The 56,851-nt window shown below is 70.6% G+C and carries 52 protein-coding genes and 4 pseudogenes (2 of these 56 running past the window's edge); 29 read left to right on the plus strand and 27 right to left on the minus strand.

Annotated features, from left to right (window positions below):
• On the plus strand, positions 1-2,482 hold the 3' portion of the coding sequence (locus OG361_RS35055; protein ID WP_405860062.1) for a heavy metal translocating P-type ATPase. 233 nt of this gene lie to the left of the window's left edge; the window shows 2,482 of its 2,715 coding nt (coding positions 234-2,715); its start codon lies off the left edge, out of view; its stop codon occupies positions 2,480-2,482.
• Between the two features lie 60 nt (positions 2,483-2,542).
• Here the strand turns inward: OG361_RS35055 and OG361_RS35060 are convergent, their stop codons facing one another.
• On the minus strand, positions 2,543-3,400 hold the full coding sequence (locus tag OG361_RS35060; protein WP_405860064.1) for a universal stress protein: 858 nt from the start codon (positions 3,398-3,400) through the stop codon (positions 2,543-2,545).
• Between the two features lie 224 nt (positions 3,401-3,624).
• On the opposite strand from OG361_RS35060, the gene OG361_RS35065 reads away from it, so the two are divergent.
• The 8 genes from OG361_RS35065 (at position 3,625) to OG361_RS35100 (ending at position 13,261) form a co-directional block, all read left to right on the plus strand.
• Positions 3,625-4,530: a universal stress protein gene (locus OG361_RS35065; protein ID WP_405860066.1), complete on the plus strand. Its 906-nt coding sequence runs from the start codon at positions 3,625-3,627 to the stop codon at positions 4,528-4,530.
• Positions 4,527-5,537 (plus strand): universal stress protein, encoded by a 1,011-nt coding sequence (locus OG361_RS35070; RefSeq protein WP_405860068.1) that lies wholly within the window; start codon positions 4,527-4,529, stop codon positions 5,535-5,537. Before OG361_RS35065 ends, OG361_RS35070 begins: the two co-directional genes overlap by 4 nt.
• A gap of 128 nt (positions 5,538-5,665) precedes the next feature.
• On the plus strand, positions 5,666-8,068 hold the full coding sequence (gene ppsA, locus OG361_RS35075) for a phosphoenolpyruvate synthase (RefSeq protein WP_405860070.1): 2,403 nt from the start codon (positions 5,666-5,668) through the stop codon (positions 8,066-8,068).
• 244 nt (positions 8,069-8,312) lie between these two features.
• Positions 8,313-8,726 (plus strand): CBS domain-containing protein, encoded by a 414-nt coding sequence (locus OG361_RS35080; protein ID WP_405860072.1) that lies wholly within the window; start codon positions 8,313-8,315, stop codon positions 8,724-8,726.
• 219 nt (positions 8,727-8,945) lie between these two features.
• Positions 8,946-9,404 carry an Hsp20/alpha crystallin family protein gene (locus tag OG361_RS35085; protein ID WP_384577337.1) on the plus strand — a complete coding sequence of 153 codons (459 nt, stop codon included), beginning with the start codon at positions 8,946-8,948 and terminating at the stop codon, positions 9,402-9,404.
• Entirely contained in the window at positions 9,401-9,904 is a 504-nt protein-coding gene (locus OG361_RS35090; RefSeq protein WP_405860074.1) for a flavodoxin domain-containing protein, read from the plus strand. The genes OG361_RS35085 and OG361_RS35090 overlap by 4 nt, the downstream gene beginning before the upstream one ends.
• 47 nt (positions 9,905-9,951) lie before the next feature.
• Positions 9,952-10,542, plus strand: coding sequence for a hypothetical protein (locus tag OG361_RS35095; RefSeq protein ID WP_405860076.1), 591 nt, complete (start codon positions 9,952-9,954; stop codon positions 10,540-10,542).
• On the plus strand, positions 10,535-13,261 hold the full coding sequence (locus OG361_RS35100; RefSeq protein ID WP_405860078.1) for a cation-translocating P-type ATPase: 2,727 nt from the start codon (positions 10,535-10,537) through the stop codon (positions 13,259-13,261). Before OG361_RS35095 ends, OG361_RS35100 begins: the two co-directional genes overlap by 8 nt.
• Here OG361_RS35100 and OG361_RS35105 read toward each other — a convergent pair.
• The 6 genes and pseudogenes from OG361_RS35105 to OG361_RS35130 all read right to left on the minus strand — a co-directional run bounded on the left by OG361_RS35105 (position 13,231) and on the right by OG361_RS35130 (position 17,222).
• Entirely contained in the window at positions 13,231-13,890 is a 660-nt protein-coding gene (locus OG361_RS35105) for a DUF4389 domain-containing protein (protein WP_405860079.1), read from the minus strand. The genes OG361_RS35100 and OG361_RS35105 overlap by 31 nt on opposite strands.
• A 5-nt stretch (positions 13,891-13,895) precedes the next feature.
• On the minus strand, positions 13,896-14,501 hold the full coding sequence (locus OG361_RS35110; protein ID WP_405860081.1) for a CBS domain-containing protein: 606 nt from the start codon (positions 14,499-14,501) through the stop codon (positions 13,896-13,898).
• A gap of 141 nt (positions 14,502-14,642) precedes the next feature.
• Positions 14,643-15,253, minus strand: a pseudogene (locus OG361_RS35115) (nicotinate phosphoribosyltransferase); the annotation flags it as partial.
• A gap of 53 nt (positions 15,254-15,306) precedes the next feature.
• Positions 15,307-15,960 carry a CBS domain-containing protein gene (locus OG361_RS35120; protein ID WP_405860083.1) on the minus strand — a complete coding sequence of 218 codons (654 nt, stop codon included), beginning with the start codon at positions 15,958-15,960 and terminating at the stop codon, positions 15,307-15,309.
• Between the two features lie 190 nt (positions 15,961-16,150).
• Positions 16,151-16,237: pseudogene (locus OG361_RS35125) on the minus strand (hypothetical protein); the annotation flags it as partial.
• A 175-nt stretch (positions 16,238-16,412) separates the two neighbouring features.
• Positions 16,413-17,222, minus strand: coding sequence for an MBL fold metallo-hydrolase (locus OG361_RS35130; protein WP_405860085.1), 810 nt, complete (start codon positions 17,220-17,222; stop codon positions 16,413-16,415).
• A 176-nt stretch (positions 17,223-17,398) separates the two neighbouring features.
• On the opposite strand from OG361_RS35130, the gene OG361_RS35135 reads away from it, so the two are divergent.
• The 3 genes from OG361_RS35135 to OG361_RS35145 are packed head-to-tail and all read left to right on the plus strand — an operon-like array spanning position 17,399 to position 21,342.
• Entirely contained in the window at positions 17,399-18,481 is a 1,083-nt protein-coding gene (locus OG361_RS35135; protein ID WP_405860087.1) for a zinc-dependent alcohol dehydrogenase family protein, read from the plus strand.
• Entirely contained in the window at positions 18,478-18,945 is a 468-nt protein-coding gene (locus OG361_RS35140; protein WP_405860088.1) for a hypothetical protein, read from the plus strand. The genes OG361_RS35135 and OG361_RS35140 overlap by 4 nt, the downstream gene beginning before the upstream one ends.
• A 6-nt stretch (positions 18,946-18,951) precedes the next feature.
• Positions 18,952-21,342 carry a glycoside hydrolase family 65 protein gene (locus OG361_RS35145; RefSeq protein WP_405860090.1) on the plus strand — a complete coding sequence of 797 codons (2,391 nt, stop codon included), beginning with the start codon at positions 18,952-18,954 and terminating at the stop codon, positions 21,340-21,342.
• Between the two features lie 8 nt (positions 21,343-21,350).
• Here the strand turns inward: OG361_RS35145 and OG361_RS35150 are convergent, their stop codons facing one another.
• Complete coding sequence (locus OG361_RS35150) at positions 21,351-22,340, minus strand: Acg family FMN-binding oxidoreductase (RefSeq protein ID WP_405860092.1); 990 nt, start codon at positions 22,338-22,340, stop codon at positions 21,351-21,353.
• A gap of 22 nt (positions 22,341-22,362) precedes the next feature.
• Positions 22,363-22,986, minus strand: coding sequence for a CBS domain-containing protein (locus OG361_RS35155; protein ID WP_405860094.1), 624 nt, complete (start codon positions 22,984-22,986; stop codon positions 22,363-22,365).
• 247 nt (positions 22,987-23,233) lie between these two features.
• On the opposite strand from OG361_RS35155, the gene OG361_RS35160 reads away from it, so the two are divergent.
• Genes OG361_RS35160 through OG361_RS35175 form a run of 4 tightly spaced genes read left to right on the plus strand, consistent with a single transcriptional unit; the run spans position 23,234 to position 29,407 of the window.
• Positions 23,234-24,136, plus strand: a complete 903-nt coding sequence (locus OG361_RS35160; protein ID WP_405860095.1) for a universal stress protein — start codon at positions 23,234-23,236, stop codon at positions 24,134-24,136.
• Positions 24,133-24,993: a universal stress protein gene (locus OG361_RS35165; RefSeq protein ID WP_405860097.1), complete on the plus strand. Its 861-nt coding sequence runs from the start codon at positions 24,133-24,135 to the stop codon at positions 24,991-24,993. The genes OG361_RS35160 and OG361_RS35165 overlap by 4 nt, the downstream gene beginning before the upstream one ends.
• Before the next feature lie 7 nt (positions 24,994-25,000).
• A complete protein-coding gene (locus OG361_RS35170) occupies positions 25,001-27,622 on the plus strand; it encodes a cation-translocating P-type ATPase (RefSeq protein WP_405860099.1) in 2,622 nt (873 codons plus the stop codon).
• A 51-nt stretch (positions 27,623-27,673) separates the two neighbouring features.
• Positions 27,674-29,407 (plus strand): GAF domain-containing protein, encoded by a 1,734-nt coding sequence (locus OG361_RS35175; protein ID WP_405860101.1) that lies wholly within the window; start codon positions 27,674-27,676, stop codon positions 29,405-29,407.
• 6 nt (positions 29,408-29,413) lie between these two features.
• On the opposite strand, the gene OG361_RS35180 is transcribed toward OG361_RS35175, so the two are convergent.
• From OG361_RS35180 to OG361_RS35220, 9 genes are all read right to left on the minus strand, one after another.
• Complete coding sequence (locus OG361_RS35180) at positions 29,414-30,100, minus strand: response regulator (protein WP_405860103.1); 687 nt, start codon at positions 30,098-30,100, stop codon at positions 29,414-29,416.
• A 51-nt stretch (positions 30,101-30,151) separates the two neighbouring features.
• A complete protein-coding gene (locus OG361_RS35185) occupies positions 30,152-30,790 on the minus strand; it encodes a CBS domain-containing protein (protein WP_405860104.1) in 639 nt (212 codons plus the stop codon).
• A gap of 27 nt (positions 30,791-30,817) precedes the next feature.
• Positions 30,818-31,276, minus strand: coding sequence for a Crp/Fnr family transcriptional regulator (locus tag OG361_RS35190; protein WP_405860106.1), 459 nt, complete (start codon positions 31,274-31,276; stop codon positions 30,818-30,820).
• A 122-nt stretch (positions 31,277-31,398) separates the two neighbouring features.
• A complete protein-coding gene (locus OG361_RS35195) occupies positions 31,399-31,845 on the minus strand; it encodes a cyclic nucleotide-binding/CBS domain-containing protein (protein WP_405860108.1) in 447 nt (148 codons plus the stop codon).
• Between the two features lie 10 nt (positions 31,846-31,855).
• Positions 31,856-32,050: a hypothetical protein gene (locus OG361_RS35200; protein WP_405860110.1), complete on the minus strand. Its 195-nt coding sequence runs from the start codon at positions 32,048-32,050 to the stop codon at positions 31,856-31,858.
• 280 nt (positions 32,051-32,330) lie between these two features.
• Positions 32,331-33,800, minus strand: coding sequence for an AAA family ATPase (locus OG361_RS35205; protein ID WP_405862618.1), 1,470 nt, complete (start codon positions 33,798-33,800; stop codon positions 32,331-32,333).
• Between the two features lie 106 nt (positions 33,801-33,906).
• Entirely contained in the window at positions 33,907-34,158 is a 252-nt protein-coding gene (locus OG361_RS35210) for a hypothetical protein (protein ID WP_405860112.1), read from the minus strand.
• A gap of 1,267 nt (positions 34,159-35,425) precedes the next feature.
• Positions 35,426-35,971, minus strand: coding sequence for a flavodoxin domain-containing protein (locus OG361_RS35215; protein WP_384571882.1), 546 nt, complete (start codon positions 35,969-35,971; stop codon positions 35,426-35,428).
• Between the two features lie 14 nt (positions 35,972-35,985).
• Positions 35,986-36,621, minus strand: a complete 636-nt coding sequence (locus tag OG361_RS35220) for a hypothetical protein (RefSeq protein ID WP_405860114.1) — start codon at positions 36,619-36,621, stop codon at positions 35,986-35,988.
• Positions 36,622-36,800: 179 nt separating this feature from the next.
• On the opposite strand from OG361_RS35220, the pseudogene OG361_RS35225 reads away from it, so the two are divergent.
• The 5 genes and pseudogenes from OG361_RS35225 to OG361_RS35245 all read left to right on the plus strand — a co-directional run.
• Positions 36,801-37,478, plus strand: a pseudogene (locus OG361_RS35225) (alanine:cation symporter family protein); the annotation flags it as partial.
• A gap of 216 nt (positions 37,479-37,694) precedes the next feature.
• A complete protein-coding gene (gene nhaA / locus OG361_RS35230; protein WP_405860116.1) occupies positions 37,695-38,993 on the plus strand; it encodes a Na+/H+ antiporter NhaA in 1,299 nt (432 codons plus the stop codon).
• 273 nt (positions 38,994-39,266) lie between these two features.
• Complete coding sequence (locus OG361_RS35235; RefSeq protein WP_405860118.1) at positions 39,267-39,569, plus strand: hypothetical protein; 303 nt, start codon at positions 39,267-39,269, stop codon at positions 39,567-39,569.
• Between the two features lie 23 nt (positions 39,570-39,592).
• Entirely contained in the window at positions 39,593-39,820 is a 228-nt protein-coding gene (locus OG361_RS35240; protein ID WP_405860120.1) for a hypothetical protein, read from the plus strand.
• 604 nt (positions 39,821-40,424) lie between these two features.
• The gene (locus OG361_RS35245) at positions 40,425-40,553 is read left to right on the plus strand and encodes a MerR family DNA-binding transcriptional regulator (RefSeq protein WP_405860122.1); all 129 of its coding nucleotides are present in this window, start codon (positions 40,425-40,427) and stop codon (positions 40,551-40,553) included.
• A gap of 68 nt (positions 40,554-40,621) precedes the next feature.
• On the opposite strand, the gene OG361_RS35250 is transcribed toward OG361_RS35245, so the two are convergent.
• Entirely contained in the window at positions 40,622-41,599 is a 978-nt protein-coding gene (locus tag OG361_RS35250) for a winged helix-turn-helix domain-containing protein (RefSeq protein WP_405860124.1), read from the minus strand.
• 89 nt (positions 41,600-41,688) lie between these two features.
• Between OG361_RS35250 and OG361_RS35255 the strand changes: the two genes are divergently transcribed.
• Together OG361_RS35255 and OG361_RS35260 are read left to right on the plus strand one after the other, a co-directional pair.
• The gene (locus OG361_RS35255; protein ID WP_405860126.1) at positions 41,689-43,005 is read left to right on the plus strand and encodes an MFS transporter; all 1,317 of its coding nucleotides are present in this window, start codon (positions 41,689-41,691) and stop codon (positions 43,003-43,005) included.
• Positions 43,006-43,182: 177 nt separating this feature from the next.
• Complete coding sequence (locus OG361_RS35260; RefSeq protein WP_405860128.1) at positions 43,183-43,767, plus strand: DinB family protein; 585 nt, start codon at positions 43,183-43,185, stop codon at positions 43,765-43,767.
• A 100-nt stretch (positions 43,768-43,867) separates the two neighbouring features.
• Here OG361_RS35260 and OG361_RS35265 read toward each other — a convergent pair.
• A pseudogene (locus OG361_RS35265) lies at positions 43,868-44,068 on the minus strand (hypothetical protein); the annotation flags it as partial.
• Between the two features lie 46 nt (positions 44,069-44,114).
• Positions 44,115-45,050, minus strand: coding sequence for a hypothetical protein (locus OG361_RS35270; protein WP_405862745.1), 936 nt, complete (start codon positions 45,048-45,050; stop codon positions 44,115-44,117).
• A gap of 385 nt (positions 45,051-45,435) precedes the next feature.
• Here OG361_RS35270 and OG361_RS35275 point away from each other — a divergent pair, with 385 nt between their 5' ends.
• Positions 45,436-46,557, plus strand: coding sequence for an IS630 family transposase (locus OG361_RS35275; RefSeq protein WP_405862620.1), 1,122 nt, complete (start codon positions 45,436-45,438; stop codon positions 46,555-46,557).
• 4 nt (positions 46,558-46,561) lie between these two features.
• Here the strand turns inward: OG361_RS35275 and OG361_RS35280 are convergent, their stop codons facing one another.
• Together OG361_RS35280 and OG361_RS35285 are read right to left on the minus strand one after the other, a co-directional pair.
• Positions 46,562-46,993 (minus strand): hypothetical protein, encoded by a 432-nt coding sequence (locus OG361_RS35280; protein ID WP_405860130.1) that lies wholly within the window; start codon positions 46,991-46,993, stop codon positions 46,562-46,564.
• A gap of 119 nt (positions 46,994-47,112) precedes the next feature.
• Positions 47,113-47,960 (minus strand): IS5 family transposase gene (locus tag OG361_RS35285; RefSeq protein WP_405862622.1). Its coding sequence is split into 2 segments (ribosomal slippage): positions 47,113-47,597 and positions 47,597-47,960, totalling 849 coding nucleotides; the frame shifts between segments, so codons are not numbered across the junction.
• 379 nt (positions 47,961-48,339) lie between these two features.
• Between OG361_RS35285 and panD the strand changes: the two genes are divergently transcribed.
• Positions 48,340-48,765, plus strand: a complete 426-nt coding sequence (gene panD / locus OG361_RS35290) for an aspartate 1-decarboxylase (RefSeq protein ID WP_405860132.1) — start codon at positions 48,340-48,342, stop codon at positions 48,763-48,765.
• A 443-nt stretch (positions 48,766-49,208) separates the two neighbouring features.
• Positions 49,209-50,669, plus strand: coding sequence for a transglycosylase family protein (locus OG361_RS35295; protein ID WP_405860134.1), 1,461 nt, complete (start codon positions 49,209-49,211; stop codon positions 50,667-50,669).
• Here the strand turns inward: OG361_RS35295 and OG361_RS35300 are convergent.
• A complete protein-coding gene (locus OG361_RS35300) occupies positions 50,550-51,557 on the minus strand; it encodes a DMT family transporter (RefSeq protein WP_405860136.1) in 1,008 nt (335 codons plus the stop codon). The genes OG361_RS35295 and OG361_RS35300 overlap by 120 nt on opposite strands.
• Before the next feature lie 230 nt (positions 51,558-51,787).
• On the opposite strand from OG361_RS35300, the gene OG361_RS35305 reads away from it, so the two are divergent.
• The 3 genes from OG361_RS35305 (at position 51,788) to OG361_RS35315 (ending at position 54,570) form a co-directional block, all read left to right on the plus strand.
• A complete protein-coding gene (locus OG361_RS35305; protein WP_405860138.1) occupies positions 51,788-52,534 on the plus strand; it encodes a (2Fe-2S)-binding protein in 747 nt (248 codons plus the stop codon).
• A gap of 66 nt (positions 52,535-52,600) precedes the next feature.
• On the plus strand, positions 52,601-54,085 hold the full coding sequence (locus tag OG361_RS35310; RefSeq protein ID WP_405860140.1) for an SDR family NAD(P)-dependent oxidoreductase: 1,485 nt from the start codon (positions 52,601-52,603) through the stop codon (positions 54,083-54,085).
• Positions 54,086-54,399: 314 nt separating this feature from the next.
• The gene (locus OG361_RS35315) at positions 54,400-54,570 is read left to right on the plus strand and encodes a hypothetical protein (RefSeq protein ID WP_384573433.1); all 171 of its coding nucleotides are present in this window, start codon (positions 54,400-54,402) and stop codon (positions 54,568-54,570) included.
• Positions 54,571-54,657: 87 nt separating this feature from the next.
• Here the strand turns inward: OG361_RS35315 and OG361_RS35320 are convergent, their stop codons facing one another.
• The 3 genes in view from OG361_RS35320 to OG361_RS35330 are tightly spaced (at most 22 nt apart) and all read right to left on the minus strand, a layout consistent with a single transcriptional unit that may run on beyond the window.
• Positions 54,658-56,079 (minus strand): lipase maturation factor family protein, encoded by a 1,422-nt coding sequence (locus OG361_RS35320; RefSeq protein WP_405860143.1) that lies wholly within the window; start codon positions 56,077-56,079, stop codon positions 54,658-54,660.
• A gap of 22 nt (positions 56,080-56,101) precedes the next feature.
• Complete coding sequence (locus tag OG361_RS35325; protein ID WP_405860145.1) at positions 56,102-56,680, minus strand: DUF1990 family protein; 579 nt, start codon at positions 56,678-56,680, stop codon at positions 56,102-56,104.
• Positions 56,677-56,851, minus strand: partial view of a YndJ family protein gene (locus OG361_RS35330; protein ID WP_405862624.1) — the end only. Its footprint extends 710 nt past the window's final position; the window shows 175 of its 885 coding nt (coding positions 711-885); its start codon lies beyond the right edge, outside the window; the stop codon is at positions 56,677-56,679. The genes OG361_RS35325 and OG361_RS35330 overlap by 4 nt, the downstream gene beginning before the upstream one ends.

Genomic DNA, 56,851 nt, shown 5'->3' on the forward strand with positions numbered 1-56,851 from the left:
CGTGTTCCCCGATCTCAGGGTCGGGGCCGGACTGCCCGCCCGCACCCGCACGACCGTGCGGCTGAGCCCTGAACGGCCCGGCACGTACGGGTTCGCCTGCGGCATGAACATGATCCACGGGACCCTCGTCGTCGAACCCGCCGACGGCGGAGCACCGGAACCGGGCGCGGTGTCAGGCGGAGAAGCGGCGCCGAGTGCGGGGGAGACGTCGGCCGAGGACGCGGAGGCGGCCGACATCGCCGAGCGACAGGCGGAGATCAAGGACCTGACCCGCCGCGTCGTCGTGGGCGCGGTGCTCACCGCGCCGGTCCTCTTCGCCGTCATGGCGCACGAGCTGTTCGGCGCCGACTGGGTGCCCGGCTGGATGCTGAACCACTGGTTCCAGCTCGCACTGATCACGCCGGTGATGCTCTACACCGGCTGGCCCGTGCACTCCACCGGCTGGCTGGCCCTGCGACACCGGTCGGCGGACATGAACTCCCTGATCACCCTGGGTACGAGCGCCGCCTACGGCTTCAGCCTGCTCGTCACCCTCGCTCCGGGGCTGCTACCCGAGGATGTACGAGAGGTGTACTTCGAAGCGGTCGGCGTCATCCTGACCCTGATCTTGCTGGGCCGTCTTCTGGAGGCCCGGGCCAAGGCCGGCACGGGCGAGGCCATCCGCGCTCTGATCGGCCTGCAGGCACGCACCGCACGCGTCCTACGAGACGGCACCGAGACCGAGACGCCCGTCGACGAGGTGGTCGTCGGGGACGAGATCGTCATCCGTCCCGGGGAGAAGATCCCTGTCGACGCCGAGGTCCTGTCGGGCTCGTCCGCCGTGGACGAGTCGATGGTGACGGGCGAGCCGATACCGGTCACGAAGCACGCGGGGGACGGTGTCATCGGCGCCACTGTCAATACCACCGGTTCCTTGCGGGTGCGCGCGGCCAAGGTCGGCGCGGACACCGTCCTCGCCCAGATCATCCGGTTGGTGCAGCAGGCCCAGGCGTCCAAGGCGCCGATCCAGCGCCTCGCCGACGCGATCTCCGCCTACTTCGTCCCCGCGGTCATCGCCATCGCGATCGCGACGTTCGCCCTCTGGTACACGATCGGACCCGCACCGGCGCTCACCCTGGCCCTGGTCTCCGCCGTCGCCGTCCTCATCATCGCCTGCCCTTGCGCCCTCGGCCTGGCCACCCCGCTCTCGGTCATGGTCGGCACCGGCAAGGGCGCCCAGGCAGGCATCCTCATCCGCTCCGCCGAAGCCCTGGAGACCGCCCACAAACTCGACACCATCGTCCTCGACAAGACCGGCACGGTCACCATCGGCAAGCCGGTCCTCACCGACAGCCGCCCCGCCGTGGGAGTCGACGAAGCCGAGCTGCTGCGGCTGGTCGCCGCCGCCGAGGCCGACAGCGAGCATCCTCTTGCCCAGGCCATCGTCTCCGGCGCCCGCGACCGTGGCCTTCAGCCGCCGATCGCGACCGGCTTCGACTCCGTCACCGGCAAGGGCGTCCACGCCAGGGCCGACGGCCACACCATCATGGTCGGCACCACCCGCCTCCTCCACGACACCGGCGTCGACACCTCCCCTCTCGATGCCGTCGCCGCGAACCTCGCGGCCGAGGGCAAGACACCCGTCCTCGCCGCGGTCGACGGCCACCCCGCCGGGGTGCTCGCCGTCGCCGACACCGTCAAGAACGACTCCGCCCAGGCCATCGCGGCCTTGCGACAGCTGGACGCCGAGGTCGTCATGCTCACCGGCGACACCGCCCGCACCGCCGCCGCCATCGCCGCTCAGGTCGGCATCCCCCGGGTCCTGGCCGAGGTACTGCCCGAGCACAAGACCGACGAGATCCGCCGACTCCAGGCCGAAGGCCGGACCGTCGCCATGGTCGGCGACGGCATCAACGACGCCCCTGCTCTCGCCCAATCCGACGTCGGACTCGCCATCGGCACCGGCACCGACGTCGCCATCGAATCCGCCGACATCACCCTCATCTCCGGCTCCCTCGCCGGAGTCGTCACCGCCATCCGCCTCTCCAAGGCGGCCATGCGCAACATCAAGCAGAACCTGTTCTTCGCCCTCGTCTACAACGCCGTCGGCATCCCTCTCGCCGCCGGCGCCCTCTACCCCCTGTGGGGCATCCGCCTGAGCCCGATCATCGCCGCGGCCGCCATGGCCCTTTCCTCCCTGTCCGTGGTCACCAACGCCTCCCGCCTGCGGCGCTGGCACCCCGTACCACTGCCCGAAGCGGTTGGCACACCGACGCGACCCGAAGTCGAGACCGCCACCGACACCACGCGGCGAAAGGACGGCCCGGACGGAAGCGAGACGGCCGTCGACCCCGTGTGCGGCATGGAAGTCGACCCCACGACCGCACCCGAGCACCGAGAAGGCCCCGCAGGCCCACTGCACTTCTGCTCCACCCACTGCGCCACCGCCTACGATGCCGCTCCCGACCGCTACACGCCTTCCATCCGCCGCCGACATCCGTAGAACACCGAGCGAGAGGGCGTCCATCTGTGCGCGGCCGCGGGCCGAGTCGCCGTCGTCCGCTCAGATCAAGGGGACTACGGCAACCGGCGCGGGGCTGTGGTGGATGACCGCGTGAGCGACATGGCCCAGATGCGGGCCGAGGGGGACGTTCCGACTCCGGCGTCCCACGATGACGAGTTGCGCGGTCTGTGACGCCTCGACCAGCTGGTACGCGGGCGAGCCCACCACCGCCTTGGCCGTCACGTCCACGCCCGGGTAGCGCTTCCGCCACGGTTCCAGCAGGTCGTCCAGCCCCCCGAGGAAGTGGCTGCCCAGCTCCTCGCCGATCCCCGGGTCCACGATGGCCGCGTAGCCGTACGAGGCGGGAAGCGTCCAGCTGTGGAGGAACCGCAGCGGCGTGCCCTTCCGGGCGGCTTCGGAGAAGGAGAACGCGAGCAGGGCTTCGCACGGGTGGTGGACGTCGGCGCCCACCACGATGCCGCCTTCGGGAGCTGCCCGTTCGTCCTTCGCGCGTACGAGGACGACCGGCTGTCGTGCCGCGCCGACGACGGCGAGGGAGACCGAGCCGATGATGAAGCCGCGGACGCCGCCGAGCCCGCGTGAACCGAGGACCGTCAGATCCGCCTCGTTCGCGGCGGCCGTCAGTTCCTCGGCTGCCCGGCCACGCGCACGCTCCGTGATGACCTCGAGGTCGGGATGGTCCTTCCGCGCTTGGTCCGTCTCGTCCCGCATCAACCTCTCGGTCCGCTCGTCCAGGGTGCGGGCATACGCAAGGGGCACTTCCGGCGTGTTCGGCCACTCCTCCACGTGCACCAACCTGAGGGGCACTTCGCGCAGCACCGCTTGTGTCGCGGCCCAACGGGCGGCGGCGAGGCTTTCATCAGAGCCGTCCAGACCGACGGTGACCTGGGCTGTCATGGCGTGCCTCCTCATTGAGCCCATTCCGCCCCGTCCCGGGTCCGGATCGGAAAGGGGCATCCCACATTTCAGGTTGGTGCCCCGTTGCTTCCGGCAGCAGGGCCGGGCAGGTCTCGATCGGGGCCGAACGGCCTATCCCGAGGAGGCGCGCCTCAGTGCCAGCGTGGGAGGTGTCGCCTTTCGGGACGTGCTCCCGAGCCCGGGCGTCCTCCGGAGGAGGAACCATGACCAGCGAGACCCCCGCCCGACCGGAGCTCGGCAACATCGTCGTGGGAGTCGACGGGTCCCCCTCCGGGCGCGCGGCCGTGCTCTGGGCCGCCGACGAGGCGGACCGACGGGGGCGGTCCCTGCATCTCGTCCACGCCGCCGACACCGACCGCCGGGCCATCTTCGCCAATGCAGAGGCGATCCAGGCAGTGCGTGAAGCGGGTCGCGACCTGCTGACCGAGACCGCGAGTGCGGTCGGTGGCCTCTTTCCGGACCTCGCCGTCACGAAAGAGCTGAGCCGCCAGGAGCCCGTCTCCGGTCTTCGTGCGGCCGCCGGCCACCGGGGCACGATCGTGGTGGGTAACCGGGGGCTCGGCGGCTTCTCCGCGCTCATGCTCGGATCCGTCGGTCTGGGTGTGGCGGCCCGCGCCGAAGTTCCCGTGATCGTGGTCCGTGGTGACGGCGACCGTCCCGCGTCGGGCTCGGTGACAGCAGCCGTACACGGTGCTTCGGATCTGGGCTGGCTGCTCGTCGCGGCTGCCGAGGCGGACGCCCGCAAGGCGGCGTTGCGGCTGGTGAGCGTCTGGAACGTGCTCACCCACGTCGGCAGTGTCGCGACCATGCTGGACGACCTCGACGGGATCGCGCGACAACGCGTGCACGAGATCAAGTCGCTCGCCGACCTCGCGCATAAGTTCTATCCCTGGCTGATCGTCAGCCATCACGTCGAGACGGGCACGAGCACGGCCGGGATCCTGGTGGAGGCGAGTGCCCACACCGATCTGCTGGTGATGGGCAGAGAACACCGCGCCCTGGGCGCAGGCCCGTCCCTGGGGCGCGTCGCCCACGTCCTGCTCCACCACGCCCACTGCCCGGTGGACATCGTCCCACCTGCCTTCGCCACAAGGGTCGAGGAGACGTGAACGAGATACTGCTCGGTGTCGACCCCCGGGAGCAGTCGGTCCCCGCTCTCGTCTGGGCCGCCGACGAGGCCGTACGAACAGGACTGTTGCTCCGGCTGGTCGTCGCCGTACCGCCTGCCCATGACAGGCTCCGGTACGACGCGCTCGCCCGCCAGAGCGCCCTGCGTATCCGTGCGGAGTCGGCGATCGCCAACGCGGAGGACCTCGTCCGGGAACTGCACGACGGTCTGCGGATCGCGACGGAACGCGTGAACGGTGTGCCGGCGACTGTGTTGCGCGACATGGCGCAGCACGCCGCACTCGTCGTCGTGGGCTCTCGCCGTCTCGGCAGGCCGGCCGAGATGTTCAGCGAGAGCTCCGTGGTCGCCCCGCTCACGGCACGGGCGGACTGTCCCGTCGTCGTGGTCCGCGCCCCTGAGCACACCGCCGTGCACCCACCGACCATCGTCGTCGGCGTGGACGGAAGCGAGTCCTCACAGGCCGCGGTCGCCTTCGCCGTCGAGGAGGCGAGCCTCCGCGAGGCACGGCTGCGGGCCGTCTGGGTCTGGCCCCGTTCCGTCCTCGCCCACGACGACGGTGAAGAGGGTCTGGCCGAGCGGCGTCGGCTCCTCGCCGAATCGGTGGCGGGCTGGGCGGAGAGGTATCCGGACGTCGCCATCTCCCAAGAGGTCCTGCGGGGACACCCGGTCGACCAACTCGCCTTGGCGTCCCAGGAATCCCTCTCTCTGGTGGTCGGTCGCCGAGGCCGTGGCGGCTACTCCGGCATGCGGCTGGGCTCGACGGTTCACGGCCTGCTACACCGTGCCCCGTGTCCGTTGATCACCGTCCCCCTCCCGCAACGTGAGCGCCGGACCGGCGACCCGGCATGGGCCGCCCGGTCCCGTTCCGGTACGACCGACCGGCCCGGGCCCGCTGCCCCGCTCGGCACTGGGGCGCGACCACCTCCACGCGGGACGGTGGGGCGAGAGGACGCCCCCGGTCCGTCGGATGGTTCTGCGGAGAGGTGAGCATCATGCAGCGCATCCTGATCAGCCCCCGGCCCCAGCGTCCCCGCAGGCCCGCCCCCCTCGACCTGCGCACGCCGTCCGGCCGTCCCCTGCCGTACTGAGGAGGCCCGAGAGCTGTGGAGGAGACCATGGGACCGATACGACACGTCGTACCGTTCACGGAACTGGGGCGGCACGATGTCGGCCGAGCGGGTGGCAAGAACGCCTCGCTTGGCGAGATGACCACCCGGCTCGGGGGCGCGGGCATCCGCGTCCCTCCGGGATTCGCCACCACCGCCGAAGCGTACGAGGAACTGCTCGGTTCCCGAGACCTCCGCGGTCGCGTGGAGGCACAGATCGACAGACTGCACGCGGGTGCCCCACTCGATGAGGTCGGGGCGGCCATCCGGTCCCTCTTCCTCGTGGAGCCGCTGCCCGCGCCTCTGCGGGACGCCGTGCTCGCGGCGTACGAGCGGCTGGCCGAGGAGGTCGGCCGGGAGTCGCCCGAGGTGGCGGTGCGCAGCAGCGCGACGGCGGAGGACCTGCCCGAGGCGAGTTTCGCCGGGCAGCAGGAGACGTACCTGAATGTCAGCGGCGCCGACGCGCTCCTCGAGGCGTGCACGCGCTGCTACGCCTCCCTGTTCACCGACCGGGCGATCGACTACCGCGAACGGATGGGCTTCGACCACCTCGCCGTCGCCTTGTCCATCGGCATCCAGGGCATGGTCCGCTCCGATCTCGCCGGCGCCGGGGTCATCTTCACCCTCGACCCGGAGAGCGGCTTCCCGGACGTGATCGTGGTGAGTGCCGCCTGGGGGCTGGGGGAGACCGTCGTCAGCGGCCAGGTCGACCCGGACGAGTACACGGTGTTCAAGCCGAGCATGAAGGACCCGGCGCTCGACCCCGTCATAGACGTGCGGATCGGAGCCAAGCGGCTGAAGGCCGTGTACGCGGACACCGGGCTGACCCGCACGGTCGACACACCCGACGGTGAGCGGAACCAGCGCGTCCTCGACGACGCGGAGATCCGCACGCTCGCCGGCTGGGCGGCGGCCGTCGAGGAGCACTACGGCTGCCCCATGGACCTCGAATGGGCCAAGGACGGCCTCACCGGCGAGCTCTGGATCGTCCAGGCCCGCCCCGAGACGGTCCAGTCGCGTCGGCGCACCACCACCCTGACCCGCCGCCGGCTCACCGCCACTCCAGGCGAACCGCTCGTCGAAGGCATCGCCGTCGGCGAGGCCATCGGCCAGGGCCGTGTCGTGGCGCTCGACGCGCCCGTCGACCTCGACCGCTTCCCACAGGGCGGCGTCCTCGTCACCGGCATCACCGACCCGGACTGGGAACCCGTCATGAAGAGGGCCTCCGCCATCGTCACCGACCACGGGGGGCGCACCTCACACGCCGCCATCGTCAGCCGCGAACTCGGCGTCCCCGCCGTCGTCGGAACCGGAAACGGGACACGGATCCTGCGTGACGGGCGTTCCGTCACGGTCTCCTGCGCCGAGGGAGGGAGCGGACGTGTCTACCAAGGGCTGCTCCCGTACGAGGAGACCCAGACCGACCTCGCGGAACTGCCCGCCACCCGAACCCGGGTGATGCTGAACCTCGCCGATCCGTCAGCCGCGTTCCGCTGGTGGCGGCTCCCCGCGGACGGCGTGGGACTGGCGCGCCTCGAGTTCATCGTCGCCCACCAGGTGAAAGTCCACCCCATGGCCCTGCTGCACCCGGAGCGGCTCGATGCCCACGACCGGCATGTCATCGAGCGGCTCACCGAGGGCTACCTCGACCGAGGCGACTACTTCGTCGACCGGCTGGCCCACGGCATCGCCCGGATCGCGGCCTCGCGCTGGCCGGCGCCCGTCGTCGTGCGCACCAGCGACTTCAAGACCAACGAGTACGCCAAGCTCCTCGGCGGCCGACCCTTCGAACCGGACGAGGCGAACCCCATGATCGGCTGGCGTGGTGCGAGCCGGTACTACAGCGACGGCTACCGCGAGGGCTTCGCCCTCGAATGCCGCGCGCTGCGCCGCGTGCGCGAGGGGATGGGGCTGACGAACGTGGTCGTCATGATCCCCTTCTGCCGCACCCTCGGCGAGGCCGATCAGGTGCTCGCGGTGATGGCGGACGAGGGACTGGTACGGGGCGAGAACGGGCTGCAGGTCTACGTCATGGCGGAGATACCGGCCAACATCATCCTGGCCAAAGAGTTCGCGGAACGCTTCGACGGATTCTCGATCGGCAGCAACGACCTCACCCAGCTCACCCTCGGCGTCGACCGCGACTCCGAGGCCCTCGCCCACGTCTTCGACGAGCGGGACCCCGCGGTCGTCCGCAGCGTTCAGACCCTCGCCGTCCGCGCCCACGCGGCCGGTCGGCCGGTCGGCCTGTGCGGGCAGCGGCCCAGCGACGATCCGGCGTTCACCGCGATCCTGGTCGAGGCGGGCCTCGACTCGATCTCGGTGGCACCGGACAGCTTCGCAGCGGTCAAAGGGCACGTGGCTCGCGCGGAGACGACGCTCGAGAACGGCACCGGACGAGGGGAGGAGTGACCATGTCACGGAGGACACGACACCGAGTCGGCCGGGACACCGAGCCGTCGGTACGACACGGTCGACGGGTCGGCCACGGGAGACTCGCTGCCCGGTCGGCCCAGGAACCACCAGCTGCCCGTGGAGGGGGCGTATGGGCGACCCAAGCGCCCGGTACACACCATCAGCGTGTCGACGCTCTTCCTGTGAACCAACGGCGAATCAGCCGGATCGCGAACAGGGGGACGGAAAGGAGGACGCGGCCATGACGACCGCAAGGGAAATCATGCACTCCGGTGCAAGCTGCGTGCAGGAGAACGAGAACCTCATGGACGCCGCACGCCGCATGAGCGAACTGGATGTCGGCGCGCTGCCCATCTGCGGGCCGGACGACCGGCTGCACGGCATCATCACCGACCGGGACATCGTGGTGAAGTGCCTCGCCAAAGGCAAGGACCCTCACCGGATGACGGCAGGGGACCTCGCCCAGGGCAAGCCGGTCACCGTGGACGCGGGCGCCGACAGCGAAGTGGTGCTCCGCACGATGCAGCACCACCGTGTCCGCCGCGTGCCCGTGATCGACGACCATCGCCTGGTCGGCATGATCAGTGAGGCGGACCTGGCGCGGCACCTGCCGGAGGAACGGGTGGGCCATTTCGTCGAGGAGATCTGCCGCTGACAGCACCAGCGCTGTGGCGCCATGGGCCGGTCGGTCCCCTCCTGGTGCGGCCCGTTCGGCCCCGTCGGACAGCCCCCTTGGACACTGCGCCACGCGACCTCGTGGGTGGAAGAGTGGGTTACGGAGTCGGACCGGGCTCCGCAACCCGATCCGCCGCCTGTCCGCACCTACTCGGGTCCACGGCGACCGTCCTGGGCCCCGTACATGAGGAGCAGAGCAATGGCCGGAGGCAAGGTGGAACGCAGGCACAGCCTCTTCCCCGACTTCAACGACTGGTTCAACCGGGAGTTCCCCGGGCTGCCCGGGTGGCGCCCCGCGACGGCTGCTCACTCCATTCCTGTGGAGGTGACCAGCGGTGACGGCGTGTACGTGCTGCGGGCCGAGCTGCCGGGGATGGACCCGGACGACGACATCGGCATCACCGTCGACGACAACCTCATCACGGTGAGTGCGGAGCACAGCGAGAGCACGGAGGACAAGGAGCATTCGGAGTTCCGCTACGGCTCGTTCCGCAGGACCGTGCGCCTCCCGGGCACGATCCCCGCCGACGACGTCGAGGCGTCGTACGCGGACGGCATTCTCACCATTCGCGTCCCGATGCCCGACGAGGAGACCACGTCCGTTCGGACCGTTCCGGTGAAGCGGACCGACAAGCCGGCCGAGGGCGCGGAATCATGAACGCCAAACGTGTCCTGGTCGCCTATGGCAGCAAGGCCGGCGCGACTGCCGGTATCGCCGAAGAGATCGGCCGGACGCTTCGGGACGACGGCTTCGACGCTGCCGTCCTGCCGGCCGACACCGTCACCGACGTGAGCGGGTACGACGGCGTCGTTCTCGGCGGAGCCCTCTACGCCGGGCACTGGACCGGCAAGGCACGACGGTGCGCCCGGCGCAACGCCGAACAGCTGAGGCACCGGCCTCTCTGGCTGTTCAGCAGCGGTCCCATCGACAGTTCCGCGGAGCAGCACGACATCCCGCCCGTCCGAGGAGTCGCCCGGCGGATGAAGAAGCTCGGTGCTCGTGAGCACATGACCTTCGGTGGCGCCGTGACCGCCGAGACGTCGGGCTCGGTCGCCCGCGCGATGGTGCGCCGGGGCAAGGGCGGCGACTTCCGCAATCCGGAACGGATCCGGGCATGGGCCCACCACATCGGAACGGAACTCGACGCCACCCACTGAAGGGGCCTCTGACAGGTGGGCGAGGCCACCCCAACGGGAGGTGCGGCATGCTCCACCACGAGCCGTCGGGGAACGGGACCACCCCGCCCAGGAGACCCGCAAAGCGCGCCGCCCTGGTCTTCGTGCTGATGATCGCTCTGGTCTGCGGTGCTGTGGCCGCCGGGATCCTTTGGACGGCCGGAGCAAAGGCCGATCGTGAACTCGCCGCCCATCGCCATCAGGTGACCGCGACCACCACCGGGCCGGCGAAGGAGCCGCCCGTCGCCACCCGGTACGGCACGAAGCCGCAGGCCGTCGCACCGGCGGTGTGGGAACAGCCCGAGCACGTCCGCCGGTCCGGGAACATCCACGTCCCGCCCCGGACGCCCCAGGGGCGCGCCGTGACGATCTGGGTGGACGACGCAGGGGCCCCCGCCCGGCCCCCGGGCAGTGTCGCGGACCGCGCGCTGACATCGTTCTCCGGCGGTACGGCAGCGGCAGGTTTTGTCGGAGTCACGGGGGCCGGTGCACTCCTCCTCCTGCGACGGTGGACCGAAGGCCACCGGCTCGCGGCCTGGGAACACGAGTGGGAGCAGGTGGAACCCGTATGGTCCGGCCGACTCCACCGGGGCAGCGGTGCAGGGGACGGCGATGGCTGACCGTGCCGGCAGCCGTGCCACCCCGGAGCGGGCCGCTTCCTCCCCCGAGGCGCTGCCCTTCGACCCCAGTGAACCGTTGCCCCGGCTGCGTCGTGAACTCGCCACGGGGCCGGATGGCCTCTCGGCCCGCGAGGCCGCCCGGCGCCTCGCCATCCACGGACCGAACGAAGTGCGGCGCAAGGTGCGCTCTTCCTTCATGCGCGAGCTGGTCGGACAGTTGGTCCACCCCCTGGCCCTGTTGCTGTGGGCTGCCGCCGTTCTCGCCTTCGTCGCGGACCTGGCGGTCCTCGGTTGGGCGATCCTCGCGGTCATCGCCGTCAACGCGGCTTTCGCCCTGCTCCAGGAACGTCAAGCTGAGCGGGCGGTGGAGACGCTCGCCCGCTATCTGCCCGAGCACGCCCTCGCCGTACGCGACGGGCAGCCCCACGTCGTGGAGGCCCGTGACCTCGTACCGGGCGATCTGATCCTCCTCGAGGAGGGCGACAAGGTCCCCGCCGACGCACACGTCACCGAGGGCGGGGTCGAGGTCGATCTGTCGATGCTCACGGGCGAGTCCGTGCCGGCTGAGCGGATCGCCTCAGCCGGTATCCTCGGCGCTCCGCTGCTTGAGGAGCCGAACCTCGTCTTCAGCGGGACGACCTGTGTCGAAGGGCAGGCCCGCGCCATCGTGTTCGCCACCGGAAACCACACGGAACTCGGTCGGATCGCCGCGCTCAGCCAGCGGACGCGGCGCGAGGCGAGCCCTCTGGAACGGCAGGTCAAGCGGGTCGCGTGGCTCATCGCCGGCGTCGCGACCGGCATGGGCGTCGTGTTTCTCGTCCTCGGGGTGGCGGTCGGGCTTCCGGTCACCGACTCCCTGACGTTCGCCATCGGGCTCCTCGTCGCCAACGTCCCCGAGGGACTCCTTCCGACCATCACGCTGGCCCTGGCAGTGGGCGTCCGCGCCCTGGCCCGCCGGGGTGCCCTGGTCAAACGGCTCAGCGCCGTGGAGACCCTCGGTTCCACGAGCGTCATCTGCACGGACAAGACCGGCACACTCACCCGCAACAGCATGCGTCTCAGGGTGCTGTGGACGGTCGACCACGGGTCGGAGCCGGGCCCCTGGGCAGAGGAGTTGGCGAGGGCGGGAGCCCTGTGCACCACCGTCACGCGAGAAGCCGACGGCGAACTGCACGGCGACCCCACCGAGGCCGCCCTCGTCGCCGGGGCCGCCGACCACGGGGCTCCGCTGGACCTGGGTCGGCGCGACGCGGGACGGCGGGCGCTGTTCCGCTTCGATCCGCGGCTGCGCCTGATGTCGGTCGTGCAGGGCGGGGAGACGTGGGGCGGGGAGATACAGGGCCCCATGCGGATCGTGGTCAAGGGTGCGCCCGAGGCGGTGCTGGACCGCCTCCTGCCCGGAACGGGGGCGGACTCGGCCCGCGCGGCGGCTGACGAGCTGGCTCGGGACGGCATGCGGGTCCTGGCCGTCGCTGTACGCGACGTGCCGAGTGGCGCGGAGCTGCCGTCACGCCGCCAGGACGCGGAGTCGGGGTTGACCCTGCTCGGGCTCGTCGGGCTGTACGACCCGCCGCGCTCCGAGGTGGCGGAGGCCGTACGCCGCTGCCACGAGGCCGGGATCCGGGTACACGTCGTGACGGGCGACAACGGCGCCACGGCCGCGGCCGTGGCCCGGGAGGTCGGCATCGGAGTGCCCCGCCTGCACGTGGTCGCGGCGTCGGAGGCGCTGGGCGACGACGAGCTGGACCGGCTCCTCGTGGAAGGCGACGACGAGATCGTCTTCGCCCGCTCCTCGCCCGAGACGAAGCTCAAGGTGGCGGACACCCTGCGGGCCCACGGCCGGATCGTGGCCATGACCGGCGACGGTGTCAACGACGCCCCTGCACTGCACCGCGCGCACATCGGGGTGGCCATGGGGCGCTCGGGCACCGACGTGGCCCGCGAGGCCGCCACGATGGTGCTCACCGACGACGACTTCGCCACCATCGTGACCGCGGTCGAAGCCGGGCGCCGCGTCTACGACAACGTACGCAAGTTCATCGTCTACATCTTCGCTCACGCGACTCCGGAGATCGTTCCCTTCCTCGTCTTCGCGCTCTCCGCCGGCACGGTACCGCTCCCCCTGACCGTGCTGCAGATCCTCGCCATCGACCTCGGCACCGAGACCCTGCCCGCCCTCGCGCTGGGCCGGGAACGCTCCGAGCCCGGCATCATGCAGCGGCCTCCGCGGCCGCGGCACCAGGGCGTGATCTCCCGCGACATGCTCATACGGAGCTGGGGGTACTTGGGGCTCACGTCGGCGGTCCTCGTCATGGCGGGCTACTTCTACGTGCTGTGGCGCGCGGGCTGGCAGCCGGGCGACCCCACGGGTACTGGCAGCCCTCTGCACCACGCCTACGTGACGGCCACCACGGCCACCTTCGCCGGCATTGTCACCTGCCAGATCGGCACGGCGTTCGCGGCCCGCACCGATCACGCGGCGTTGCGCGACATCGGGGTGTTCTCGAATCCCCTGCTGATCGCCGGTATCGCCTTCGAGCTCGCGTTCACGGCCGCTCTCGTCTACGCGCCCCCGCTCCAACATCTCTTCGGCACGGCCGCCTTGCCCCTGGACGTCGTCCTGCTCGTCGCAACGTTCCCGGTCTTGGTGTGGGGCACGGACGAGCTGCGGCGCGCCAGGCGGCGCCGTCAGCGGACGTCGGCCGTCCCCGGTTCGTGACCGCCCTGGTCGAGGCGGAAGGGCGGGTAGGCGTCCGTCATGAGGCTCGCGTAGGCGGCGACGCGCAGGACCCAGCGGTTCAGGCCGACGATCAGGGCGAACAGGTCACGCGGGTACCGTTCGGTGAAGGCCACGGCGAAGCCCGCGATGAGCGTGAGCAGGGTGATCAGTCCGCCGCTCCACCATCCCGCGTGCATGTCGCTGGTGAAGAAGGCGACCACCAGGTACTGGGGGATGGCGAGCAGCCACCACTTGACCAGGACCATCGAGCGGGAGAGCCGCTCCGGGTAGGCGATGTCGAGCCGGGCCGGGTAGTCGGGCTCGGGGCCCAGGCTGAAGGGCGGGTAGCGGTCGGTGCCCAGGGCTCCGTACGAGTAGTACGAGACGCGCCAGGACCAGCGGAGCACGCCGAGATTGAAGTCGAACAGGCCCCGTGGGAAGCGCTCGGTGAAGAGGATGGCGAAGAACGCGATCACCGTCACCACGAAGAAGGCGATCCACAGGAAGATCAGCACGATCCAGTGCGGGATCACCAGGATCCATTTGACCAGCCACAGCCAGCGGGACAGCGGCTTGTCGAGCTCGGCCGTCACCACCACCGGAGGGTAGGAGCCGCGCTGGGTTTCCATGATCGTCACTTCCTCGACAGGTCGTCGTCTTCGTACCTGAGCCGGTCGACAACCCCCACGACACCGTCGACGCTGTTGCAGAGCCGGAGAAGCACCGGAACGAGGCTGCGGCGGCGGACCGTGCCACTGAGGATGACCCGGCCGTCCTCGACCTCCACCGAGAGGGCCGATGGGCTCAGCCTCAGGGTGTGGGTGACCACGTCTTCGACGATCTCCTCCTGGATCGCCCGGTCCCGGCGCAGGAAGAGCTGGACGAGGTCGCTCCGACTGAGCACACCCACGAGGCGTCCGTCGTCGTCGACGACGGGCAGACGCTTGATCCTGGCCCGTTCCATCACCCGGGCGGCGCGCACCACGCTCCACTCCGGGCGGGCGACGACGGCGGGGCTGGACATGAGCGCACCCGCCGTGCCGGGCCCGGCACCGGCGGCACGGCGCCGTACCAGGTCGGCCTCCGAGACCACGCCCAGCGGCCGGTTCGACTCGTCCACCACGCACACCGCGGTGATGTCGAACTCGTCCAGGAGCCGGGCGATCTCCTTGAACGTCGTGCCCGGACCGACGCTGACCGCCGTGGGTGTCATCAGATCCGCGACGCTGCGGTGCCTCATCGCTCGTCACCTTCTCGCGCGTTCGACCGGCGGCCCCCACGTTCAGGATCGCCCGCTGCCGCCGTCCTGGGGAGGGCCGTCCGGCCCCTGGGGTTGCCGTGGCCGGCGGCGTAGGCGGCGAAGACCCGATCGGGTCCCCTGGCCGTGCGCAGGAAGCGCTCGTCGAGCACGACGGCCAGGTCTTCCAGTGCCCTGCGCAGTACCGACGCGGAGAGCCTGACGTCCGGGTGGTGCGCCCCGGTGGCTTGGTCCGCGAGGCCGAGGGCGTAGCGGAGCTGCCGGGGCAGGGACGTGTTCGGAGAAGTCCACCAGGGGCCGCCCGGCGGCGAGCACACACCGCGCCGCCTTGGAGGCGACCGCCGTCTGATGGCAGACGAGGGACAGCAGGTAGGTCTCCACGAGCTGGGCCTGCGGCAGGGGCGCAGTGACTTCCAGGAGCGGCTCACCTGCGAGGACGAGCCGTCCTTCGGGCACGGCGCGGACCTGGCCGTGGAACGACAGGCCGTGCAGCGGTTCCAGGTCCTCGGCCGGACGACGCAGTGACTCGGCGAACTCAAGGACGTCGGAGCGGCCCACCCGGAACCGGGAAAGGTAGTCGAGGGCCGGTTCGAGCCCCGCCGCGACGAGGAGTCCGCGGCCCGGGGGAGGTCGCGGACGAAGAGGCTGAAGGTGGCAGGGGCCCGCATGTCCCCCCGCAGGTACGAGAGCACCATCGTGACCTCGTACAGGTCGGTGCTGGTCACCTGGGACATGCTTCGAGCACGTCGGGTGGCCTCGTGACCCGCACCGGAACGGCCGGACATGGCTACGTCCGGCCCTGGGCGGTGAGCTCGCACTGTACGTCCACCACGCCTTCGACAGCGCGGGCCAGGCGGGCTGCGAGCGGGATGAGCGCGCTGTCGCGGACCTCGCCGGACAGCGTCACGACTCCGGCGTCGACACGGACGTCGACCTGGCGCTGAGAGAGCGGGAAAAGGTGCTCGACAACGTCGCGGCGCACTTCGGCGGCGAGATCCTCGTCCGGGCGGAGGAAGACCTTGAGGAGGTCGGACCGGCTCACGATTCCCTGGATCGTGCCGCGCGTGCCGACGACCGGCAGCCGTTTGACGTGGTGGGAGGCCATGAGGCGGGCGGCCTGGGGCAGGGACGCCTCGGGAGCAACGGAGACCGCGGGCGAGGTCATCAGGTCCTCGGCCCGGCGAGAACCGGCCTTGGCCGTGGCGTCCAGCCGTCGCATCTGTTCGACGAGACCGAGGCGGTGGTCGTGGAACTCCTCCTTGAGGAGCAGATCGGCCTCGGAAACCACCCCGACGACGCGGCCCTCGCCCTCGACGACCGGTACGGCCGTCACCTTCCACCGCTCCATGGCGGCGACGATCTCCTTGAACTCCGCGCCGGGCTGGACGGCGACGACCTTCTTGGTCATCACGTCGGCGACGGTGAACGGCTGATGTGTCATCGCTCATTCCTTACCTGAGGGATCGGCGCGCCAGCGCTGCCGCAACGGCTGCGGGTACCGGAACGAGTTCGTTCGGCAGCATCCTCCTGATGCTCATGGTGTGTCTCCCGCCCTCTCTCCACAGACTCCCGCGCGGCGGTCCTGCCCAGGTAGGGCCGGGCGGGTCACAGCCGGGACCGACGGGACCGGGTCAGCGGACCAGGACGGCCTCCCCGGAGCGGGGTACGACGGCCGTCCAGCCCAGTTCGCGGTCGATGCGATCGCGCAGCGCCTCGGACGCCGTCGGCTCGCCGTGGACGAGGTAGGTGGTGTACGGGGGAGGATCTCGGGCCGCAGCTCGGCGGAGTGCTCGCGCACGGCGTCCCGGTAGACGTCCAGCGCGGCGAGGGCCATGGGGCTGTCCACGTACACGGGAACCGAGCGGGGCAGGACGCCCGTGTCGCGCAGACGGCTCAGTTCGTGCAGGACGACCTCGGTCCGGTCGATCGCGAAGGCCGGGATGACGACGGTGCCGTTCCGTGCGAGTGTGCGTGCGATGACGGAGGCGAACTCCGAGGGGCGGACTCCTGGTCGTGGTGGCGGTCGCCGTAGGTGGACTCCATGAGAAGGACGTCGGCGCCCGAGAACGGCTCCGGCGGCAGCAGCAGCGGGTGCCCTGGGCGGCCCAGGTCCCCGGAGGTGGCCAGGGTGTGGCCGTCCTCCAGTGTGAGGTGGGCCCATGCCGAGCCGAGGATGTGTCCGCCGTGGTGGAGCGTCAGCCGGGTGCCGGCCATGATCTCCACGTCCTCGCCGACGGTCACGGGGTCGAAGAACGCCAGGGTCTTCTCGACGTCCGAGTCGTCGTAGAGCGGCTTGGCCGGGCAGTGTTTGGACCGGCCGTGTTCGTTGGCGTGCCGGGCGGCCTCCATCTGGAGCCGTGCGCTGTCGCGCAGCACGATCCCGGCGAGCCGGGCGGTGTGGGCGCTGGTCAGGATCGGTCCCCGGAATCCCTGCCGCACCAGACGGGGCAGATAGCCGCAATGGTCCAGGTGGGCATGGGTGACGACCACGGCGTCCACATCCGCGGCGTCGCGGGCGAACCGCTCCCAGTTGCGGTGCCGCAGCTTCGCGAAACCCTGGAAGAGACCGCAGTCGAGGAGGATCCGGGCATGGTCGCTCTCGACCAGGAACTTGCTGCCAGTGACCGTACCCACCCCGCCCAGGAAGCTGAGCAGAGCCGGTCGCGGGGTCGTGGGAGCGGGATTCGGGGCTGCCTCGGACATGGCCGTCCCTCCTTCGGAACGTGTACCGGTCTCCACCCTCGCATCCGGACCCGGCCCGCCCCGAGAGTCCGTACGGGCCCATCGGGGAGCCGACCGGCCCATGCGCAGCCCGAGCAGCGGACGGAGCCTGGTGGACGAGGACCGCAGCGAAGCGCGACAGGAAGTGGGTGGGCGCCATGAAGGCACTCGTCTTCCAGGGCCCGGGACGGATCGCCTGGCAGGACGTACCCGACCCGGTCATCGAGGATCCCGCCGACGCGATCGTCCGGGTCGACGCCGTCACCATCTGCGGCACCGACCTGCACATCCTGAAGGGGGACGTCCCGGAGGTGACGCCCGGTCGGGTGCTCGGACACGAAGCGGTCGGCACGGTGGTGGAGACCGGGGGCGACGTCCGCACGGTTCGGCCGGGGGACCGGGTCCTGGTCTCCTGCATCACGGCCTGCGGAAGGTGTCGCTTCTGCCGTGAGAGCCGCTACGGACAGTGCCGGGGCGGCGGCGGCTGGATCCTCGGCCACACCGTCGACGGCACACAGGCCGAATACGTCCGCGTGCCCTTCGCCGACCTGTCCGTCCACCCGCTGCCGGACTCGCTCGACAGCTCCGATGCCGTCCTGCTCGCCGACATCTTCCCCACCTCCTATGAGGTGGGTGTCCTGAACGGCGCGGTGAGCCCCGCCGACACGGTGGTCGTGGTCGGCGCGGGCCCCATCGGCCTCACCGCCATCATCACGGCGGGCCTCTACAGTCCCGGCCGTATCGTCGCCGTCGACCTTGCCGAGTCCCGGCTGAGCGCCGCCCGCGCCCTCGGCGCGGACGCCATCGTGAACGCCGGGGAAGGCCCCGAACAGCTCGTCGCGGATCTGACCGACGGTCTCGGCGCCGACGTCGTCATGGAAGCCGTCGGTGTCCCGGAGGCGTTCGAGATGTGCACGCGAATGGTCCGACCAGGCGGCAGGGTCGCCAACATCGGAGTGCACGGCAAGCCCGCGACCCTTCACCTCGAAGACCTGTGGATCAAGGACGTCACGATCACCACCGGGCTGGTGGACACCTCGTCCACGCCGATGTTGCTGCGCATGATGGCCGCTGGGCGGCTGCCGTCGGCAGAACTGATCACCCACCGATTCGAGCTGGGGCAGATGGAGGAGGCGTACGACGTTTTCGGCCGCGCGGCTGAGACCGGCGCCATCAAGGTCGCGCTGGGCGGCCCGCAGCACACGGTCGTGAGCCTCCCTGACACGTCGGTGGCCCGATGAACGGCCGAGGCCCGGGCTCTCGGCCGCCGGAGAGTGTTGTCCTCGACACCGACGGTGTTCTGCTCGACTCCGCCGTCGTGCACGCGGCGGCATGGAAGATCGCTTTCGACGCCTGCCTCGACCCACTTGCGCCCGACAGCGGGACACCGCCCCCCTTCGACGGGGACGCCGAGTACCGCCGACTCGTCGACGGCAGGTCCCGGTACGACGGCGCCGCGGCCTTCCTCACCGCCCGCGGCCTTCACTTCCCACCGGGAGAGCCCCACGACGCCTCCGGCTGCGGCACGGTCTGGGCCGTCGCGGCACACAAGGAACGGGCTTTCGTCGATCTGCTTCGTACAGACGCTCTCGTCGTCGGTGTCGACCGCACCCCGCTGCGGCGCACCACCGGCCTCCTGCGGGAGCAGGGTGCCCACCTGGTGGTTCCCGACCTGAACAACGCTGGTCCGGAGCGTGTGGGGTGAGCGCGGATGACCACCGGCTGGACATGGCGCTACGACCGGTACGACCCGGAACGCGAGCCGCTGGTCGAAGCGCTCTGCACCCTGGGCAACGGCCGGTTCGCGACCCGGGGATCCGCTCCCGAGTGCACCGCCGGGGGTGCGCACTACCCGGGCACCTATCTGGCCGGCTGCTACGACCGGCTCACCTCGACCGTCGCAGGGCAGCAGGTCGAGAACGAGGACATCGTCAACCTTCCGAACTGGACGCTTCTGCGCTATCGCTGCCTGCCGGACGACGGGCCGCCGGGCGACTGGCTCACCCCCGACGCCGGGGAACTGCGCCACTACGACGTGCACCTCGACCTGCGCGCGGGCGTGCTCACCCGACGTCTGTTCTTCAAGGACGCCCGTGGGCGGGGCCTGCGCGTCAGCCACATCCGCATCGTCCACATGGGAGAACCCGGACTGGCGGCCCAGTGCACCCTGTTCCGTGCCTACGGTTGGAGCGGTTCCATCGAAGTGCAGTCCCTTCTCGACGGCACCGTCACCAACGCCGGAGTCGAGCGCTACCGGCACCTGGACGGGCGCCATCTCAGCGACCACCGGACCGGATTCGAGCCCGACGGCGTTGCCTGGATCTCGTGCCGTACCGTCGACCCGGGCATTCGGATCGCCATGGCCGTGCGCACGGTCACCCGCCCCGCCCGGCCCTCACGGGAGGCAGCCACCTCGGCCGGCACCGAGCAGACGTACCACCTGCCACTCGTTCCCCGCCGCTCGGCGATGGTCGTGAAGACCCTGGCGCTGCACACCTCGATGGACTGGCCCGCCGCCGACCCGCTCACGGCAGCCACCGACCTGATCGCTCGTACTCCGTCCTTCCCCCGGCTGCTCTCGGTCCACAAGGTGGCGTGGCAGCGCGTCTGGGAGCAGGGGGAGCTGGATGCGCCCGGGGAAGCCGGCCGCATCCTGCGGCTGCACGTGTTCCACCTGCTGCAGACGCTCTCCCCGCACACGGCGGACCTCGATGTGGGCGTTCCCGCGCGGGGACTGCACGGCGAGGCGTACCGGGGGCACGTCTTCTGGGACGAGCTCTTCGTCCTGCCCTACCTCGACCTCCACTTTCCCGAGGTGGCCCGGGCGCTGCTCATGTACCGGCACCGGCGCCTGCCGGCCGCCCGCGAGGCCGCCCGCCTCGCCGGTCAGCAGGGGGCCATGTACCCCTGGCAGAGCGCGAGTTCGGGCCGGGAGGAGACACAGGTCCTGCACCTCAACCCGCGCTCGGGGCGGTGGTTGGCCGACCGCTCCCGGCTCCAGCGCCATGTGGGGTCGGCTGTCGCGTACAACGTCTGGAAGTACGCCCAGGCCACCGGCGACCGGGGATTCCTCCACTCGGCCGGTGCGGAGATCCTGCTTGAGGTCGCCGGCTACTGGGCCGGGGCTGCCACCTTCGACCCCGCGCTCGGCCGCTACCGCATCCGGGGGGTCGTGGGACCGGACGAGTACCACGACGCCTATCCCGATGCGACGGTCCCGGGTATCGACGACAACGCCTACACGAACGCGACCGCCGCATGGGTTCTCGCCCGCGGTCTCGATCTGTTCGGTGAACTTCCCAAGGCCCGCCGCTCGGAACTGGCGGAGCAACTGTCGCTGGACGACGGCGAACTCGCTCGCTGGGAGGACGTCTCGCGCCGCCTGTACGTGCCGTTCCACCAGGGCGTGGTGAGCCAGTTCGAGGGATACGGAGACCTGGCGGAACTCGACTGGGAGGCCTACCGGGCCCGTTACGGCGACATCCGTCGGCTCGACCGGATCCTGGAGGCCGAGGGCGACACGGTCAACCGCTACCAGGCGTCGAAGCAGGCCGACACCCTCATGCTCGGCTACCTCTTCCGGCCCGAGGAGCTGTACGGCCTGTTCGGCCGGCTCGGCTACCCCTTGGACGACGAGATGTGGCGTGCGACCGTCTCGTACTACCTGCGGCGCACCAGCCACGGCTCGACCCTGAGCAGCCTCGTCCACGGGTGGGTGCTGGCCCGGCAGAAGGGCGCCGACGCCTGGCGGTACTGCGAGGAGGCCCTGCTCGCCGACGTGGCCGACGTCCAGGGCGGAACGACCGGAGAGGGCATCCATCTCGGCGCGATGGCCGGCACGATCGACCTCGTCGAACGCGGGATCACCGGCCTGGAAACGGGACCGGAAGGGCTTCGAGTGGCTCCGGTGACGCTCGCGGAGATCCCACGGTTCACCTTCACCCTGTGCTGCGGCCCTCATCGAGGGGTGCGCCTGCGGATGCTTCCCGGGCGGCTGGCAGTTCGGGTTCCTGCCTCGCCCGAGGGCCCGCTCGCCGTCGTACTCCCTGGCGGACGGAGGGGGACCGTCGCACCCGGACAGGAGCGCTGGTTCCGTCTGTGAGGGGCGGTTCAGTCGAAGGTGAGCACTTCGGAGACGGGCCGACGCGGCGTGGCCCGCCCCTGGGGGCCGTAGCCCAGGCGGAGCACCATGTGGACGAAGGCCGCCGTCGAAGCCGGATCGCGTATGGCGGAGCGGAGTTCGGACCACTCCAGGGGCTGGGACATGAGGGAGGTGGACAGACCGTCGAGGGTGGCCCGGAGCAGGACCCGGTGCAGCGCCTGGCCTGCCATCAGCCACTGTTGCGGATTGTCGTCGACCGTGCCGAGGAGGGCGATCTGCGGCCGCTTCTCGAAGCGTGCCGAAGCGCGGTCCGGGACGTGCCGGGGTGAGTCGAAGTCCCGGACCGGAGAGGTGACGTCGTATTGCCGCGGGCCGAAGGCGTACGAAGGGATGCCCTCGGTCCCGGAGCCCTCGTCGGACGCACCCGTGCGCGTCCAGGCGGCGATCTCCGCGCGAACCGCCGCGTCCGCGGCCTCGAACCTTTCGGAGTCGTGGACGATCTCGAGGACGGCGTCGGTGTGCCAGTCGCCCGGCACGACCAGCTGGCAGCCCTCCAGGAGGGCCGAGGCCCGCAGACCGTCGATCACCTCGGAGGGGATCCGCTCCTCGGTGAAGGGGAAACGGCTGGTGTGGCGCCGCGACAGGGCGGCGTGGAGCGCGACGAGACCGCGGTCGACGTCGTCCGCACCGTGGAGTTCCACGTCGGCGAAGTGCCAGCGGTCTTCGGGGCGGGGCAGCAGCCGGACCGCGGCGTGCCGACCTCTGTGCGCGGCGCCGACCCGCAGACCGAACAGGGCGGCGCCGCAGCCGAGGTGGAGGGCACGGTGGTTCGGGTCCTCGTGCGGCATGCCACGCAGCGGATCGCCGTGCAGCTCGATGACGCCGGTACCCGTCTTGCAGACGAACTTCCACGGCTGTGCGTTGTGCATCGAGGGAGCCGTGACGGCGTCTTCGATCAGCGACGTCACGAGTGATCGGGTCAAAGCGGTGGTCGACACGGTTCGTCCTGTCTGCGCTGAATCACCAAGAGATGTCGTGCGGAGTCCGGGTGGAGGACGCTAGACGCGTGTCGTCCTCGTGGAAGGACAGTCGGTCCACGACGGCGACGACGCCGTCGACCTTCTCGGTGAGTCCGACGAGCATCAGGGCCTGACTCCGCCGCCGGACGCGGCCCCCCAGCGTCACCACGCCGTCCAAGACGTGCGCGTCCACTGCGTCCCCGGGCAGGTCCATGGCATCCGTGAGGACGTCCTCACGGATGCGGCGCCGTATCTCCGCGTCCGGGCGGAGGTAGACACACAGAAGATCGCGGCGGGTCACGATGCCGACCAGTCGTTCCTCCTCGTCGACCACGGGTAGGCGCTCGACTCCGCGGCGCACCATCAGCCGTGCCGCGTCCGCCACCGTCTCCTCGGCGTGCACTGTGATGGCCGGCGTGGTCATCAGGTCCCGCGCAGTCAGCTCGTCGCGGGCCAGGAGGTCGCTCTCGGAGACGACACCGACAACACGGTCGTCCTCGTCCACGACGGGGACCCCGCTGATGTCGTGCTCGGCGAGCAGCTTAGCCACCTCCCGGAACGACGCAGCAGGGACGGCGGAGACCACGTCGTCGGTCATCAGACCGCCGACCTTCATGTGCTTCATCACCGCGCCTCCTGTTCGAGGGTTCGGCCGGGGTGCTGTCCCGTGTCACCACCCTCCACCGCACGCTCGGGGTCGGCGAGGGCCGAATGGTCCACCCTCAGGCCCGAACGGGCTCGTCGTTGCCAGTCCGCGCTCTGCCCCGCCCGGGTAGGACCTTTGGTCCCGTCATTGGCCCCAGCGGCCCTCCGGCCACTCGGGACCAGCTGCCAGGGTGGAAGGAGTCCCCCGGACCGCGTGAGGAGGAGCAATGGACGGAATCACAACCCGTCCCGGCCCCAGCAGGGTCGTCGTCGGCGTCGACGGATCACCATCCGCACGCACGGCGGTGACGTGGGCGGCAGCGGAGGCGGCGCTGCGGGGCAGCACTCTCTTCCTCGTCCATGCAGCTGACACGGACAGACAGGCCCCGTTTCTGTCCCAGGTGGAGATCGTCAGGAGTCGGCAGGCGGGAAGGGAACTACTCGACCGGACCGCCGAGACGATCACGGCGCGCCACCCCGAGCTGACGGTCGTCACGGAACTCACCGATGGTGGGGCCCCCGACGGTCTGCGTCGCGCCGCCGCCCTGACCGGCACGATCGTCGTCGGACACCGGGGCCTCGGCGGGTTCTCCTCGCTGTTGCTCGGATCGGTCGGTCTTGAGGTCGCGGCCGGCGCCACCACGCCGGTGGTCGTGGTGCGCGGGGCTGCGGAGCCCGTCGAGGCCGGCGTGGTTCTTGCGGCGGTGCGGGACGAGGCCGATGTGGGCTGCGCCCGTGCGGCGGCCCGCGAGGCCCTGCTGCGAAAGGTACCTCTGCGGCTCCTGCACATCTGGAGTGTCGGGCTGTCCGCCCGCTCACGGGCTGCGTTGCACAACGGTGGCGACGAGATCGCCCGCGATCACGTACGCCTCATGGCCTCGGTCTCGGACCGGCTCCGGGAGGAGTTCCCGAAGCTCACCGTGCACGCCGACGGCCAGAAGAGTCACAGCGTGCCCGGGGCTCTCGTCGACGCGTCGCACCACGTAGACCTTCTGGTCATCGGTGGTCGACGTTCGCCCGGATACCTCGGACCGACCCTCGGCCGGACCACGCTGAGCCTGCTGCAGCACGCCCACTGCCCCGTGGAGCTCATCCCCCGGCAAGGGCCCGGACACGGGAGCACGTCGTGACACGCACCACGGATCGCCGTGACATCGTCGTCGGTATCGACCCGGTCAAGAACTGGCACCTGGCCCTTGCCTGGGCCGCGGACGAGGCTCACCTGCGAGGCGTGGGACTGTGCCTGGTGGTCGCGATACCACCGCAGCACGACACCCAGCACGTCGACGACACCCCTCGTCACCTGGCACAGCGGCAGGCCGGCTCGGAAGCTCTGCGTACGGCACTCGCCTGGGCGCACGCCCGGCAGCCGGACATCAAGGCCACCTCCTCTCTTCTTGACGGGTTCCCGGCGGCAGCCCTGGCCGCTCTGTCGAACGAGGCCGGCATCATCGTGCTGGGCTCCCGGCACCTCAGTCGTACCGAGGAGTTCCTGAGCGCCGGCTCCCTGGTCGTCCCGGTCACCGCGAAGGCACACTGCCCGGTGGTCGTCGTCGGCGACGCGGAACACCTCACCCAGGAGACGCCCCATCTCGTCGTCGGCGTCGACGGCAGCGAATCCTCACGCTCCGCGCTGGCCTGGGGCTTCGAGGAAGCGGACCTTCGTCGCTGTGCACTGCGCGCCGTCGCTGTCTGGCAGCCCCCTGTCTTCACCCTGCGCAGCGGTGACACGCTGTTCCACGCCGAACGCCGCCTGCTCTCGGAGACCACCGCCGGCTGGGCGGACAAGTACCCTGACGTCCGGCTCACCCACGAGGTGCTCACCGGTTCCCCCGTCGAGACGCTCGCCGGCGCCGCCGAACACGCCCTGGCCGTCGTCGTCGGCCGCAGGGGCCGGGGCGGGTACACCGGGATGCGTGTCGGCTCCGTGGTCCACGGGCTGCTCCACCGTGCCCACTGCCCGGTGATCACCGTCCCTGCGAGGTGAGCGGGCCATGACCGCGTCGGCAGCGGGCCAGGCACTCGCGTCGGTGCGGGTCACGACCGGACTCACCGAGGCGGAGGCCGCCCGCCGACTGGCCGACACCGGCCCCAACGAGGTCACCGCGAGAAGGCCCGTACGGCTCCACAGCAGGGTCCTGGCCCAGCTGACCGACCCGCTGATCATGGTGCTCCTCGGGGCAGTCGTGCTGACCCTCGCGATCCGCGACTATCCCGACGCCGTCGTCATCGGGCTGGTCGTCCTCGTGAACACGACCGTCGGGGTGGCGCAGGAGATCCGGGCCGACAATGCCGTCGCCGCTCTCTCGGCCCTCACCGCCCCGCACGCGCGCGTGCGGCGCGACGGCGCCGTGCGCGACCTCCCGGCGGCGGCGATCGTCCCGGGTGACGTCCTCGTGGTCGGTGAGGGCGACATCGTCGCCGCGGACGCCGAGCTTGCCGAGGCGTCCGCCGTGCTGGTGGACGAGTCCATGCTCACCGGGGAGTCCGTGCCCATCGACAGGGACGCCGGTGCGACCCTGAGCGCGGGCACGGTCGTCGTCCGGGGCCGGGGCGTGGCCATGGTCACGGCGACCGGGGCATCCAGCGCGCTCGGCCGCATCGCGGCTCTTCTCGACGAACGTCGCGAGCCGACCCCGCTGCAGCGCCGACTCGCCGCCCTCGGGCGCGTCCTCGCGGCCGTGACGCTCGCCCTGTGCGTCCTGGTCTTCACCCTCGGCCTGGTGCGGGGGCTCCCGCTCGGCACGATGGCGGTCACCGCCATCAGCCTGGCCGTCGCGGCGGTCCCTGAGTCCCTTCCCGCCGTCGTCACCCTGGCCCTGGCACTCGGAGCCCGGCGCATGGCTGCCCGGCATGCCCTGGTGCGTCGGCTGCCCGCGGTGGAGACGCTCGGCTCGGTGTCCGTCCTCGCCACCGACAAGACCGGCACCCTGACGGAGGGCCGCATGGTCGTCCAGCACGTCTGGACACCGCGCGTGACCGCCGAGCTCTCGGGGGTGGGGTACGAACCCGAGGGCGAGGTCCTTGTCGCCGGGAGACCGGCGGAAGCGGACGAGCTCGTGCCGCTGACGGAGCTGCTGACCGTGACCGCCCTGTGCAACGACGCCACGCTGCGCCCGGCGGACGACCGGGGGCCCGACGGCCGCTGGACGGCTCTGGGCGACCCCATGGAAGCCGCCCTGCTGGCGGCCGCGGCCAAGACGCGATGCCCGGGTCCGGCGGAACTGTCGGCGACCCGCCCCCGGATCGGTGAAGCGCCCTTCGACAGCCTCCGCAGACGCATGACCACGCTCCACAAGACCGGCGGAGACGGGGTTCTCGTCTGCATGAAGGGCGCACCCGAAGCCGTACTCGACCCGGCCGTCCTGCTCGATCCTCCGGACGCGCTCGCGGCGGCCCGCCAGGAGGCCGCACGCCTGGCCGCTCGGGGGTACCGCGTGCTCGCCGTGGCGTCGGGGGCGCGGAACGACATCCCGAGCCATGTCACCACGGCGGAGTCGGGGCTCGCGCTCCTCGGCCTCGTCGCGCTCAGCGACCCGCCCAAGCCGCATGCCGCGGCGACTCTCGCCTCCTGCCGTGCGGCCGGCATCACGCCCGTCCTCATCACCGGGGACCATCCGGCGACGGCTAGGGCGGTGGCGTCCCACATCGGCCTCCTGGGCGACGGCGGCGAGACGGAGGGACGGGTCGTCACCGGCGCCGACGTCGCCGCAGGACGCGTCGCCGACCTCACCTCGGTGCGGGTCTTCGCCCGTACGGACCCCCAGCAGAAACTGGACATTGTGGAGGCATGGCGCGCCAGGGGAGCGGTGACCGCCATGACCGGCGACGGGGTCAACGACGGCCCCGCCCTGCACCGTGCCGACATCGGCGTGGCCATGGGCGCACGCGGCACGGAGGTCGCCCGGCAGGCCGCCGACCTCGTCCTCACCGACGACGAACTCGCGACGGTCGTGGCGGCCGTCGAGGAGGGAAGGCGTGTCTACGACAACATCCGCCGCTTCCTCGTCTACGGGATGGCCGGCGGCGCCGCCGAGATCCTCGTGATGCTCATCGGCCCGCTGCTCGGGCTGCCGCTGCCACTTCGCGCCGGCCAGATCCTGTGGATCAACCTCCTGACACACGGCCTCACGGGCGTCGCCATGGGCGCCGAACCCGCGTCCCCGGGAGCGATGCACCGCCCGCCGCGCCCACCTGACCAGCACATTCTCGGCGGTGGCGCCTGGCAGAGGCTGCTCCTTCTCGCGGCCGTCGTCACGGCGGCCTCCCTCGGTGCGGGGCTCGCCGCCCAGGCACTGGACCTTGCCTGGCAGAGCGTCCTGTTCCTCGCCCTGCTGGCCGCGCAGCTGGGCGTCGCCCTGGGACTGCGTACCCGACTTCTGACCAAGGAGAACCCGTTCCTCCCTCTGTCCGTCCTCGCCTCTGCCCTTCTGGCGGCGGCAGCGCTGTACGTGCCCTTCCTGAACTCGATCCTGGAGACCGAGCCACTCGGCTGGGCGGGCGCCGGGATCGCTCTCGCGTGCGCGCCCGCCGGATTCACGGCGGCCCGCGTCGTACGGACCGCCTTCCACCCGGGGGGCCCGACAGGAACGGGTGGTTCACCCGGACTACGGTGAGAGTGCGCGCCTCGGGTGCAGCCCGTGCGCTCGATGCGGCCGGAGGTTTCGATGGGCCGGGAGGACACCGAGTCCGCGGGTACACGGCTGCCACGGCTGCGACTCGACGAGCTGCTCGACGAGGTCCAGGTGCGTATCGACGAGGTGCGGGGCACCAGGGACCGGCTCAACGGGCTGCTCGAAGCCGTCATGTCCGTGGGCCGAGAACTCGCCCTGCCTCAGGTGCTGCGCGGCATCGTGGAGTCCGCCGTGACTCTGGTGGACGCCGAGTACGGAGCCCTGGGCGTCATCGATGACGACCGGAGGCTCTCCGAATTCCTCCCCATCGGCATCGACGACGAGCTCCGTGAGCGGATCGGCTCGCTACCGTCCGGACATGGCGTTCTCGGCGAACTGATCCGCAACCCCAAGCCGCTGCGCCTCGCCGAGCTGTCCGAGCACCCGGCCTCGTACGGCTTCCCCGCCCATCATCCGCCGATGCACACATTCCTGGGCGTCCCCATCCGGGTCCGCGACGAAGTGTTCGGCAACCTCTACCTCACGGAGAAGCGCGGAGGAGCCGACTTCGACGCCGAGGACGAGGCCGTCGTGACGACCCTGGCCGTCGCGGCCGGCATCGCGATCGAGAACGCCCGCCTCTACGAGGAGGGCCGCCTGCGCCAGCGCTGGCTGGCCGCCAGCTCCGACTTCACCAGTGCCCTCCTGTCCGGTGCGGAAGAGACCGAGGTCCTCGGCGGGATGCTGGAGCAGGCCGTGGACATCGCGGGCGCGGACATGGGGGTCTTCTACCTGGTCGGACCGGGAGGCGAGCTGCGGGGCTCGCTGGCCCGCGGCGAGGGGTCCGAAGCGCACCGGGGCGTCGTCCTCCCGAACAGCGAAGGAACCCTGGTCGAGGCCGCCCTGGCGCAGGACGGCCTGGTCACGGTCGTCGACGTCGAGAACGAGCCGCGCATCAGGGTGCAGCCCGAACGGTGGAAGGGGTTCGGACCGGCAGTGGCCGTCACCGTCGGCACCAAGGAGCGACTCAGCGGGGTGCTGATCCTCGCGCGGCGCCACGGGCGGCCCGCCTTCACGACCGCCGAGGTCACCGCTCTTCCCGGATTCGCGGGGCAGGCGGCACTGGCACTCGAACTGGCCGACCGCCGTCGTGACGCCGAACAGGTGAGTCTTCTGGAGGACCGCGACCGGATCGCCCGGGACCTCCACGATCTGGCGATCCAGCGCCTCTTCGCCACTGGTATGACGCTGCAGAGCGCCCGGCGCTTCGTCGAGCACCCGGAGGCCGTGGACCGATTGACCCGGGCCATCGACGACCTGGACGCCACCATCAAGATCATCCGATCGACCATCTTCGGCCTGCGGGAACACGACACCCCGGGAACCGCACCGAAACTGCGAAACCGTGTGGTCAAGGCCGTGGATTCGGCGGTGTCGACGCTCGGATTCGCTCCGGCGCTGCGTATGGAGGGCCTGATCGACACCGACGTACCACTGCAAGCGGCCGAGGAGGTGCTCGCCGTCCTCGGTGAAGCCCTCACCAACGTGGCACGCCACGCCCAGGCCCGCAGGGCGGAGGTGTCTGTCGTCGCCGACGACGGCGTACTGGTGGTGACGGTGGGCGACGACGGTGTCGGCATTCCGCACGGCGGCAGCCGCAGTGGACTGCGGAACCTGGCCGAACGGGCCGAGCGGCTGGGCGGCACCCTGTCGGTCCACGCGCGAGCGGCGCCGGGCAGCGGCACCGTCCTCGAGTGGAGGATCCCGCTGCCGGCCGAGCAGGAGTAGGAGCCTCTACGTCTCCTCGGTGTCATGCTCATGGGCCTGCGCGGCGATGACGGCGGCCTGCACACGCCGTTCGACACCGAGCTTGCCGAGCAGCCGTGAGATGTGGTTCTTGACGGTCTTCTCCGACAGATAGAGCCGCTTGGCGATCTGCCGGTTGGTGAGACCCTCGCCGATGAGGTCAAGTACGGACCGCTCCCTGTCGGACAGCACCGCGAGCCGTTCGTCCTCCGGCGGCTTCGCCGCCTCGGGGTCGCGCAGCGAGTGCATCAGCCGGGCGGTGGTGGCCGGGTCGAGCATCGACTGCCCGGTGGCCACGGTCCGTACCGCCGACACGAGGTCGGACCCCTTGATCTGCTTCAGGACGTACCCGGCCGCCCCCGCCATGATCGCGTCGAGAAGAGCGTCCTCGTCGTCGAACGACGTCAGCATCAGGCACGCCACCTCAGGCATCCGAGACCGCAGCTCCCGGCACACGGAGATGCCGTCTCCGTCGGGCAGGCGCACGTCGAGGACCGCCACGTCCGGCCGAAGGGCGGGGCCCCTGGCCAGCGCCTGCTCCGCCGTCGCCGCCTCGCCGACCACGTCCATGTCGGGCTCGTCATCGATCAGGTCGCGGAGGCCCCGGCGGACGACCTCGTGGTCGTCGACGAGGAAGACCCGCGTGGGTGCGGTGGCTGTCGGCAGATCGGACATGGCGATCCCTGCGGTCGGTGGGCTCGTATCCGCCCCCACAAGGATTGTCCGTCATGCAGCGTCTTCGTGGGCGCCGAGATCCATCCGTACGTCGACGACACCCTCCACCGCCCGTACGGCGCGGGTGACCAGCGGCACCAGCGACCGGTTGGCGAGCGCACCGTGAATGGTGGCCACGCCCTCCAGTACGGAGACGTCCAGCCCTGCCGGGGCAGCCGACTCGCCCAGGACGGAACGGCGGATCTCCTCCTCGATCTCGCCGTCCGTACGGAGGAACACCTTGAGCAGGTCGCTCCGGCTGACGACGCCCTCCAGCATCCCGATGTCGTTCACCACCGGCAGCCGCTTCACCCTCCGGGTGGCCATGATCCGTGCCGCCTCGGCGAGCGTGGCGTCCGCGTGTACGGTCACGGCCGGGCTCGACATGAGCTCCCCGGCCCGCACGGCTCCGGCCTTGGCCGCCTCGTCGAATTCGCCCGGGCGAGGCTCGTCGAGCCGGAACTCCTCCTTCGGCAGGAGATCCGCCTCCGACACGACTCCGACGACACGGCCCTCTCCCTCCAGGACAGGAAGGGCACTCACCTTCCACTGGTCCAAGAGCGCGACGATTTCCTTGTAGGGCGCGTCACGGCCGATCGCGATGGCGGTGTGGGTCATGACGTCGCTGACGGTGTAGTGCGAGGCAGGCATGACGTTCTCCGGGAGGTGGACGAGGGTCTACAGGCCGCTGCCGTGAGGGGCGTACAGATCGAGCAGTCGTACGCGGGCCGCGACGAGGCGACGAGCGAGCGTCTGCCCGACGAAATGCCCGAGGGCGGAGCCGAGAGCAGGATCGGCGTCCATCATCATGCGCACGGTCAGTGCATCGAACTCGTACGCCCGCACACGCGTCATGGCCTCCGCACCGAAGTGCCAGCGATACGGGGCGAACAGCCAGGACCATCCGAGCAGCTCACCCGCATTCACGGTGTCGATCACTGCCGGCTGTGTGCCAGGCACGGCGAAGTCCAAGGTGACCGTGCCCGTCCGAAGGATCCAGAAGCGCTGGGCGGGATCGCCCTCCTCGAACAGCCGGATGCCTTCAGGGAGGTCCACCGGGCGGCCGCATGCCATCAGCCGGTCACGTTGGTCGGCGGACAGAGCTGTGGTGAGCCGAGGGGAAGCAAGAGAGCTCATCGGGGACCTCCTCATCGGTGCCCGCATTCAGTCTCTGCTCCACATCACGGGGAGAGGGAGGGCCGGATGGCCCCTCTTCGTACCTCTCGGTCGCCTCTCCCCCTATCGACCGGCCGTTTACGTCAACGGGTTTCCGCGGAGGGTGGTCCGGGGGGTTCCTCTAGGACGCTCCAGGCGACCGGGCCCAACAGATCGGCCAGCCGCTGGAAGACGTCGATGAGCATGTCGTCCACGGTCAGCACGCCCACGACCCGGTGACCGTCGAGTACGGGCAGGCGCCGGAACCCGGATCCACGGAAGGTCCGGTAGGCGGTGTGGATGTCGTCCGTGACGCTCACGGTGACGACGGGCGAGGTCATCACCGAATCCACCGCGTCGTTCGCGTCGAGGCCCCCGGCGAGGGCACCCAGTGCGAGGTCGCGGTCGGTGACGATGCCGCGTAGGGTCCCGCCCTCGGTCACCAGTACGGAGCCGACTCCGTACTCGGCCATCTCACGGGCGACCTGGCGCAGCGGTGTTCCTGTCGATACGGACACCGCCGGATGGCTCATTGCCTCGGATACCGTCATCGGCCGACTCCTACAATCCCTCGGACAGGAGGAGTTCGTGCGCCAGCCGGGCTCCGCGAGCCGCCTGCTTCTCCCTGTCGGTGTCCTGGGAGGGGATGTCCTCAAGCCCTTCGGCCAGAGCTCTGACAGCCTGCGCCAGGACCTGCACCTGGGCCTCCAGGCTGCGCAGCTTCTCGTGATCGTTCGGGACGATGTTCTCGGTCATCACGGTTCGACTTCCTACGAGGGTGGGGGATGAGAGGAGCGGAGGACGACGGGGTGAGTGGTGGCGCGGGCCTGGTAGTGGATGGCCGCATCCGCGTCGTCCTCTAGGGCGTGTGTCGAAAGTCCCGCCTGCCCGGCGGCGCCCGGCACGCACGCTCGCCGCGTTGTCGGGATCACCCCGATACATCCAGTATCGGGGCGACCCTCCGCCTTGCGATCGCACGCACCGGACACCGCCGGGCCTGCCCTTCGGGCAGACGGCGCTACTTTCGACACACGCCCTAGTCCGCCGTCATGTAAGGCCGCCGGAAGACCAAGGGGCTGGAGCCGTACGGGCGTACCGCCGACAGCGCTTGGGCGACAGCGGCCTCCAACGGGCCGCTGGTGTCGACCGCGACAGCCTCTGCCCAGGGCGGCTCCTGCTCGGCCATGGCGGTGGCTACGCCGAGATCGGCGTCGGACGGCCCGGCGGCCCGGGTGCCGAGGCGGGCCGCCGTCATGTCGTACGGGACCTGGCAGTGCAGGGCCACGAGGTCGGCGCTCGTTCGCTCGGCCACGAGCCGGGCGGCTTCGCGCTGTCTCCCGTCCGACCAGCTGGCATCGAGGACGACGGATTCGCCACGGGTGAGCAGGGCGGACGCGCGCTCGAGTAGGGTCGTGTACGTGTTCTCGCTCCATTCGGGTGTGTAGAGGCCCTCGCCAAAGGGGGCGGGAGCGGGGTGGTCGGCAGGGATGCCCGCGAGTTCCTTGCGGAGACGGTCGCTGCTGAGCAGGGTGACGCCCAAGCGGTCGGCCAGCGCGCCGGAGAGCGTGGATTTGCCGCTGCCGGGGAGTCCTCCCACGAGCGTGAGGCCGATGACGGCGGCGCGCAGGTGACGCAGAGCCGTCGTGATCAGGTGCTGTGCGGCGGGGGCGGCGCCGGGCGCACCCTGGCGTGCTTGGATCAAGGCCACCTTGGCGCGGACGAAGGCGCGGTAGGCGACGTAGTGGTGGCGCAGTGAGGGGGGTGAGGGGTCGCCGGAGTACTCGCTGTAGCGGGCGAGGAAGAATGCCGCAGCCTCTGGTGCGTCGAGCTGTTCGAGGTCCATGGCGAGGAAGGCGGCGTCGTCGAGGGCGTCGACGTAGCGGAGGTGGTCGTCGAACTCCAGGCAGTCCAGCACCCGCGGGCCGTCGTCGAGGCAGAAGATGTCCTCGGCGAGCAGGTCGCCGTGTCCGTCGACGATCCGGCCCTCTTCGATGCGCATGTCGAACAACGCCTCGCGGCCGGCGAGGTACCGGCGGACCAGCTCCTCGATCTCCTCCACACCCTCGGGCGCGTGGCCATCCGCGTCGAGCGCACGGACCTGCGCGAAGCTCGCCTCCCAACGGGAGGACAGCGCGTCCCGCGTGCCCTGCGCGTCCACGTCCGGCGTGCGGACCGCCTTCGCGTGGTGCGTGGCGAGCAGTCGCGCGACGGCCCGCAGATCATCGTCGACGACCGCGCCCTCCCGTACGAGCCGGGACAGGCGGCGCTCCGCCGGCATACGACGCATCACGACGAGAGGTTCGGGTGATGAGTGCGGGACGCTCAACTCGCCCACGCCAATGTAGACGTCGGGGGCGAAGCGACGGTTGAGGGCGACCTCCCGCTCGCACGCCACTCGCCGCGCCTCGACGGTGGTGTAATCCAGGAACGTCAGGTCCACCGGCTTCTTGAGCTTGTAAGCCCGCTCGCCGACGAAGAACACCACCGCGGTGTGGGTCTCGTACACCTCCGCCCGCGGAAGCGAGCCGGCGCCGGTGCCGGAGGCGGCGGTCCGGAGTACGGATGCGTCGTCCTGACGCACTGACGTGATCGCCTCCCCGAGGCGGTTCGATTCAGCCATGAGGAACGACGGCGACAGGACGGCGGACCTGCTGCGGGGACGCCTGGGTCACCGAGCCGAGGGGCATCGCGAGGGCGGGACGGCGCTCGCGTCGGCCGACGAACAGCAGCTCGACTCCCTCCGCGGCACCCACGACAGCCTCGGCCGGGCCTTCCAGCCGTACGGCATCGGCCGGCTCCGCATCGGGGAACTTCTCGTGCCAGGGAGGAAAAACCTGCCCCGGCTGCTTCTGCGCGTCATCCATGATGTCCTCGGTGACGTCGTGGGCCAGGCCCAGAGGCGTGTGCGCATGAATTGGCTGGCTCCGGCCGTGGACGACCTGGAGCACATGCCACGACAGCCAGGATTACGGAGCCGAGGAAGTTCACGAGACCCGGGGCGAGCTCCTGGAGGTGCGTCTGCTCTTGGTGCACGAGGCGTTTCGCCCAGCCGTCGAGGCCGACCGTGAAGACTGGCTCCATGGCGATTGTCTCCGTCTCGTACGACTCCGGGATGGACGGACGGGCGGACGTCGGCAGCTGACGGCCGAAGCTCACCGTTCCTCACCTCCGAGGAGTACCGCAGATCGTCGTGCCGCGCATGCGGGCGGCCTGGTGACCCGGCTCGGAATCGGGGTGGGCCCGATCCCGTGCGCCGCCCGTGTTCGGCGACCTTTCCCGCTTGCCTCTGTGACGCACGGATTTCGGCCGGCACGCCATCCCGATCGTGGACTGACGGCTACGTCATGGCGGTACGGACGGCTTGTTCGGGTTCCTGCCGCAGACCGTCGTGTCCAGCGTCGGAGTGACAGGGGCGCGGACCACGAGAAGGTCTTCTTGAAGGCCTCGCCCTTACCCCGCTGATCTGTACAGATCGCTTTACGAGCCGCGCTGACCAGCGACTTTGCGTGAATCCGGAGATTCATCATGACGCTTACGAATGGCCCAGCGGCCCTGGCATCACCCTCGTCGGCGGCGCCACAGACGCCCAGGCACGCGGAGGTCCAGGGCGACCGTCCCCGTACGGATGATCCAGAACCGATCGGCGTACCCGCCTTCCTCGAACAGTCGGGGCCTTCAGCGAAGTCCACCGGGCTCGCGCACTGCAACAGCCGGTCACGCTGGTCACCGGAGAGAGCTTCGGTGTGTCGTAGGTCAGGGGGAGTGCTCATCGGAGGCCTCCCATCGGTGTCCACTCCCAGTCTGACCTCGTTCCGCGAAGGGAGAGGAGCTCCGGATGGCCCCTCGGGGCACTGCCTCGGCCCCTGCGAGGCTGGTCGAGCCCGCCAAGTCCACACCCCGTTGGCGGCAGGCCGTAGCCGGTGCCAGATCCACCAACAGCGCCGCATGACCCACCGAACCGTGCGACGTCTGGCCGGTGCCGCTCGTGGAGCCTTGGTACTCACACCCGGGCGGGCCTTCGGTCCTCCTTGCCTTGTGCCGGCCCTCCACGGGACAGAGGACACCGGCATGGCCGAGGGCGTCTGGTCGATGTGTGATCACGAAGGTCGGTGGCGTCCCTGTGGGGACCAGTCAGGCGACCTGGAGGGCTGCTCCCCACGCCCTCGCACGATCCCTTTCGCCCTCACGCAGCGGCCCTTCGGTGTCCTCGATGATGAATCCCTCCGGTTCCGTGACGAGTTCATAGCCGTGGCTCCGCAGTCGGCGCGCGATGCCGCCGGCGGCGGCGCCGGCCAGGCGCATATCCGCCCGGGTGTCGAAGGCCGCGGCAGCATGGGTACCGGTGTGGGCCTTCGGGAGCGTGTCGTGGAACCAGTCGCGGACGCCAGGGCCCTCGGCGCCCTCCTCGGGGACGAAGGCACGCTCCTCCTTCTCGGCCTCCTTCTCCTCGGACTTCAGCCCCATCTTCCGGCTCATCCCGGTGGTCATGCCCCGCATATGGGTCGGCCCGCCGACGACCAGGAGGTCGGTGGGACCGATGCGTTCGGGCAGCGCGTCGGCGACTGCCACGCACTCGACCTCGGCGTCCGGGTGCGCCTCCTTCACTCCCTCTCCGATCGCGTCAGCGATCTCGCGCGTGTTGCCGAACAGGCTCTCGTACACAATCACAGCACGCATCACGCCTCATCTCCTCAGGTGCTTCGTTCTCCGGCCTCAGCGGTCTTCTCGATCGCTCGCAGCGCCCCGCGCAGCACGATGCCGACGCCCGGGGAGACCAGCGTCCAGTAGCGGCCGAACCGTGTGGTGGAATCCGGGTCGGTGCAGGCGGTGCGCGCCTCGTAGGTCAGGAGGGACTGCCGCGCACCGTAGGGGTGGACGACGAAGGCGGCCGCCATCTTCGCCCAGCCGGGCTCGTCGAAGCCCGCGTAGTCACCGGGTTCGACACGGCGCCACTCGATGGTGGGCTTCCACACCTTGCCGACCGCGCCGAAGACGATCTCGCGGCCCGCGCGCTCACCCAGGGGAACCCAGGGCTGGGCCTCGGGGTCCCCCTGATCACCACCCGCGACGGTGTCGAACAGATCGGACACCCGCATCGACGGCGGTGTGACCACGGGCCGACGGCGCATCCGGTCCGGCACTCCACGCGCCCACATGACCGCGTCGAACAGCGGCGAGTGGATGGACAGCATGTCCAGATCACGGGCTGCGCCGTACACGACGTCCGGCGTGGCGGCGATCACCGCGCACTCCAGGCGGGAGAACCGGAAATCGGGCAGAACCGCGTCGAGCAAGAGGGGCTCGGCGACGCTCAGGTCGGCATTCATGAGTACCTCCCGGAATCCGACACCACAAGTCTGATCCACAGGACACGCACCTCGCTGGGGTCGAACGGTCCCCACTTGCATCGCGATCGCCGCCGCCTCCTCCACGGCGACGGCTTGGCCCCGCCTGGCCCGGCCGTACGGTGTTCGGCGAGCCCCGCACGCGAACAAGCGTTTGGCAAGCCGGTCTGGTCTTCACCGGCTGGTTCGGCTTCGTCCAGCTGCGCAAGTTCCGGCTCGCCGTGGACGTGGTGCGCGGGAAGTACGACGAGAAGGGATCGGCCGTCGCGGTCTCCATCGGCGGCCCCGGCGCCACGTTCTGGATGATCCTCTGCGGCCTGCTCGGCATGGCGACGAAGTTCGTCGAGGTCACGCTCGGCGTGAAGTACCGCGAGGTGCACGCCGACGGCACCGTCTCCGGCGGCCCCATGCACTACCTGCCCAAGGGTCTGGCCGAGCGCTTCGGCAAGAGCGGCAAGACACTCGGCAAGGTCCTCGCGGGCCTCGCCTCCTTCATGATCCTGTTCTTCGGCCTCTTCGGCGGCAACCTCTTCCAGGTCAACCAGTCCTACGCGCAGCTCGTCTCCGTCACCGGCGGCGAGGACGGCGCCCTGGGCTCCTCTGCCGGCGCGCTGTTCTTCGGCATCCTGATCGCCGCCCTCGTCGGCATCGTGCTCCTCGGCGGCATCCGCTCCATCGCCTCCGTCACCAGCAAGCTCGTCCCCGCGATGGCCGGCATCTACATCGCCGCCTGCCTCGTCGTCATCGCCGTCAACGCGAGCGCCGTGCCCTCTGCGGTCTCCACGATCATCGAGGGCGCGTTCAACCCCGAGGGTGTCGCCGGCGGTGTCCTGGGCGCGGCCCGGCTCCGGAAGGGCCCTGCCCTCACCTCGCGCCTTGGTGAGAAGCAGGGCCCTTCATCCCGTCTCGACAGCTGAGAGACGCCCTGGCGAGGCCCCCCCGACGCCCGATAGGGTGTAAAGAACGCGTCAGGATGACGCTGGTGTGCCGGGAAGTCTGGTCGGCGTCCGAGGGGCCGTGTGCCCATCCACCGACCCGCCCCGGAGGCCATTCCCATGTCCCAGACGCGCCCGCGCAAAGTCGTCCTCGGACTGCTGCCCTGGCCCGAACGACAGGCGATCACCGAGGCGCTGCGCACCGAGACGGTCGGCGGCCTTGTTCTGCTCGCCGCAGCCGTCGTCGCCCTGATCTGGGCCAACAGCCCCTGGAGTGAGGCGTACGCGAGCATCTGCGACTTCCACTTCGGTATACCTGCCCTCGGGCTGGACCTGTCGGTCGGCCACTGGACAGCCGACGGTCTGCTCGCCGTCTTCTTCCTCGTCGCGGGCATCGAGCTGAAACGTGAACTCGTCGTCGGCGAGCTCCGCACGCCCGCGACGGCAGCGCTGCCCGTGGTCGCGGCGTTCTGCGGGATGGCCGTGCCCGCTGCGCTCTACGCCCTCACCGCGGTGGCGGGCGGCGGAAGGCTGGACGGGTGGGCCGTACCGATGGCCACCGACATCGCCTTCGCCCTCGCGGTCCTCGCGGTCATCAGCACCCATCTGCCGTCCGCGCTAAGGGCGTTCCTGCTCACCCTCGCGGTCGTCGACGACCTCGGTGCCATCCTCATCATCGCTGTCTTCTTCACCTCCGACCTCAACTTCTGGGCGCTCGGTGGGGCGTTCGCAGGTCTGGCCATCTTCTACGCCCTCCAGCGCCTCCGTGTGCGCGGATGGTGGTGGTACGTGCCGCTCGGCCTCGCGATCTGGGCGCTGATGTACAACTCCGGCGTCCACGCCACCGTCGCCGGCGTCGCCATGGGCCTGATCCTGCGCACCACGCGTGACAAGGGCGAGGCCAGGAGCCCGGCGGCCCGCGTCTCACACCTCGTCCACCCCTTCTCCGCCGGCGTCGCCGTCCCGCTCTTCGCTCTCTTCGCCGCAGGGGTGAGCGTGTCCGGCGCGGCCTTGACCCACGTCTTCACCGACCCGGAACCGCTCGCCGTCCTCGTCGGTCTGGTGGCGGGCAAGATCCTCGGCGTCTTCCTCGGCACCTACCTCGCCGCACGCTTCACCCGCGCCCAGCTCAACCCCGACCTCGCCTGGGCGGATGTCCTCGGCCTCGCCGCCCTCGCCGGGATCGGATTCACCGTCGCCCTCCTCATCGGCGAACTCGCCTTCCCGACCGCGGCCGAGGCCGAGCACGTCAAGGCCGCCGTCCTCATCGGCTCCCTCACCGCGGCCGCCCTTGCCGCCGTACTCCTGCGCCGCCGCAATCGCCTCTACAAGCGGCTGTACGAGGAAGAGGAACGCGACGACGACGCCGACGGTATCCCCGACATCTACCAGGCAGGCGCTCCGGGAACCGTCCGGTGACCGTGGCAGAGGCCCCGACCGCTCTCTTGGGCGCGGCCGTAATCCTGGCGCTCCTGGTCATCCGCACCGCCGTCCACGAACTCAGGGAACCGGGGTAGCGCCCGACGCGAATGGGCCTGCCTCCGGGACCGGCGAGCCGTGGTTCTCGGCACGGCCACGGTCCTGGTCCTCGGAGCTGTGGGGTGGACCTTCACCGGACCGACAGCTGTCCCCTGGGCCGTCCTTGCCGGTCTCCTCGCCACGCGAATCTCCACGAACGGAAGGTGACACGCCATGTTCCAGATCGTGTGGATCGTGTTGTCCACGGCCACTCTGGTGCCCCTCGGGGTCGCCTTCCTGCGGGGATGGACCCCGCGCTGGTCACCGAGCTCCGACGCGCGTGTCACGCGTGCGCGGGGCATCGCCGCCCTCACCCTCTACGTCGGCTCCCTGACCCCGGCGCTCCTCAGCCTGGTCGGAGTACCGGGAGACGAACTCCTGCCGCTACGGATAGCCGGCGGCCCGCTCCTGGTTCTCGCCGCCGTGGCTCTCATGGTGTGGGCTTCTTTCGCGGACCGTCGCGACACGCAGTCCTGACGTGCAAGAAGGGGGAACGCGAAATGACCACATTTCTCACGCTGTTCGGATTCCTCGGGGGAATCGGTGCCGTGCTGGTGGTCATGCTTCTGCGCCGGAGCGGTAGGCGTACGACGACGGTCGACGGGATGCTGATCGAGCGGGAGGCCCGCGCCCAGGCACAGATCGACCGTGTCTCGTACAACGCACGCGCGGTCCACAGCTCTCTGCCCACGGCGAGCGACGCCTACCACCGCCGGAAGCACCGCTGAGAGCGGCGGAATCCGGCTCACCGTGCCGGTGACCGGCAGCTTCACCTGCCCCGATCCTGCAGTGGAACCCTCTGTCCCTTCGTCCTTCGAAGCTCGTGGGTTCATGATTTGTGAAGCTTCTTCGGCGGGAACTCAGGGCTGCTGCCGCTGTTTGCGAGGGCCGGACCTCGGGTTCGGCCTCGGGGACTTGGGGAACCGTCGGAACGAATGCGGCGCTGAAGCCCTCGGCCGTCGCACTCTTCGGTTCTCGGTGGTGTGCGGCTCTTGGGGCGACCCTTCTGTCTGCGGTCCCAAGGTCCGAGACCACGCCTTGCAACCGGTACTTAGATACAGGTTTTCCGTCGGAGGTGTCCGCTGTTCCCCGAACGGCTGACCTCCCTGTCTAGGCCCGAGCCGCTCCGTCTGCGCCTGGACCTTGCCGGCGGACCCGGTGTCGAGGAGCGGGTGCGGGACCTGGTGGCACGCGCGAGCGGCTGCTGCTCGTTCTTCACCTTCACCACCACCCCCGGCAAGGACCTGGTCGGCCTGGACACTCGGTGGGCAGGAGACACGAGGCGGTCCTGAACGCCCTCGCGGCGCGGACCGCTGCCGCCGGGGAGCAACGGTGAGCTCGGGCAAGCGCAGCGGGCAGGTCGCCGAGGCGGCCGGGGTGGACATCCAGACCCTGCGCTACTACGAGCGGCGCGGTCTGCTCGCCAGGCCGGAACGCAGCGACGGAGGCCCCCGCTTGTAAGGCGAGGAGGTGGTGACCGTGCTGCGGGTGATCAAGGCCGCGCAGCTGCTCGGTGCTGATCTGAGCCCTCAGCCCGAACCGGCGACCAGTGCCTCGCCGAGCGGGGTGCGCCGGTAGAGCACCGACCGTCCGGACCGGGCGCGGACGAGCAGCCCCGCGCCTCGCAGGATGGCGAGGTGGTCTCCCACCGCGCCGGGTGCCATGGCGAGGCTTCGGGCGAGGTGGCTGGTACTGGCCGGGGAGTCCAGCGCCAACAGCAGCCGGGCTCGGGCCCGGCCGACCAGAGCGGTCAGCGCGTCCGGTCGGGGGACGGTCTCCTGTTCGCCCCACAGGGCGGCGGTGCCGCGGGCACGGTAGACCAAGGTCCTGGGCCAGGGGTCTTCCATGTGGGCGGCGATATGCCCGACGATGGCCGAAGGGATCAGCAGGAGCCCGTCGCCGGCGAGGCGGACTGTTCCACCTCGAAAGAAGCCGATCTCGATACCGCCGGCGCGCCAGGCGACGCCCGGGTGCAGGCTCTCGATGGTCGCGGCCCATCCGTGTTCGCCGATCACACCCACCCGGTGCACGACATCGCGCTCACAGATCGCGCGCAGTTGCGGCCAGTCCGCGGCGAGCAGCTCGTGCCACGCCTGGTCCATCGCCTCGGCGATCCTGGAGACGGCGTCCGCCGAGTCCAGCACTGCGCGTACGCGGGGATCACGGGCGGACGGGCCGGTCGCGGTGGCGGCGAATTCGCGGCGGGCCGCTTCCAGCGGTGTGGCCCGGATCACGGCCAGGTCGTCCGCCCAGGTCTGGTTGAGGCCGCGCGGGGGCGGGGCGACGAAGTTCGGTCCGCCTTGCGGGGCCTGCAGCGCGAGGGCGGCGTCCAGTTCGGACTCGCGGCGAAGCCGTTCGAAGGCCGGCATGAGCCGGGCGGCCCAGGCTCGCGGCAGCGGCTGGCCTTGGCCGGCGAGCGAGCGCAGCAGCAAACAGAGGTCCAGTGCGGGCGACAGTGCGAAGCGGCTGCGCAGCAGGTCCTCGACGGAGACTTCGAAGCGCAGCACCTGGCGATGATATCCCGGGACGTCCGTTCCGATTCGTCCAGCGACGAATCACTGGTGAGTGGCGTGGGTGCACGGTGAGGCTGGGCGTCATGATCCCAACCGCCGAAACCGTGCAGGTCAACCACCGTTCCACCTACCGGGAGGTGCTGGCCGAGCCGCGATTCCGGCTGCTCTTCTCGACCCGCACCGTCGCGATCACCGCGGACGCGATGCGGATCACCACGTTCTCGGTTCTGGTCTTCTCGGCCACCGGCTCCCCGCTGTTGAGCGCACTGGCCTTCGGCATCGGCTTCATCCCGCAGCTGTTCGGCTCGCTGCTGCTGGGCTCGCTGGCCGACCGGCTGCCGCCCCGCGCGCTCATCACCGGCGGCTACGCCTTGGAGTGCGCCGCCGCCCTGCTGCTCGCCCTGGTGCGGATACCGATCGCGGCAAGCCTCGGTGTCGTGGCGCTGGTCGCCCTCGCCACACCCGTGTTCAGCGGCGCGTCGAGTCGGCTGGTCGCGCAGTGCCTGGAGGGCGACGCCTATGTACTGGGCCGTTCACTGAACAACATCGCCTCCTCCGGCGCGCAGTTGTTCGGTCTGGCGCTGGGAGGTGCGGTCGTCGCGGTACTCGGCCCGCACCGGGCGCTCACGGTGAGCGCCGCCCTCTACCTCGGCTGCGCGCTCGCTGTCCGCATCCGGCTACCCCGGCTGCGGCGGGAAGAGTTCGGCGGCACACCCGCCGGCGCTCGGGGCGATGGCGGGGCCGTCCGGGCAAGCCTGCACGGTGCCGGCCTGCTGCTGCGCGGACACACGATGCGACGACTGATGCTGGCCCAGTGGCTACCGCCCGCGTTCGTAGCGGGCGCGGAAGGCCTGATCGTCGCCTACGCGGGAGGACGCCGCTTCGCGCCCGGCTGGTACGCGGTGCTGATGGGCTGTCTGCCGGTCGGCATGCTTGTCGGTGACCTGCTGGTGGGGCGACTGCTACGGCCGGCCACCCGGGAGCGACTGGTAGTCCCGTTGATTGCGCTGATGGGACTGTCGCTGGTCGGCTTCGCCGCCGAGCCCGGAGTGGGCGTCTCGTCCTGTCTGCTGCTGCTCTGCGGCTTCGGATTCGCCTACGGTCTCGGCCTGCAACGGCCGTTCCTGGACGCCCTGCCGCAGGATGGCCAGGGCCAGGCCTTAGGCCTGCTCGGCTCCGGCGGCATGACGCTGCAGGGCGTCGGGCCGGCCTGCTTCGGCTCGGTGGCCGCAGGCATCGGAACAGGCGGCGCCATCGCCCTGGCAGGCGGCGCGGCGGCGCTTACCGCCGGCTGGATTCTCACCTGGCAGCCGCCCACCTCCCCGGTCCCCGTCCCGAACTACTCAACGGGATCAGAGAACGGCACCGAACAGCATGCATGTAGTTCTCCAGCGCAGTAACCGTCGCAGGCCGGGTCGGCCGCGAGCCGTCACGCACCCCACCCCCACGTCTCTCTGACAGACAGTCATTCCCGGTAGCTCATTGTGCAAGGAGTCCCAAGCCTCGGCTCTGCCGGCCGTCGCGGACCACATACGGGATCTTGAGGCCACGAACAAACCATGGAAGGCTCATGCCGCATGATCGATGAATTCGCGAAAGACAACCTGCACGGGAGACTGCGGCGGGACCGCGAGGCGCTGCTCTGGAAACTCGACGGCCTGTCCGAATACGACGCCCGCCGACCTTTGACAGCGACCGGGACCAACCTCCTCGGCCTGGTCAAACACGTGGCCACCGTCGAGGCCAGATACTTCGGCGAGGTCTTCGACCGCCCTTCCCCGGAACCGCTGCCCCGCTGGCAGGACTCCGACGGCAGCGATCAGTGGGCGACCGAGGACGAGACCCGCGATCAGATCATCGGGTTCTATCGGCGCACGTGGGAACACTCGGACGCGACGATCAACGAGCTTCCCCTCGACGCCTCCGGCCACGTGCCGTGGTGGCCGGAGCCTTATGCCGACACGAACCTGTTCGCCATCATGGTCCATGTCCTCGGCGAGTCCATCCGGCATGCCGGGCACGCCGATATCCTGCGCGAGGGCCTCGACGGCCGGACCGGGTTGCGCGCCGAACACGAGCAGCAGATCGACGAGGAAGCCCGTGCAGCCCACTGCGCGAAGATCGAGCAGGCCGCCAGGTCGGCCGCATCGATCAAGGCTTAGGCGGACATACCAGGCAGCCTGACATCAGCTCCCCTACCGGCACTTGCGATTTCCGAGCACCCCGGCCACCCGATATGCCCGCGTCACCCGATGTGAGCCTTCAGTCGACGCCTTCGTCGTCCTCGTCCAGCTCGGGCGCGTCCGGGTTGCGCAGCGGGCGCAGGGTGTCGGCGGCCAGAGCCGAGGCGGTGAAGCTGTAGCGGCCGAGCAGGTTCAGGTTGCGGTGCCTGAGCGGGGAGAGCCGGGTGATGCCCTCCTCGCGGATCTCGTGGCCCTCGGCCTGGAGCTGGGCGGTCCCGCTTCCAGTTCGGCTGGGGTGAGGAGTCGGCGGGCGATGGTTGCGTACCTCACGGCGGTTGTCTCGGAGATGTCGAAGATCGCGGCCAGGTGCAAGGGGCCGGCGCCGGTGGCAAGGGCTTCGCCCAGGACGCGATCGGCGCGGACGCGGTCCAGGCTGACGCCGTGCATCGTGAGCTGGCGCCTGAGGAAGTGTGCGCTGACCGGACCGGTGCCGTTCGCGGTCTGCCGGGATACCAGGACGTGGCGGTTGAGGGTTCGGGGCCAGCGGGTGTGCCGCTCGGCGAACCAGCCCCGGAGGGCAGCGGGGTGAGGGCACCCATCGGCTGGACGGTGCCGTCGAGGCTGATGCGGTTCAGGTGGAAGTCCAGGCCGCCCAGCTGCAAGACCCGAATCGCTTCGCCCCGGAGGGCGTGGACGGAGGCCAGGGCGACGGCCAGCCGGGCGGCCGGGGCCTGGGCGGTGGTCTGGACGTGGGCGATTTCGTCGTCGGACATCGGCATGACGGGTCCCGGTGCCCGGCGGCCGACGCGGATGCCCCGCATGGGGTTGGCGAAGACGCGCTTGTACTTCTTGCCGTAGCGGAAGAGGGGCCGCAGGGATGTGACGACGGTGGTGTTCTGGCTGCCCCGAAGGTCGGCGACTACGCCGGTGACGTCCTCGCGGGTGACCTCCCTCAGCTGGGAACGGTGCTCGGCCCATCGCTCCACGATCGGCCGGACGGCACCGAAGTAGGAGTGCACGGTGCCCAGGGCCCGGGGGTGGGTGCGGGCGTCACCGTCCAGCAACCAGAGAAGCCAGCCGCGGACGTCAGAGACGAAGCCATCAGGTAGCTCTGTGGTGCGCCGCTCGATCCAATCCCTGGCGGCCGGTGCCCGGTCGTCGTGCAGCAGGTCCAGAGCGGCGAGGACCTCGGTGGTGTGGCACATCGGCAGGCTGGTCCCGGACAGCCGTCGACGAGCCCTGGCCTGGTGCGCGGCCCGCACCGGCCGGACCCTGCGACGCGTGCTGCGCGCCGCTCGGTCGCCTGAAGCACGCACCCTCGATTACCTGGTCCTGCCGGGCGGTGAGGATCCGGCCTCCGAGGCACCCATGCTTGTTCTCTTCGAGCCCGGGGTCGACCGGCCGATCGCGCTCATGGACGTCGAACCGGGCGCGGTGCAACCTGCCCCACCAAGGCACCACCCAGCTCCGGAGCACCGCCGAGGAGGAACGCGAGGCGCTCACCCAGTACGTGACCGACCTTGTTCCCCCGGGTGTCACACTCGGCACCCCCGACACCACTGACTAGTGCTCTGACCGGGAAGGTTTGCCGGGTTGCTCGTTGTGCTGATCGGATGTGACGACGTCGACTGGCATGGGGAGGCGGGTATGGCGTTACCGGTCAGGGTCCGCGGGCTGACCGAGCAGGAGGGCCAGAAACTGCAGCAGATCGTTCGGCGGGGCAGCACGAGCTCGGTGCGGTTTCGCCGGGCGATGATGCTGCTGGCCTCGGCCGGCGGCAGTTCGGTTCCGGTGATCGCGCGTCTGGTCCAGGCGGACGAGGACACCGTCCGCGATGTGATCCACCGGTTCAACGAGATCGGGCTCGCATGCCTGGACCCTCAGTGGGCGGGAGGCCGTCCCCGCCTGCTGAATTGTGACGACGAGGACTACGTCGTCCAGACGGCCACCACCCGCCCGACCGCGCTGGGCAAGCCCTTCACCCGCTGGTCGATCCGCAAACTCGCTGATCACCTGCGGCGCAACATCCCCCGACCGATCCAGATCGGCCGTGAAGCCCTTCGCTGCCTCCTGGCCCGCCGAGGGATCTCCTTCCAGCGGACGAAGACCTGGAAGGATTCACCGGATCCGGACTTCGACGCCAAGCTCGCCCGCATCGAGTACGCGATCAACGACCGTCCCGACCGCACCTTCGCCTTCGACGAATTCGGCCCCCTGGGCATCCGCCCCACCGCTGGCTCCTGCTGGGCTGAGCAGCGCAAGCCCGACCGGCTGCCGGCCACTTACCGGCGCACCCACGGGATTACCTACTTCCACGGCTGCTACTCGGTTGGCGACGACGAGCTGTGGGGCATCAACCGAAGGCGCAAGAGCATCGACCACACCTGGTCAGCCCTGCGGTCGATCCGCGCCGCCCGATCCGACGGCGGCCCGATCTACGTCATCCTCGACAATCTCTCCGCCCACCTGAACTGGAGAATTCGCAGGTGGGCGGCCCGGAACAAGGTCGAGCTCTGTTTCACGCCGACCTATGCCTCCTGGGCCAACCCCATCGAGGCCCACTTCGGGCCGCTGCGGCAGTTCACCCTGGCCAACTCCCACCACCCCAACCACACCGTCCAAACCCGGGCCCTGCACGCCTACCTGCGCTGGCGCAACAACAACGCCCGCCATCCCGACGTCCTCGCCGCCCAGCGACGCGAACGCGCCCGCATACGAAGCGAGAAAGGCATCCGTTGGGGAGGACGTCCCACCACGATGGCGGCCTGAGCAGCTACACCCGCTCTTGGTACACCTTGATCTCGATCGGCCTGAGTTCGCGGATTGTGGTCCACACCGCCCGTTCGGTCAGCACTTGGGCCCACTCTTCGAGATCTGCTCCGGCATCGTGGAAGAACCACGAATGGAAGCTTCCCAGGGCCTCCAGGGCAGGGGTGAGTCCGTATCGGAGCTCGCAGTGGACCTGCACGTAGTGGTCGTAATCACCGTCGCTGTCGGAGACCTCGAACTGTCGGGTGAGGTCCAGCGTGAACGTCGCAGGACCGTCGAACGCGTAGGTCCCGTACTGGAACAGAAGGCCGTCGGCATCGGGTGTGTCCGGGACGTGGAACATCCGACGGCCGAAACGAAGGAAGGCAAACCAGACGTCTTCCGGGACCGGAACGGCAAAGGCTCGGGAACCCAGTTCACCCTCCAGCAGTTCCACGGCCTCATCCACCGAAGGTCTCCGCGTCACGCCTACCCTCCTCTTCCAACACAACCGGGCTGAGCCTACTCAACCCAGCCAACCTTCCCGGTCAGAGCACTAGGGGTCGTCTTCAAAGGTCAGATCCAGAGCAGGATCGAGGCGATGGTGACGGCGGCTTGGTGGGACTCGCGGGTCTTGTCGTAGCGAGTGGCGATGCCCCGCCATTGCTTGAGGCGGTTGAAGCAGCGTTCGACGACGTTGCGCCGACGGTAGACGCATCGGTCGAAGCGGGGTGGCCGGCCGCCGCGGGTGCCGCGGTTGAGCCGGCCGAGGATCTGGTCGGCGCGTTCGGGGATCGTGTGCCCGATGCCGCGTCTGCGCAGGTAAGCACGGATCTTGCGAGAGCTGTAACCCTTGTCCGCCACCACATGGTCGGGGCGGGTCCGCGGGCGCCCGGGCCCGATCCTGGGCACGCTGATCGCGCCCATCACCTGCTCGAAGCGGGTGCAGTCGTTGACGTTGCCGCCCGACAGGACGAAACCGAGAGGGCGGCCGAGCCCGTCGCAGGCCAGGTGGACTTTCGTGCTCAGTCCGCCGCGGGATCGGCCGAGGGCGTGATCACCCGCTTCGTCCCGGTCGACCGCCCCCTTTTGCCACCGGCGGCATGCTGGTGGGCCCGCACGACGGTGGAGTCGACCGACACCAGCCACTGGATGTCTCCGGCCGAGTCCTTCTCCGCCTGGATGACCCGCAGCATGCGCGAGAACGTGCCGTCCAGTGCCCATCTGCGAAAACGCGTGTACAAGGTCTGCCAGGAGCCGTACCGTTCCGGCACGTCACGCCAGGCTGAACCGGTCCGCAGCTTCCACACGATCCCGTTCAGCACCACTCGGTCGTCCGAACGAGGCCGCCCCGCGGTCCCCGAACTCGGCAGCAACCGCGACAACACAGCCCACTCGGCATCCGAAAGCTCATGACGACGCACCACGACGAGCATGATCCCTCATCACGCGATCACCTTTGAAGACGATCTCTAGGTTGCCGCGCCGTTTTGAGGGTCCCTGCGGCGACGAGTCCTCGTGTACGCGCGGATCGGGCGTCGCCGCTCTGTGAGAGTGACGGTGATCACGGGGGCTCTTGAGGGTGTGCTGCGTAGGCTTGTGGGGTCGTCGCGGTGGAGCCAGGGAGAGTGAGTGGAGCCCCCGGCGCTGCCTGATGATGCGTCAGGAAAGTCAGCAAGTGGTCAGCATGAGTCCTGAAAAACCTGGGGACAGCTGCCTGGACTTGCGACTCGTTGTAGGGTGTGAAAACAGCCCTTGACCTGCAAAAACGCAGGCAGGGAGCCTATGGCCAGGAGTAGCTCGATGATGCGAACAATATTCAAGTCCAAGATCCACCGGGCGACCGTGACCCAGGCCGATCTCCACTACGTGGGGTCCGTCACCGTCGACGCCGAGCTGATGGAGGCGGCCGACCTGCTGCCCGGCGAGCTCGTGCACATCGTCGACATCGACAACGGCGCCCGGCTGGAGACGTACGTCATCGAGGGTGAGCGCGGCTCCGGGGTCATCGGGATCAACGGTGCCGCCGCGCACCTCGTGCACCCCGGCGACCTCGTGATCCTCATCAGCTACGCCCAGGTCGAGGACGCCGAGGCGCGCACCTTCGTGCCGCGTGTCGTGCACGTCGACGGGGACAACCGCATCGTGGAGCTCGGGCAGGACGCCTCCGCGCCCGTCCCCGGGAGTGACACGGTGCGCGCCCCGCACGCCGTACCCGCACCGATCTGAGCCGAGGGCGAGCCGGCGGCTGGCTGAGCCGCTGAGCCGGACGGACCCGAAGGGACGGGCCCGGCGGGCGCACACGCGCGCGCCGGGTCACCCTGGGGAGGGATGATCCCGTCGACCGAGAGGTCCGTGATGACGCAGACGTACCCCAACCCCGTGCCCCCCTCTCCGCCGCCCGTGCCCCCGCCGAGCCCCGTGCCTCCGCCGAGCCCGGTACCCCCGCCGAGCCCCGGACCCGTGCCGCCGGAACCCGGGCCCACGCCGGTGCCCGAGCCAGGCCGCCCCGTACCGGAACCCGAGCCTCAGCCCCAGCCGGGCCCCGCCGGGGGCCACTCACGGTCAACGGAGAGGTGACAGAAGGGGCTTGAGGATCCGCGCGAGCCCTTGTCACGGAGCGTGCGCCACCCCTAACTTGGACGGCTGTTGCTGTGTTCAAGGGGGGGCCCATGGCCGTACGCGGACGTCACCGCCGCCACCAGCCGAGCCGGATCAACCGCGCTTCGCTCACCGTCACCGCGGGAGGCGCCGGAATGGCGCTGCCGCTGATCGGCGCGGGAGCCGTGCAGGCCGCCTCGCTGGACGTCTGGGAGAAGGTCGCGTCCTGCGAGTCGTCCTCCAACTGGCGCATCAACACCGGGAACGGCTACTTCGGCGGTCTCCAGTTCAGCCAGTCCACGTGGGAGAGCTACGGCGGTACGCACTACGCGCCGCGCGCCGACCTCGCCTCCAAGGACCAGCAGATCGTGATCGCCGAGCGCGTGCTCAAGGGGCAGGGGCCCGGAGCCTGGCCGTCCTGCGGGCCGAGCGCGGGTCTCGAACGCGGCGGGGAGGCGCCGGACCTCACCCCTCAGGGCGGCGCGAAGGCGAAGCTCTCCACCGGGGGCAACGCCCCGAGGACGGCGTCCCTGCCCGGACAGCGCGCCTTACCCGAGCGGACCGCCAGGAGCGCGGGCCCGACCACCGTGCCCACCGTCCGCGAGATGTACACGGTGACGCCCGGGGACTCGCTCTCCAGGATCGCCCGCGAGGAGCGGGTCCAGGGCGGCTGGAAGGGCCTGTACGCGGCGAACAGGACGGTCGTCGGCGACGACCCCGACCTGATCCACCCGGGCCAGCGGCTGACCCTGCGCATCACCGCGCCCAGGAAGGCGGAGGAGGCCCGGGCGACCCCGCCCGCGAAGATCACCCCGCCCGCGAAGGCCACCCCGCCCGCGAAGTCCGCCGCCCCGAAGCCGCCGTCGGCGACCCCGCCCTCCGCGAAGACGCCTCCCGCGAAGACCGCGGCCCCGCGCACCCGGCCCGTCGCCGTACAGCCGGTGACGAAGCCCGCCGCCGGACCTGCCGCGAACCCGGCCGCGAAGCCCGCCTCGAGACCGCCGGCCAAGCCGGCGGCCAGGCCCGCAACGAAACCGGCAGCCAAGCCGGCGGCCAAGCCGGCCGCCAAGCCCGCTGCCAAGCCGGCCGCCAAGCCCAAGCCGCGCCCGGCCGCCGCCCCGGACGAGGACCGTTACTCCGCTCCCATCGCGGCCGGCGTCGGCACCCGGTACGGCACCCGCGGCTCCTCCTGGTCCAGCGGCTACCACACCGGAGTCGACTTCCCCGTTCCCACCGGCACCTCGGTCAAGGCCGTCGCCGACGCCCGGGTCGTCTCCGCAGGGTGGGGCGGCGCGTACGGCTACCAGATCGTCCTCCGCCACGACGACGGCCGCTACAGCCAGTACGCGCACCTCTCCGCGCTCACCGTCCGCGAGGGCCAGCGGGTGCAGGGCGGTCAGCGCATCGGGCGTTCAGGATCGACCGGCAACAGCTCGGGACCGCACCTCCACTTCGAGGTACGGACGGGTCCCGGGTACGGCTCCGACATCGACCCCCTGGCCTACCTCAGGGCGCGGGGCGTCTCCATCTGACTCCGCCTCGCGAACCGGACGGGGTTCCCCGGCCGGATCTGACACCGACAGCGCTTCCGGCGGGACGGTCATACGGTCCAGAGTGAGCTGGACCAGGCCGCCCGCCGCGACCGCGCCGCAGATCAGCGCGGCGACGGTGCCCGCCGTGCCGTAGCGGAAGCTCTCGCCGAAGAGCGTCAGGCCCACGGCCGCCGCGACCACCGGATTGACCACGGTGACCGTGGCCAGCGGGGCGGCGAGCCCCGCGCCCCGGTACGAGGCCTGGGAGAGGAGCAGGCCGGTCACGGCGAACGCCGACAGGACCAGCAGACCGGTCCACTCGGCGAGCGGGGCGCCGGAGGTCCAGTCCTCGGCCACCGATTTGGTGAAGACCGAGGCCATGCCGAAGGAGACGCCCGCCGCGGCCGCCAGGACGACACTGCGCAGCACGGGCCGGCCCACCAGGTGCGCCGTCGTGAACAGGACGGCCACGGCGCCGAACGTGCCCGCGGCGAGCAGCCAGCGCTCCCCGTCGGCGAGGGACTGCGCGTCCGAGCCGCTCGTGAGGCTCAGCAGACCGGCGAGGCCGACCGTGGCCATCAGGGCGCCCCGCCAGGCCCGCCGCCCGGCCCGGCGGCCGACGAAGAGGGCCGCCATGGGCAGCGCGAAGACGATCGTGAGGGCGCCCAGCGGCTGGACCAGACTGAGTGGACCGAACGCCAGGGCGGCCACGTGCAGGGTCGCGCCGAGACCGTTGAGCAGGACGGACACCCACCACGCCGGGCTGCGCAACGGCGCGTAGCGCGGACCGGCGGCGGAGGCCGCGACCCGCTCCTGCACGATCGCCGCTGCCGCGTAGGCGACCGCCGAGACCAGGGACAGGAGCACGGACAGCAGGAGGGGGCTCATACCTTCCACGATCTCTCTTCCGGGCGAATTCGGCGTCGTACCGGGGAACGTCTTCGCGGGTACCGCCGTCGCAGTACACGGCCCGGACGTACGCCCAGAGGCGTACACCCGCGCAGGTCAGAAGGGGTGGAACGGGATCATTCCGGCGCCCGCTGAGAGGGGTGCGCGACGAGTCGAAGTGCCCCGGCGCTACCGTGGGCGCGAGCTCGTGAACAGGGCAACGGGGACACATGAGCAGGGCAACGGGGGAACGGGGACAGCGGGTGGATCTCGTCGAGAGCGGATCGGTGGGCGGATTCTTCGTCCTGCGGACCACCGCGCCGGAGACCGGAGGGGCGCACCGCCCCCTCTCCCGGCTGTACGCGGGGGAGGACGGCCCCCTCACCGCGCGCGTGGACCGTGTCGCCGCCCGGCTCCGCGCTCCCGAGCGGCGCGTCGGGGCCTCCGTAGCCCACCTCGGCCTCGCGGCCCGGCTCTGGTCGACCGCCCTCGGGCCGGCCGCGCTGTACGGGCGCATCCCCGACCTCGCCCCCGACGAGCTGCACTGGGACGGGGCCCTGACCTCTCCCGACGACCTGTGGTGGTCCGGCTCGGCCACCCTCCCCGCCACCGTCGACAGCCTCCGCGCGGCCGTCCAGGAGGCCCACCTCGTCCCGCTGCACGCGGCGCTGCGCCGCGACGGCCGGATCTCGCCCCGGCTGCTCTGGGGCAACGCCGGCTCCGCCCTCGCCGGGGCACTGCGCGAGCTCACCCGCTGGGCCCGCGCGCGGGACCGGCCGGAGGTCGCCGAACGGGCCGCCGCCCTCGTCGCCGGGCTCCTCGACCACCCCGACCTCGCCGGCACGGTCCGCGGCCCCCGACTGCGCCGTGCCAGCTGCTGCCTGTACTACCGCTGCCCGGGCGGCGGACTGTGCGGGGACTGTGTCTTCGACCACGCCCCCCGAACGGGTTTGGAGGCGCGGCCCCCCGCTCCGTAAAGTTGCCTCTTCGAGAGCCCGCAAGCGGCGGTGACGACGTACGAGCGAACGAGGAACCCGAAGGCCATGACGGTGACCGAAGAAAACCAGGACTACGGGCCGGGCGTCGACCCCGAGCGCCTGGCCGTCTGCCTGAGCGTCCTCGACGAGCTCGACAAGCTGGACGTGGACCACCCGGACGCCATCGTCGTCCGGCGCGCCACCGCCGGGATCTACCGGACGGTGAAGCAGCGCCGCCGCCAGGACCGCCGGGCCGCCAAGACCGCCAACGACAAGGCGGTCACCGAGGCCACGGCCACCGGCTCCGCGCAGCGCATCGACGACGAGACCGAGGGCATCCTGCCCTCCTCGGTCACGGAGGAGGGACGGATCGCCGGGATACTCCAGCGTCCGCGCTCCTGCTACGTCTGCAAGACCCGCTTCGTCGAGGTCGACTACTTCTACCACCAGCTCTGCCAGCCGTGCGCGGCGCTGAACCGGGCCAAGCGCGACGCCTCCGCCGACCTGACCGGCAAGCGCGCGCTGCTCACCGGCGGCCGGGCCAAGATCGGCATGTACATCGCGCTGCGGCTGCTTCGCGACGGCGCCCACACCACCATCACCACGCGCTTCCCCAAGGACGCCATCCGCCGTTTCAAGGCGATGGAGGACTCCGCGGAGTGGATGCACCGCCTGGAGGTCGTCGGCATCGACCTCCGCGACCCGGCCCAGGCCGTGGCCCTCGCCGACCAGATGGCCGAGGCCGGTCCGCTGGACATCCTCATCAACAACGCGACGCAGACCGTGCGCCGCCTGCCCTCCGCTTACGCCGCCCTGGTCGAGGGCGAGGGCGCGCCGCTGCCCGCCGGTGAGCTCCCCGCCCACCACGTCATCGGCGCCTTCAACTCCGGCGCGGTCGGCGAGCTCGGGGCGGCCGCCGCGCTGCCCGTCGGCGTGAGCGGCCTCGAGGCGCAGAAGGTCGCCGACCTGGCGCTGGTCGCGGGCAACGCCAGCATCGCCCGGCACCTGGACGGGACCGCCATCGACGCGGGCGGCCTGGTGCCGGACGTCGTCGACACCAACACCTGGGTGCAGAGCATCGAGCAGATCTCCCCGGTGGAGCTGCTCGAGACCCAGCTGTGCAACTACACGGCGCCGTTCATCCTGATCAGCAAGTTGCGGCCCGCCATGGCCGAGGCCGCCAGGAAGGCGTCCAGCGGGCGCGCCTACGTCGTCAACGTCTCGGCGATGGAGGGTGTCTTCAGCCGCGGCTACAAGGGCGCCGGGCACCCGAACACCAATGCCGCGAAGGCCGCGATGAACATGGTGACGCGGACCAGCGGCGAGGAGATGTTCCAGACCGACGGCATCCTCATGACCTCGGTCGACACCGGCTGGATCACCGACGAGCGTCCGCACTTCGACAAGCTGCGCCTCGCGGAGGCGGGCTTCCACGCCCCGCTCGACCTCGTCGACGGCGCTGCCCGGGTCTACGACCCGGTCGTGCGCGGAGAGGCCGGCGAGGACCTCTACGGCTGCTTCCTGAAGGACTACGCTCCCGCCAACTGGTAAGCGGCGGATCCCGCCCGCCGATCGGCTTCGGGATCGGGTGCGGAAACGCGTACTGGAAAGAGCGCTCTACCCACGGGTAGGGCGCTCTTTCGGCTTGCTTCACTCGATCGCATCACACTTCCGAGCCCGGTAGAGCGCGCATGCGCTCATTTGGTTACTCTGATGTCCACGGTCGGCCACCGAGGAGACACACCATCCTCACGGCCTATCCGGGGACTGGCCTGCCACCAAGGCCGCGGTCCCGCCCGATGAACGGCGCCACCGCGACCGACGGCACGAAGTCCTCATAGGTTCGCGACACAAAGGAGTGCGCGGTGACACCCGAACTGACCAAGCAGGAACCGAGACCGGCCGAACACCAGGACCGGCCCCGCCGGAACGGCGAGCTCGGAAGCCTCGAAGTGTGGGCCCACGCGGCCCCGATCCGGCTGGCGGGCTACGAGGACGACCTCGCGGAGCCTCACATCCTGCCCGGCATCGACTGAGCCGGTGCCCTGACGTAACCCTTGCTCCACCCCGCTGCCCCCGTCCGTCTTCCGGCCGGGGGCAGCGGCACGTCCCGTACGCGCCCGTCACCGGTCCACGGGCTCCCGCAGCCGGATCGGCGGCAGGTACTCCCGCACCAGCGTGCGGTGCCACCACGCCCCGGTCGCGCGCAGCTCGTGCCAGGTCGTGTACCGGTACCGGTACAACCGGGCGCGGACATGGGTCGGCGGCGCGTCGGGGAAGGGGTTGCGGGCGAGCAGCCGCAGCGTGTCCCGGTCGCCGTCGAGGAGCCGCTCCACGAAGGGCCCGAACCAGTCGCGGGCGTACCCGGGGGAGAGGGCGGCGAACCACATCAGCCAGTCCAGGCGGAGGTGGTACGGGGCGAACTGGCGGGGCAGCCGGCGCGGATCGCCCGGCTTGCCCTTGAACGGGTACTCCCGCCACACCGAGCCCGCGTGCGGTGCCGGGTCGTCGGTGCCCTCGACGACGATCTCGTCCCGGATCCGGCCGACGGTGCCGAACGCGCCGTAGGTGTTGACCAGGTGGAACGGATCGTACGAGCGGTTCATCGCCTGGTCGCGGGAGAGCAGGTTGCGTACCGGGCGGTAGCTCCTGACCAGGACCAGCACGGTCACTCCGACGACCACGACCACGTACCAGAGCGGCGGATCCGGCCGCGGACGCTCCCCGGTGAGCGCGGAGGCGTCCACGGCGGAGAGGGCGAGCACGATGGTGAGCCAGTTCAGCCAGGCGAAGTTCCCGGAGAGGACCAGCCACAGCTGTGTCGCCACCATCAGGCAGGCGGCGATCGTCGCCACCGGCTGCGGGGTGAACAGCAGGAACGGTACGAGCAGCTGGACGACGTGGTTGGCCGCCGCCTCGACCCGGTGCAGCGGGCGCGGGAGGTGGTGGAAGAACCAGCTCAGCGGGCCGGGCATCGGCTGCGTCTCGTGGTGGTGGTAGAGGCAGGTCAGGTTCCGCCAGCAGCGGTCGCCCCGGATCTTGATGAGCCCGGCGCCGAACTCGACCCGGAAGAGCAGCCAGCGCAGCAGGAAGAGCATGAGGACGGGCGGCCCCGTGTCGTCGTTGCCGAGGAAGACCGCCAGGAACCCGGTCTCCAGGAGCAGTGACTCCCAGCCGAAGGCGTACCAGGTCTGCCCCACGTTCACGATCGACAGGTACAGCGCCCAGAGGACGAACCACAGGAGCATCGACACGGGCAGCGGCACCGCGTCCCCCGCGCCCGCCACGAGGGCCAGGGCGATCGCGGCCCCGGTCCACGCGACGGTCGCGAACAGCCGGTCGGAGTAGCGCCAGTGGAAGAGCGACGGGGTCCGGCGGGGACGGGTCCTGCGCAGGTACTCCGGTACGGGGAGCATGCCGCGCTCGCCGATCAGCGCCCGGAACTGGAGGGCGGCCGACAGGAACGCCACGCAGTACAGCCCGGCGAGGCCCCGCTGGAACGCGATCCGGCTCAGCCAGAGGTCGGGCGCGGTGAACCACTCCATCCCTTCCAGTATCGGTCCGGGATCAGGTCCTGACGAGGCGCCGCAGGGTCCGGCCCAGCCGCCGGGCGTACGTCCGCTGGAGCAGTGGGATCAGGGGCCCGGCCAGCCGGGTGTACCAGGCGGCGGGCCGGCTGAACGCGGTGATCGTGAACCGGACCGTGCCGTCGGGTGCCAGCTCGACGACGAAGGACTCCTCGCCGAGCTCCGGGTGCCCGGTCAGGGTGCCGTAGGCGAAGCCGACGCGGTGCTCCTCGTACGCCGTCCAGACCACCTCGCAGGGGGCGCCGAGCCTGACCCGGCCGACGCCCACCGACACCTCCAGGTGGACGCCGGGCTCGGCGCGGACGGCCTCGCTGCGGACGGTCGCCCCGGAGGCGCGGTGTGTCCGCCAGGTGGTGACGGCCTCACCGGCGGCCTCGAAGGCGGCGCGGCCGTGGCCGACGACCGCGCTGTGGCGCAGGTGGTGGTAGCCCTCGGGGAGGTGCTCCGGGGTACGGGTGGCGCCGACCTCGCGGTAGCTGAGGCTCGGGCGGGGGCGGACGGGGCCGGTGGGGCGGTTGGGGTGGGTGGTGCGCGAGAGGTTGTGCGTGAGGCGGGTCATGCCGGGAGCTCCGTTCGCGGGCGGGTCTGGAGGGGCGGGGCCGGGAGAAGCGGTGCCGTGCGGTCTGCCTGGAGGCGGCGGCGGGCGAGCAGGGCGCAGACGGTGAATCCCAGGGCGTTGCCCAGGCCGTGCGTCGCCGCCGTCCACGTCAGACCGAGGTGCGGCAGGCCG

Source organism: Streptomyces sp. NBC_00090, assembly GCF_045160815.1.
In the GTDB taxonomy this organism is placed as follows: domain Bacteria; phylum Actinomycetota; class Actinomycetes; order Streptomycetales; family Streptomycetaceae; genus Streptomyces.

Bases quoted from the DNA above. Each gene is read 5' to 3' on its own strand.
- OG361_RS35190 (WP_405860106.1), bottom strand. From the start codon at position 31,276: ATGAGCTCTCTTGCTTCCCCTCGGCTCACCACAGCTCTGTCCGCCGAC.
- OG361_RS35210 (WP_405860112.1), bottom strand. From the start codon at position 34,158: ATGGATGACGCGCAGAAGCAGCCGGGGCAGGTTTTTCCTCCCTGGCAC.
- OG361_RS35140 (WP_405860088.1), top strand. From the start codon at position 18,478: ATGAACGGCCGAGGCCCGGGCTCTCGGCCGCCGGAGAGTGTTGTCCTC.
- OG361_RS35080 (WP_405860072.1), top strand. From the start codon at position 8,313: ATGACGACCGCAAGGGAAATCATGCACTCCGGTGCAAGCTGCGTGCAG.
- OG361_RS35120 (WP_405860083.1), bottom strand. From the start codon at position 15,960: ATGACACATCAGCCGTTCACCGTCGCCGACGTGATGACCAAGAAGGTC.
- OG361_RS35145 (WP_405860090.1), top strand. From the start codon at position 18,952: ATGACCACCGGCTGGACATGGCGCTACGACCGGTACGACCCGGAACGC.
- OG361_RS35275 (WP_405862620.1), top strand. From the start codon at position 45,436: ATGGCGTTACCGGTCAGGGTCCGCGGGCTGACCGAGCAGGAGGGCCAG.
- OG361_RS35185 (WP_405860104.1), bottom strand. From the start codon at position 30,790: ATGCCTGCCTCGCACTACACCGTCAGCGACGTCATGACCCACACCGCC.
- OG361_RS35130 (WP_405860085.1), bottom strand. From the start codon at position 17,222: ATGTCCGAGGCAGCCCCGAATCCCGCTCCCACGACCCCGCGACCGGCT.
- nhaA (WP_405860116.1), top strand. From the start codon at position 37,695: ATGTCCCAGACGCGCCCGCGCAAAGTCGTCCTCGGACTGCTGCCCTGG.
- OG361_RS35320 (WP_405860143.1), bottom strand. From the start codon at position 56,079: ATGGAGTGGTTCACCGCGCCCGACCTCTGGCTGAGCCGGATCGCGTTC.
- OG361_RS35235 (WP_405860118.1), top strand. From the start codon at position 39,267: ATGTTCCAGATCGTGTGGATCGTGTTGTCCACGGCCACTCTGGTGCCC.
- OG361_RS35260 (WP_405860128.1), top strand. From the start codon at position 43,183: ATGATCGATGAATTCGCGAAAGACAACCTGCACGGGAGACTGCGGCGG.
- ppsA (WP_405860070.1), top strand. From the start codon at position 5,666: ATGGGACCGATACGACACGTCGTACCGTTCACGGAACTGGGGCGGCAC.
- OG361_RS35195 (WP_405860108.1), bottom strand. From the start codon at position 31,845: ATGACGGTATCCGAGGCAATGAGCCATCCGGCGGTGTCCGTATCGACA.
- OG361_RS35255 (WP_405860126.1), top strand. From the start codon at position 41,689: ATGATCCCAACCGCCGAAACCGTGCAGGTCAACCACCGTTCCACCTAC.
- OG361_RS35200 (WP_405860110.1), bottom strand. From the start codon at position 32,050: ATGACCGAGAACATCGTCCCGAACGATCACGAGAAGCTGCGCAGCCTG.
- OG361_RS35060 (WP_405860064.1), bottom strand. From the start codon at position 3,400: ATGACAGCCCAGGTCACCGTCGGTCTGGACGGCTCTGATGAAAGCCTC.
- OG361_RS35310 (WP_405860140.1), top strand. From the start codon at position 52,601: ATGACGGTGACCGAAGAAAACCAGGACTACGGGCCGGGCGTCGACCCC.
- OG361_RS35175 (WP_405860101.1), top strand. From the start codon at position 27,674: ATGGGCCGGGAGGACACCGAGTCCGCGGGTACACGGCTGCCACGGCTG.
- OG361_RS35110 (WP_405860081.1), bottom strand. From the start codon at position 14,501: ATGAGGCACCGCAGCGTCGCGGATCTGATGACACCCACGGCGGTCAGC.
- OG361_RS35180 (WP_405860103.1), bottom strand. From the start codon at position 30,100: ATGTCCGATCTGCCGACAGCCACCGCACCCACGCGGGTCTTCCTCGTC.
- OG361_RS35105 (WP_405860079.1), bottom strand. From the start codon at position 13,890: ATGGAAACCCAGCGCGGCTCCTACCCTCCGGTGGTGGTGACGGCCGAG.
- OG361_RS35065 (WP_405860066.1), top strand. From the start codon at position 3,625: ATGACCAGCGAGACCCCCGCCCGACCGGAGCTCGGCAACATCGTCGTG.
- OG361_RS35295 (WP_405860134.1), top strand. From the start codon at position 49,209: ATGGCCGTACGCGGACGTCACCGCCGCCACCAGCCGAGCCGGATCAAC.
- OG361_RS35135 (WP_405860087.1), top strand. From the start codon at position 17,399: ATGAAGGCACTCGTCTTCCAGGGCCCGGGACGGATCGCCTGGCAGGAC.
- OG361_RS35155 (WP_405860094.1), bottom strand. From the start codon at position 22,986: ATGAAGCACATGAAGGTCGGCGGTCTGATGACCGACGACGTGGTCTCC.
- OG361_RS35090 (WP_405860074.1), top strand. From the start codon at position 9,401: ATGAACGCCAAACGTGTCCTGGTCGCCTATGGCAGCAAGGCCGGCGCG.
- OG361_RS35215 (WP_384571882.1), bottom strand. From the start codon at position 35,971: ATGCGTGCTGTGATTGTGTACGAGAGCCTGTTCGGCAACACGCGCGAG.
- panD (WP_405860132.1), top strand. From the start codon at position 48,340: ATGATGCGAACAATATTCAAGTCCAAGATCCACCGGGCGACCGTGACC.
- OG361_RS35300 (WP_405860136.1), bottom strand. From the start codon at position 51,557: ATGAGCCCCCTCCTGCTGTCCGTGCTCCTGTCCCTGGTCTCGGCGGTC.
- OG361_RS35160 (WP_405860095.1), top strand. From the start codon at position 23,234: ATGGACGGAATCACAACCCGTCCCGGCCCCAGCAGGGTCGTCGTCGGC.
- OG361_RS35220 (WP_405860114.1), bottom strand. From the start codon at position 36,621: ATGAATGCCGACCTGAGCGTCGCCGAGCCCCTCTTGCTCGACGCGGTT.
- OG361_RS35100 (WP_405860078.1), top strand. From the start codon at position 10,535: ATGGCTGACCGTGCCGGCAGCCGTGCCACCCCGGAGCGGGCCGCTTCC.
- OG361_RS35325 (WP_405860145.1), bottom strand. From the start codon at position 56,680: ATGACCCGCCTCACGCACAACCTCTCGCGCACCACCCACCCCAACCGC.
- OG361_RS35305 (WP_405860138.1), top strand. From the start codon at position 51,788: ATGAGCAGGGCAACGGGGGAACGGGGACAGCGGGTGGATCTCGTCGAG.
- OG361_RS35085 (WP_384577337.1), top strand. From the start codon at position 8,946: ATGGCCGGAGGCAAGGTGGAACGCAGGCACAGCCTCTTCCCCGACTTC.
- OG361_RS35095 (WP_405860076.1), top strand. From the start codon at position 9,952: ATGCTCCACCACGAGCCGTCGGGGAACGGGACCACCCCGCCCAGGAGA.
- OG361_RS35170 (WP_405860099.1), top strand. From the start codon at position 25,001: ATGACCGCGTCGGCAGCGGGCCAGGCACTCGCGTCGGTGCGGGTCACG.
- OG361_RS35240 (WP_405860120.1), top strand. From the start codon at position 39,593: ATGACCACATTTCTCACGCTGTTCGGATTCCTCGGGGGAATCGGTGCC.